This window comes from Arthrobacter sp. zg-Y877 (assembly GCF_030373105.1).
Lineage (GTDB): Bacteria > Actinomycetota > Actinomycetes > Actinomycetales > Micrococcaceae > Arthrobacter_B.
Genome location: NZ_JAUCPU010000008.1, coordinates 57102 through 112481 on the forward strand (window position 1 = coordinate 57102; position 55380 = coordinate 112481).

The 55380-nt window shown below is 66.1% G+C and carries 53 protein-coding genes (2 of these 53 running past the window's edge); 24 read left to right on the forward strand and 29 right to left on the reverse strand.

All coding sequences use genetic code 11. From position 1 onward, the window contains the following. Together QNO03_RS13925 and QNO03_RS13930 are read right to left on the reverse strand one after the other, a co-directional pair. On the reverse strand, window positions 1-234 hold the beginning of the coding sequence (locus tag QNO03_RS13925) for an acetamidase/formamidase family protein (protein WP_289603755.1). Its footprint begins 1146 nt before the window's first position; 234 of the gene's 1380 nt are visible here — the first part of the coding sequence; it begins with the start codon at window positions 232-234; the stop codon falls past the left edge of the window. Between the two features lie 130 nt (window positions 235-364). Further along, window positions 365-1162 (reverse strand): hypothetical protein, encoded by a 798-nt coding sequence (locus tag QNO03_RS13930; protein ID WP_289603756.1) that lies wholly within the window; start codon window positions 1160-1162, stop codon window positions 365-367. A 136-nt stretch (window positions 1163-1298) separates the two neighbouring features. On the opposite strand from QNO03_RS13930, the gene QNO03_RS13935 reads away from it, so the two are divergent. The 3 genes from QNO03_RS13935 to QNO03_RS13945 are packed head-to-tail and all read left to right on the forward strand — an operon-like array spanning window position 1299 to window position 3611. Further along, a complete protein-coding gene (locus QNO03_RS13935; protein ID WP_289603757.1) occupies window positions 1299-2189 on the forward strand; it encodes an alpha/beta fold hydrolase in 891 nt (296 codons plus the stop codon). After that, window positions 2182-2751, forward strand: coding sequence for a TetR/AcrR family transcriptional regulator (locus tag QNO03_RS13940; protein WP_229951242.1), 570 nt, complete (start codon window positions 2182-2184; stop codon window positions 2749-2751). Before QNO03_RS13935 ends, QNO03_RS13940 begins: the two co-directional genes overlap by 8 nt. Before the next feature lie 23 nt (window positions 2752-2774). After that, complete coding sequence (locus QNO03_RS13945; RefSeq protein WP_289603758.1) at window positions 2775-3611, forward strand: PhzF family phenazine biosynthesis protein; 837 nt, start codon at window positions 2775-2777, stop codon at window positions 3609-3611. A 7-nt stretch (window positions 3612-3618) separates the two neighbouring features. Here QNO03_RS13945 and QNO03_RS13950 read toward each other — a convergent pair whose 3' ends face one another. The 3 genes from QNO03_RS13950 to QNO03_RS13960 all read right to left on the reverse strand — a co-directional run bounded on the left by QNO03_RS13950 (window position 3619) and on the right by QNO03_RS13960 (window position 7718). Then, the gene (locus QNO03_RS13950) at window positions 3619-5199 is read right to left on the reverse strand and encodes an FAD-dependent oxidoreductase (RefSeq protein ID WP_289603759.1); all 1581 of its coding nucleotides are present in this window, start codon (window positions 5197-5199) and stop codon (window positions 3619-3621) included. Window positions 5200-5367: 168 nt separating this feature from the next. Continuing rightward, a complete protein-coding gene (locus QNO03_RS13955) occupies window positions 5368-6831 on the reverse strand; it encodes an amino acid permease (protein WP_289603760.1) in 1464 nt (487 codons plus the stop codon). Between the two features lie 194 nt (window positions 6832-7025). After that, window positions 7026-7718, reverse strand: a complete 693-nt coding sequence (locus QNO03_RS13960) for an SDR family NAD(P)-dependent oxidoreductase (RefSeq protein ID WP_289603761.1) — start codon at window positions 7716-7718, stop codon at window positions 7026-7028. A 101-nt stretch (window positions 7719-7819) separates the two neighbouring features. Between QNO03_RS13960 and QNO03_RS13965 the strand changes: the two genes are divergently transcribed. After that, window positions 7820-8704: a helix-turn-helix transcriptional regulator gene (locus QNO03_RS13965; RefSeq protein WP_289603762.1), complete on the forward strand. Its 885-nt coding sequence runs from the start codon at window positions 7820-7822 to the stop codon at window positions 8702-8704. Between the two features lie 161 nt (window positions 8705-8865). Further along, window positions 8866-9276, forward strand: a complete 411-nt coding sequence (locus QNO03_RS13970; protein WP_289603763.1) for a hypothetical protein — start codon at window positions 8866-8868, stop codon at window positions 9274-9276. 27 nt (window positions 9277-9303) lie between these two features. On the opposite strand, the gene QNO03_RS13975 is transcribed toward QNO03_RS13970, so the two are convergent. Together QNO03_RS13975 and QNO03_RS13980 are read right to left on the reverse strand one after the other, a co-directional pair. Beyond that, window positions 9304-10377 (reverse strand): DNA polymerase IV, encoded by a 1074-nt coding sequence (locus tag QNO03_RS13975; protein WP_502874593.1) that lies wholly within the window; start codon window positions 10375-10377, stop codon window positions 9304-9306. Window positions 10378-10416: 39 nt separating this feature from the next. Beyond that, window positions 10417-11289 (reverse strand): aldo/keto reductase family oxidoreductase, encoded by an 873-nt coding sequence (locus QNO03_RS13980; RefSeq protein ID WP_289603764.1) that lies wholly within the window; start codon window positions 11287-11289, stop codon window positions 10417-10419. Window positions 11290-11405: 116 nt separating this feature from the next. Between QNO03_RS13980 and QNO03_RS13985 the strand changes: the two genes are divergently transcribed. After that, window positions 11406-11831, forward strand: coding sequence for a winged helix-turn-helix transcriptional regulator (locus tag QNO03_RS13985; RefSeq protein ID WP_289603765.1), 426 nt, complete (start codon window positions 11406-11408; stop codon window positions 11829-11831). A gap of 24 nt (window positions 11832-11855) precedes the next feature. Here QNO03_RS13985 and QNO03_RS13990 read toward each other — a convergent pair whose 3' ends face one another. Continuing rightward, window positions 11856-12425 (reverse strand): TetR/AcrR family transcriptional regulator, encoded by a 570-nt coding sequence (locus tag QNO03_RS13990; protein ID WP_289603766.1) that lies wholly within the window; start codon window positions 12423-12425, stop codon window positions 11856-11858. 89 nt (window positions 12426-12514) lie between these two features. On the opposite strand from QNO03_RS13990, the gene QNO03_RS13995 reads away from it, so the two are divergent. Then, window positions 12515-13384, forward strand: a complete 870-nt coding sequence (locus tag QNO03_RS13995) for an SDR family oxidoreductase (RefSeq protein WP_289603767.1) — start codon at window positions 12515-12517, stop codon at window positions 13382-13384. Between the two features lie 20 nt (window positions 13385-13404). On the opposite strand, the gene QNO03_RS14000 is transcribed toward QNO03_RS13995, so the two are convergent. The 3 genes from QNO03_RS14000 to QNO03_RS14010 all read right to left on the reverse strand — a co-directional run bounded on the left by QNO03_RS14000 (window position 13405) and on the right by QNO03_RS14010 (window position 16310). Further along, complete coding sequence (locus QNO03_RS14000; RefSeq protein ID WP_289603768.1) at window positions 13405-14568, reverse strand: N(5)-(carboxyethyl)ornithine synthase; 1164 nt, start codon at window positions 14566-14568, stop codon at window positions 13405-13407. Beyond that, window positions 14565-14711 (reverse strand): hypothetical protein, encoded by a 147-nt coding sequence (locus QNO03_RS14005; RefSeq protein ID WP_289603769.1) that lies wholly within the window; start codon window positions 14709-14711, stop codon window positions 14565-14567. The genes QNO03_RS14000 and QNO03_RS14005 overlap by 4 nt, the downstream gene beginning before the upstream one ends. Before the next feature lie 69 nt (window positions 14712-14780). Next, window positions 14781-16310 (reverse strand): LTA synthase family protein, encoded by a 1530-nt coding sequence (locus QNO03_RS14010; RefSeq protein ID WP_289603770.1) that lies wholly within the window; start codon window positions 16308-16310, stop codon window positions 14781-14783. A gap of 241 nt (window positions 16311-16551) precedes the next feature. Here QNO03_RS14010 and QNO03_RS14015 point away from each other — a divergent pair, with 241 nt between their 5' ends. The 3 genes from QNO03_RS14015 to galK are packed head-to-tail and all read left to right on the forward strand — an operon-like array spanning window position 16552 to window position 19639. Continuing rightward, window positions 16552-17352 (forward strand): DeoR/GlpR family DNA-binding transcription regulator, encoded by an 801-nt coding sequence (locus tag QNO03_RS14015; protein WP_289603771.1) that lies wholly within the window; start codon window positions 16552-16554, stop codon window positions 17350-17352. Further along, on the forward strand, window positions 17349-18491 hold the full coding sequence (gene galT, locus QNO03_RS14020; protein WP_289603772.1) for a galactose-1-phosphate uridylyltransferase: 1143 nt from the start codon (window positions 17349-17351) through the stop codon (window positions 18489-18491). Before QNO03_RS14015 ends, galT begins: the two co-directional genes overlap by 4 nt. Then, the gene (gene galK, locus QNO03_RS14025) at window positions 18488-19639 is read left to right on the forward strand and encodes a galactokinase (protein ID WP_289603773.1); all 1152 of its coding nucleotides are present in this window, start codon (window positions 18488-18490) and stop codon (window positions 19637-19639) included. Before galT ends, galK begins: the two co-directional genes overlap by 4 nt. A 21-nt stretch (window positions 19640-19660) precedes the next feature. On the opposite strand, the gene QNO03_RS14030 is transcribed toward galK, so the two are convergent. Continuing rightward, entirely contained in the window at window positions 19661-20515 is an 855-nt protein-coding gene (locus QNO03_RS14030; protein ID WP_289603774.1) for a helix-turn-helix domain-containing protein, read from the reverse strand. 243 nt (window positions 20516-20758) lie between these two features. Here QNO03_RS14030 and QNO03_RS14035 point away from each other — a divergent pair, with 243 nt between their 5' ends. Then, window positions 20759-21961: an MFS transporter gene (locus tag QNO03_RS14035; protein ID WP_289603775.1), complete on the forward strand. Its 1203-nt coding sequence runs from the start codon at window positions 20759-20761 to the stop codon at window positions 21959-21961. Between the two features lie 75 nt (window positions 21962-22036). Here the strand turns inward: QNO03_RS14035 and QNO03_RS14040 are convergent, their stop codons facing one another. Further along, window positions 22037-22162, reverse strand: coding sequence for a hypothetical protein (locus tag QNO03_RS14040; protein ID WP_269437892.1), 126 nt, complete (start codon window positions 22160-22162; stop codon window positions 22037-22039). Between the two features lie 128 nt (window positions 22163-22290). Here QNO03_RS14040 and QNO03_RS14045 point away from each other — a divergent pair, with 128 nt between their 5' ends. Continuing rightward, window positions 22291-22896, forward strand: a complete 606-nt coding sequence (locus QNO03_RS14045; protein ID WP_289603776.1) for a class I SAM-dependent methyltransferase — start codon at window positions 22291-22293, stop codon at window positions 22894-22896. A gap of 65 nt (window positions 22897-22961) precedes the next feature. Then, complete coding sequence (locus QNO03_RS14050) at window positions 22962-23585, forward strand: maleylpyruvate isomerase N-terminal domain-containing protein (RefSeq protein WP_289603777.1); 624 nt, start codon at window positions 22962-22964, stop codon at window positions 23583-23585. A 42-nt stretch (window positions 23586-23627) separates the two neighbouring features. Here the strand turns inward: QNO03_RS14050 and QNO03_RS14055 are convergent, their stop codons facing one another. Both QNO03_RS14055 and QNO03_RS14060 read right to left on the reverse strand, forming a co-directional pair. Further along, the gene (locus QNO03_RS14055; RefSeq protein WP_289603778.1) at window positions 23628-24206 is read right to left on the reverse strand and encodes a Clp protease N-terminal domain-containing protein; all 579 of its coding nucleotides are present in this window, start codon (window positions 24204-24206) and stop codon (window positions 23628-23630) included. A 4-nt stretch (window positions 24207-24210) separates the two neighbouring features. Beyond that, a complete protein-coding gene (locus tag QNO03_RS14060) occupies window positions 24211-24426 on the reverse strand; it encodes a helix-turn-helix domain-containing protein (protein WP_289603779.1) in 216 nt (71 codons plus the stop codon). Window positions 24427-24707: 281 nt separating this feature from the next. Here QNO03_RS14060 and QNO03_RS14065 point away from each other — a divergent pair, with 281 nt between their 5' ends. Further along, the gene (locus tag QNO03_RS14065) at window positions 24708-26459 is read left to right on the forward strand and encodes an HNH endonuclease signature motif containing protein (RefSeq protein WP_289603780.1); all 1752 of its coding nucleotides are present in this window, start codon (window positions 24708-24710) and stop codon (window positions 26457-26459) included. 260 nt (window positions 26460-26719) lie between these two features. Next, window positions 26720-27547 (forward strand): alpha/beta hydrolase, encoded by an 828-nt coding sequence (locus QNO03_RS14070; protein ID WP_289603781.1) that lies wholly within the window; start codon window positions 26720-26722, stop codon window positions 27545-27547. Window positions 27548-27658: 111 nt separating this feature from the next. Here the strand turns inward: QNO03_RS14070 and QNO03_RS14075 are convergent, their stop codons facing one another. From QNO03_RS14075 to QNO03_RS14090, 4 genes are all read right to left on the reverse strand, one after another. Then, window positions 27659-29164: an MFS transporter gene (locus tag QNO03_RS14075; protein WP_289603782.1), complete on the reverse strand. Its 1506-nt coding sequence runs from the start codon at window positions 29162-29164 to the stop codon at window positions 27659-27661. A 150-nt stretch (window positions 29165-29314) separates the two neighbouring features. Further along, entirely contained in the window at window positions 29315-31426 is a 2112-nt protein-coding gene (locus tag QNO03_RS14080) for an NAD(P)/FAD-dependent oxidoreductase (RefSeq protein ID WP_289603783.1), read from the reverse strand. A 78-nt stretch (window positions 31427-31504) separates the two neighbouring features. Continuing rightward, on the reverse strand, window positions 31505-32761 hold the full coding sequence (gene fmdA / locus QNO03_RS14085) for a formamidase (protein ID WP_289603784.1): 1257 nt from the start codon (window positions 32759-32761) through the stop codon (window positions 31505-31507). Between the two features lie 39 nt (window positions 32762-32800). Further along, window positions 32801-33115, reverse strand: coding sequence for an FmdB family zinc ribbon protein (locus QNO03_RS14090; RefSeq protein WP_289603785.1), 315 nt, complete (start codon window positions 33113-33115; stop codon window positions 32801-32803). Window positions 33116-33568: 453 nt separating this feature from the next. Here QNO03_RS14090 and QNO03_RS14095 point away from each other — a divergent pair, with 453 nt between their 5' ends. After that, on the forward strand, window positions 33569-35446 hold the full coding sequence (locus QNO03_RS14095; RefSeq protein WP_289603786.1) for a BCCT family transporter: 1878 nt from the start codon (window positions 33569-33571) through the stop codon (window positions 35444-35446). 81 nt (window positions 35447-35527) lie between these two features. Here the strand turns inward: QNO03_RS14095 and QNO03_RS14100 are convergent, their stop codons facing one another. The 3 genes from QNO03_RS14100 to QNO03_RS14110 form a co-directional block, all read right to left on the reverse strand. Beyond that, window positions 35528-36412: an NAD-dependent epimerase/dehydratase family protein gene (locus QNO03_RS14100; RefSeq protein WP_289603787.1), complete on the reverse strand. Its 885-nt coding sequence runs from the start codon at window positions 36410-36412 to the stop codon at window positions 35528-35530. Window positions 36413-36488: 76 nt separating this feature from the next. Further along, the gene (locus QNO03_RS14105; protein ID WP_289603788.1) at window positions 36489-36806 is read right to left on the reverse strand and encodes a hypothetical protein; all 318 of its coding nucleotides are present in this window, start codon (window positions 36804-36806) and stop codon (window positions 36489-36491) included. A gap of 55 nt (window positions 36807-36861) precedes the next feature. Further along, entirely contained in the window at window positions 36862-37515 is a 654-nt protein-coding gene (locus QNO03_RS14110) for a DJ-1/PfpI family protein (protein WP_289603789.1), read from the reverse strand. Window positions 37516-37635: 120 nt separating this feature from the next. Here QNO03_RS14110 and QNO03_RS14115 point away from each other — a divergent pair, with 120 nt between their 5' ends. Beyond that, window positions 37636-38565 carry a GlxA family transcriptional regulator gene (locus QNO03_RS14115; RefSeq protein WP_289603790.1) on the forward strand — a complete coding sequence of 310 codons (930 nt, stop codon included), beginning with the start codon at window positions 37636-37638 and terminating at the stop codon, window positions 38563-38565. A 47-nt stretch (window positions 38566-38612) separates the two neighbouring features. Here QNO03_RS14115 and QNO03_RS14120 read toward each other — a convergent pair whose 3' ends face one another. Next, window positions 38613-39641 carry an isopenicillin N synthase family dioxygenase gene (locus tag QNO03_RS14120; RefSeq protein WP_289603791.1) on the reverse strand — a complete coding sequence of 343 codons (1029 nt, stop codon included), beginning with the start codon at window positions 39639-39641 and terminating at the stop codon, window positions 38613-38615. Between the two features lie 175 nt (window positions 39642-39816). Between QNO03_RS14120 and QNO03_RS14125 the strand changes: the two genes are divergently transcribed. Next, window positions 39817-40314, forward strand: coding sequence for a glutathione peroxidase (locus tag QNO03_RS14125; RefSeq protein WP_289603792.1), 498 nt, complete (start codon window positions 39817-39819; stop codon window positions 40312-40314). Between the two features lie 21 nt (window positions 40315-40335). On the opposite strand, the gene QNO03_RS14130 is transcribed toward QNO03_RS14125, so the two are convergent. Continuing rightward, window positions 40336-41271, reverse strand: a complete 936-nt coding sequence (locus QNO03_RS14130) for a Cof-type HAD-IIB family hydrolase (RefSeq protein WP_289603793.1) — start codon at window positions 41269-41271, stop codon at window positions 40336-40338. A 104-nt stretch (window positions 41272-41375) separates the two neighbouring features. Between QNO03_RS14130 and QNO03_RS14135 the strand changes: the two genes are divergently transcribed. Both QNO03_RS14135 and QNO03_RS14140 read left to right on the forward strand, forming a co-directional pair. Beyond that, a complete protein-coding gene (locus QNO03_RS14135) occupies window positions 41376-41675 on the forward strand; it encodes a type II toxin-antitoxin system VapB family antitoxin (RefSeq protein ID WP_229951172.1) in 300 nt (99 codons plus the stop codon). Next, window positions 41668-42351, forward strand: coding sequence for a LytR C-terminal domain-containing protein (locus QNO03_RS14140; protein ID WP_289603794.1), 684 nt, complete (start codon window positions 41668-41670; stop codon window positions 42349-42351). Before QNO03_RS14135 ends, QNO03_RS14140 begins: the two co-directional genes overlap by 8 nt. 19 nt (window positions 42352-42370) lie before the next feature. On the opposite strand, the gene QNO03_RS14145 is transcribed toward QNO03_RS14140, so the two are convergent. From QNO03_RS14145 to aceA, 3 genes are all read right to left on the reverse strand, one after another. Further along, complete coding sequence (locus QNO03_RS14145; protein WP_289603795.1) at window positions 42371-43078, reverse strand: DsbA family oxidoreductase; 708 nt, start codon at window positions 43076-43078, stop codon at window positions 42371-42373. A 126-nt stretch (window positions 43079-43204) separates the two neighbouring features. Beyond that, complete coding sequence (gene aceB / locus QNO03_RS14150; RefSeq protein WP_289603796.1) at window positions 43205-44836, reverse strand: malate synthase A; 1632 nt, start codon at window positions 44834-44836, stop codon at window positions 43205-43207. A 133-nt stretch (window positions 44837-44969) separates the two neighbouring features. Then, window positions 44970-46268, reverse strand: coding sequence for an isocitrate lyase (gene aceA / locus QNO03_RS14155; protein WP_229951158.1), 1299 nt, complete (start codon window positions 46266-46268; stop codon window positions 44970-44972). A 142-nt stretch (window positions 46269-46410) separates the two neighbouring features. Here aceA and QNO03_RS14160 point away from each other — a divergent pair, with 142 nt between their 5' ends. The 4 genes from QNO03_RS14160 to QNO03_RS14175 all read left to right on the forward strand — a co-directional run bounded on the left by QNO03_RS14160 (window position 46411) and on the right by QNO03_RS14175 (window position 50378). After that, window positions 46411-47910, forward strand: a complete 1500-nt coding sequence (locus QNO03_RS14160; RefSeq protein ID WP_289603797.1) for a helix-turn-helix transcriptional regulator — start codon at window positions 46411-46413, stop codon at window positions 47908-47910. An 80-nt stretch (window positions 47911-47990) separates the two neighbouring features. Further along, the gene (locus QNO03_RS14165; protein ID WP_289603798.1) at window positions 47991-48374 is read left to right on the forward strand and encodes a DoxX family protein; all 384 of its coding nucleotides are present in this window, start codon (window positions 47991-47993) and stop codon (window positions 48372-48374) included. Window positions 48375-48491: 117 nt separating this feature from the next. Continuing rightward, the gene (locus QNO03_RS14170) at window positions 48492-49406 is read left to right on the forward strand and encodes an RNA polymerase sigma-70 factor (RefSeq protein WP_289603799.1); all 915 of its coding nucleotides are present in this window, start codon (window positions 48492-48494) and stop codon (window positions 49404-49406) included. Between the two features lie 84 nt (window positions 49407-49490). Beyond that, entirely contained in the window at window positions 49491-50378 is an 888-nt protein-coding gene (locus tag QNO03_RS14175; protein ID WP_289603800.1) for a DNA-formamidopyrimidine glycosylase family protein, read from the forward strand. A gap of 80 nt (window positions 50379-50458) precedes the next feature. Here QNO03_RS14175 and QNO03_RS14180 read toward each other — a convergent pair whose 3' ends face one another. Together QNO03_RS14180 and thiD are read right to left on the reverse strand one after the other, a co-directional pair. After that, window positions 50459-54370 (reverse strand): S8 family serine peptidase, encoded by a 3912-nt coding sequence (locus QNO03_RS14180; RefSeq protein ID WP_289603801.1) that lies wholly within the window; start codon window positions 54368-54370, stop codon window positions 50459-50461. Window positions 54371-54806: 436 nt separating this feature from the next. Continuing rightward, window positions 54807-55380, reverse strand: the 3' portion of a protein-coding gene (gene thiD, locus QNO03_RS14185) for a bifunctional hydroxymethylpyrimidine kinase/phosphomethylpyrimidine kinase (protein ID WP_289603802.1). Its footprint extends 272 nt past the window's final position; 574 of the gene's 846 nt are visible here — the last part of the coding sequence; its start codon lies beyond the right edge, outside the window; the stop codon is at window positions 54807-54809.

A 55380-nucleotide genomic window follows, 5' to 3' on the forward strand; every position in this document is an offset into this window, starting at 1 on the left:
CCCGGGGATATCGCCGGAGTGCGGCTGCAGGATGTCCTCCGGCTGGGCGCCAGGCGATCCGGTTTTTCCCGCTCGGGCGGCCGCCGCCGGGGACGGCGCGTGGGCCGGTTGGGTTGTGCACCCGGTGGTGAAGGCCAGGGCGCCGATGCCCGCCGCGGCTCCGAGGAATCCCCGGCGGCCCAGTCCTTTGGTCAGCACCTCAGCGGCGTCGCGCCCGATCAGCATTCTGTCCATCGTGTCCTCCTCTAGCTGGTTTCATCACGCTAGCCAACTGGAGTTTCGAGGCTGTTTCGGGCGGGTGAACAGGCTGTGTGGGAGGTTGCGGGGCGGGTCGGGCAAGGGTGAGCCGACGACGGCGGGGCGGCTACTTGATACCGAAGTCGAAGCCGGCCTGGCGGTGCCCAAACCGTTCCCGAAGGAAGTTGCCCGTGGTGGTCAGTTCCGCGGAGGTGCGGCGGTGGCGGCCCGAGTACAGTGTGTCTGCTTGTCCGGCGAGGAGCTGCAGCTGCTCGACCAGTTCCTCGTTGGGGGTCCTTCCGCTCGCCTGTTTGGTCTCCAGCATCTTCGGCGGAATGGCCACGTAATTCCGAAGAACGCTGGGCAGGAAGTCACGCACCATAGCTGTGAGTTCGTACTCGAACTGGGGATCGCCGAGCGGCTGGCGCGTTTCGGCGTCGATCACCGCGTCCAGCGTCTGGCAGGTTTCCAGGATGCTGACATACGCCTCGGTGGGAATCCGGTTCTTGTTCTGCCGGGCGAGGGCGGCTGACCAGGCCAAAGCCTGTGGCAGGTCCTCCGGGGGCGAAGGGTTCGATGCCCCCGGCGTAGACGGGTGCTGGACCTGCGGCCCCGAGGCTGCGGGCTGGGTCATAACCTGCGGTACTCGACCGCGCGGGTGCAGCCACAGGTCCCGGAGCATGTAGGACCGCATGGCCGACACGGCCACGACCCCGAGAATCACAAAGAACGAGAGAACGGCCAGCGCGCTGTACCCGGCGACGGCGGCGGCAGCCAGGACAAGTGCTACGTACAGGCCACCCTCAAGAATCACCTTCCAGTTACTCCTGCGCACCCCGATCATCAGCACCAGGAGAGGCATAAAAGGAAAAAACAGGAGGGCGACGGCGACTTTGAAGATGTTCCCCACAGTAAGTCGAGACATCATGATCCTCTCGTTATGGCGTGGTGGCAGACCCACAATTCCAGATTACAACTCCACCGCGTCCCCCGCTGTGGTGTACCTGACAGCACCTGCGAAAGCTAACCTATTGTGCTTTTTAGCTAAGTCAGTTAGCTTTATGGCATACACCGAGTGCCTGGAGGGCATCATGACTGAGTACCTGAGCATTGGAACGAACCGGCTGGCCTACGACCTGCAGGGGGAGGGCCCGCTGGTGGTCCTCGCGCACGGCATGGGCGACAGCCGCCGTTCGTACCGCTTCGTCGTGCCGGCATTGGTCGCCGCGGGCTACCGGGTCGCAAACCTGGACATCCGCGGCTGCGGCGGGTCCAGCACCGGCTGGGACGGCTACAGCCGTACCGACATCGCCGGCGACCTCGTGGCCCTGGTGCAACATCTCGGTTGTCCCGCAGTCCTCGTAGGCCAATCCATCAGCGGCGGCGCCGCCACGATTGCCGCCGCCGACGCGCCGGACCTCATTGCCGGCGTCGTCGAGATTGCACCGTTCACCCGGAAGCAGTCCATGGACCTCGGTGGCATGTTCCGCGTTCCGCGCTATCGGGCCGCCTCCCTCCAGCTGCTGCAGACCATGCTCCGCGGGAGTGTGTCCAACTGGCTGAAGTACCTCGACATCGCCATACCCGTGAAGCCCACCGACTGGGCAGCTGAACGGTCGCAGATTGCCGCGGTGATGCAGGACCCGGCTCGCATGAAAGTCCTGCAGGCCATGATGAAGACCGCCCCCACCGACGCCGGGGCGCGGCTGGCCGACGTCCGCAGCCCCGTCCTCGTCATCCAGGGCAGTGCCGACCCGGACTGGGCCGACCCGCGCGCGGAGGGCGAACGTGTCATTGCCGATCTCCCCGCCGGTCTGGGCACCCTCGCCGTCATTGACGGCGCCGGCCACTACCCGCAAGCCCAGACACCCAACGAACTCCTTGACCTGGCGCTGCCGTTCCTCGCCCGGGTCCTCGGGGCACACACCAACCGCGGAACCGACCATGCCTAGGGCGGGACTCAGCGCGGCCGCCGTCGTCGAGCGCGCGGCACAGATGCTCGACGAACCCCACAGCGAGGGTCTGAACCTCGCGGCCATCGCGGACAGCTTCGGCGTCCGGGTCCCCTCGCTCTACAAGCACGTCGACGGCGTCGCCGGCCTCCAGCGGGGCGTGACCCTGCATGCGAAGCGCTCACTCACCCGCGTCATCGCGCAGGCCGCAATCGGACGTTCACGGGATGATGCGATCATCAACATCGCGCACGCCTACCGCGGGTGGGCGCTGGAGCACCGCGGCCTGTACCCGTTGGCCATGCTGCCCGTCGACAGCGGGGACCCCGAGGAGGTGGAGGTCGCGGCGTCGTTCCTGGACGTTATGACCGGCGTCCTGACGGGCTACCAACTCTCGGGCGACGACGCCATCGACGCGATCCGGTTCCTCCGCGCGGCGCTTCACGGCTTCGTCTCGCTGGAAACCAGCGGCGGCTACGAAATGCCCCGTGACCTGGATCGGAGCTTCAACCGCCTGGTCGGGAGCATCACCACCGCGCTGGACGGCTGGGCGCGGTCATGACGCGTGCTGCCTCCAGTGGCGCCATGAGGCCGCGTCCCTACAGCGAAGTCGATGTCTTTTCCGCCGAGCCGTATCGGGGCAACGCCTTGGCGGTTGTTCACGACGCCGACGGCCTAAGTGCCGAGGAGATGCAGCGCTTCGCCACCTGGACGAACCTGTCGGAAACGACGTTCCTGCTGGCCCCCAGCAGCCCGGCGGCCGATTACCGGGTGAGGATCTTCACCGCGACGGAAGAACTTCCTTTTGCCGGCCATCCAACGCTCGGCTCGGCCAGGGCCTGGCTGGATGCCGGCGGGTCACCGCGGGCAGGCGGAACGCTCATCCAGGAGTGCGGCGTGGGGCTGATCCCGATCCGTATCCAGGAGGACCAGCTGGCCTTTGAGGCGCCGCCGCTCACCCGTTATGAACCCGTGGATGAGGTGCTCATCGGCCGGATAGCGGCAATCCTGGGGATCCCACGGGAGAACATTCTTGATGCGTCCTGGCTGGTCAATGGTCCGCAGTGGATCGGCGTCCGGCTTGCCTCGGCGCAGGAAGTGTTGGACCTGCAGCCCGACCCGGCAAAGGCCGGCAGCCTGGAAATCGGTGTGGTGGGCCCGTGCGGGTCCACGGCGGAAACCCAGCTCGAGGTGCGTGCGTTCATCGGCGGAGACCCCGTCTGGGAAGACCCCGTGACCGGCAGCCTGAACGCGGGCCTTGCACGCTGGCTGACCGACGCGGGTCTGGCCGCGCCGCCGTACACCGCGTCACAGGGAACAGTCCTCGGCCGCCGGGGCCGCGTGCACATCAGCCTCGACGACGGGAACATCTGGGTCGGCGGCCAGGTCACGAGCTGCATCGAGGGAACCGTCCGGCTGTAGCGCGCACCTAACGGGCGAGGGGACCGGCAGGGTCGCTCAGGGCCCGGTGCACGGACGCGACGGCGCTGGATCCTTCGCCGACCGCCGCCGCGACGCGCTTCATGGAGCCGTGGCGGACATCACCGGCGGCAAACACCCGTGGAGTGGAGGTTTCAAAAGGCATCGGTTCGCGGCCCAGCGGCTGCCACTGCTCGAGAGCCTGAACCGCTATGTCGGTCCCTGTGCGGATGAATCCCGCATGGTCCCTGTCGAGCGTGGGCAGCCACGTGCTGGCAGGGTCGGCGCCGATGAAGCAGAACAGGCCGCGCGCATCGACCGGCCCGGCGGTGTCGATCCGGACCGTTTCCAGGGCGGAGTCTCCGTCCAGCCCAACGATGTTCGACCGGGTATGGATAGAGATGCGGGGATCCTCCCGCAGCCGGTCCACGAGGTAGGAGGACATCCGCGCCCCAACGTCCCGTCCACGGACCACCAGATGGACCGGGCATCCGTGGGACGCGAGATAGAGTGCGGCCTGGCCGGCCGAGTTTGCCCCGCCGACGACGACCACCGGGTGCCCGGCGACCTGGCGCGCCTCGAGGCTGGTAGCGGCGTAGTAGATTCCGTGTCCCTCGAAGTCCTCCCACCCCTGAACTCCGAGACTCCGGTAGGCGGCCCCGGACGTGATCAACGCGGTGCGGGTATGGAGGACGGCGCCGTCCCCCAACGTGAGCTTGAGGCCATCGTCCATTGTCTCAAGGGATACCGCATCGCAGGGTGCCCAGATCCTTACCCCGAACTTGATCGCCTGCAGTGTGGCTTGGCGGATGAGGTCTCCACCGGCAACGCCAAAGGGAAAACCGAGGAAGTTCTCGATCCGGGAGGTCGCCGCCGCCTGGCCTCCCGGCGCGACGGCGTCGAGCACCACCGTGTTCAGCCCTTCGGAGGCTGCGTAGATGGCCGCGGCGAGCCCGGCGGGTCCGCCGCCAACGACGAGCAGGTCCGTGGCGCCCTCCTGGTGGGGCTGGTAACTCAACCCGAGGCGCTCGGCGACGGCTCCCGGCGTCGCACGTGTCATGAGCTTGCCCTGAATGAGTGCTGCCGGCAGATCACCGGCCGCTATACCGTGGCCATCGAGGGCGCCCATGCCGTCGGGCGGGACGACGAAGACGGTATGAATCAAGTCCAGCCGTTCCGCGAAGCGGCGAAGAGCCAGCAATTCGCTCGACGCTTCCGTCCCGATGAACTTGAGCGTCATGGCGGCCGGTCCCCGCCGAAGGGCTTCGCGGCGTTCCCACAGAGTATGGAGAACAATCCCCCCGAGATCGTCGTCCTGGTTCATGACCAGCCGCAGATCCTCACGGGCCAGGCGCCGGATGCGCCCGGGCTCCTTCACCCGCGCCGACAGGAGCGCGGCCTGTCCGTTGAGCAGCCCGAGTTCACCGCCGAACGAGCGTGGCCCGAGGGTGCTGAGAACGGTTTCTTCGTCCCACCACAACGGGTCACGCACCATTTCAATGGCGCCCGATTCCACGAGGATCATTGGATAGTTCAAGTCCCCGGCGCGGAAAACGTAGTCGCCCGCACCGACGTCGGTTGGTGCGGCCATGCCGAGGAGTCTTTCCCACTGCGGGTCGGAAAGACGAGGCACGTCACTGGTTCGCTTGGCAGAGTGCTCACTGACATCCGTCATGTCGGTCCTTCGAGCTAGACGGTGGATCAAGAATGCAGTGAGATTACCTGATTGAACCTGCGAATGGATGGCCTGCCGGAACGTTTAGCTGTCGCGGGCGGCCGCGAGTTCGAGAACGCGGTCGCGGCAGAGCCGCCAGCCGAGCATCAGGGCCGGGATGATGACCACCAGGGAGGCGATCGTCCAGGTGCCCACGGGGGAATCGAAGGCCATCAGGATCAGCACGGCGAGAAGGAACGCGAGCGTAATCCAGCCGGTGACGGGGGCGCCGGGCATCCGGAAGGACGGGCGCGACAGTTCGCCGCGCTTAGCCCGCCGCGTCAGCTCCATCTGGCAAAGGACGATCATGGCCCAGGTGCTGATGATGCCCAGCGATGCGACGTTCAGGACAATCTCGAACGCCTGGGCCGGAACGACGGCGTTGAGGACGACGCCGAGCAGGGCAACGAACGCGGTCAGGGCGATACCGCCGTACGGGACGCCCGCCTTGTTCATCCGCCCGGCGAACTTCGGCGCGGAGCCGGCCATGGACATGGAGCGCATGATGCGGCCGGTGGAGTACAGGCCGGCATTGAGCGAGGACAGAGCGGCGGTCAGGACCACCAGGTTCATGATGGCGTCCACACCGCCCACCCCGATGGACCCGAAGAACGTGACGAACGGGCTTTCGCCGGCTTTGTAGGAGCTGTACGGCAGCAGCAGCGAGAGCAGGACGAGCGTGCCGACGTAGAACACGGCAATGCGCACGATCACGGTGTTGATGGCCCTGGGCATGATCTTTTCCGGGTGTTCGGTCTCGCCCGCGGCGGTGCCGATGAGCTCGATCGAGGCGTAGGCGAACACCACGCCCTGCATGACGACGACGGCGGGCAGCAGGCCGTTGGGGAACAGGCCGCCGTTGCCCGAAATCAGGCTGAAGCCGACCACCTGGCCGTCCACGGGGGTGCCGAAGAGCACGAAGCAGATGCCCACGATCAGGAAGGCCACCAGGGCCACGACCTTGATCAGCGCGAACCAGAACTCCAGTTCCCCGAAGACCTTGACGCTGATGAGGTTCAGCCCCAGCACCAGGACCAGGGCGGCCAGGGCCCAGGTCCACTGCGGGATGTCCGCGATCGGCGGCCAGTATTTCCGGAAGAAGTTCATGTACAGCGCGACGGCGGTGATGTCCACGATGGCGGTCATGGCCCAGTTCAGCCAGTACAGCCAGCCGGTGACGAAGGCCGCCTTCTCGCCGAAGAACTCACGGGCGTAGGAGACGAAGGAGCCGGAGGAGGGCCGGTGCATCACCAGTTCACCCAGGGCCCGCAGGATCATGAAGGCAAAGAAGCCGCAGACGGCGTAGCTGATGACCAGCGAGGGGCCTGCAGCTGCGAGGCGGCCGCCTGCTCCCATAAAGAGCCCGGTGCCGATGGCGCCGCCGATGGCGATCATCTGGACCTGGCGGGGCTTGAGCCCCTTGTGGTAGCCCTCCTCCTCGTGGTGGAAGGTTGGTTCGGGGGTGCCTGCCTGGACGGTGGAGTCCGGGAGGGAGGCTTGCTGCGTCATGGCTGCAGGTCCGGTTTTCCGGCGTTCGGGAGGTTCACTTCGTAGACTATGGCAGTCGTATCCGGCGAGCGTCAAAAGCGGAGCGCCGGCCCCGGACTCCGGTGCGGGACGCTGACCGGCACAACAAATGCGCGGCGTCCAGCCATTGGCTGGACGCCGCGCCCGATTTCCGCCGGCAGCTGCCCGCGGGGCCGTTAGAAGGAAGCCGTTCCGGACCGGTCGATGAAGGTGCCGGTGGGACCGGTCCCGCCGCGGGTGGCCAGCTCAACGATGGCGTCTGTTCCCTCACTTACCGTTTGGGTTCCCTGCCGGCCGTTGAAATCGGTGGCGGTGTATCCCGGATCAGCAGCGTTGATGCGGAGCTCGGGGAACGCCTTGGCGTATTGCACGGTCAGCATGGTGACGGCGGATTTGGATGAGGTGTAGAGCGGCATCACCACGGTGGACTCGATGCGCTCCGGATCGTGGACGGAGTGGAAGGAGCCCAGCCCGCTGGTGACGTTCACAACGGTGGCCGCGTCGGACCCGCGCAGGATCGGCAGGAAATGGTGCACCGTACGGACAATGCCCACAACGTTGGTGCCATAAACGGCTTCGGCGTCCGCTGCCGTCAGGTCCTCGGGCGCGGCTTGGGGTCCGGGAATGCCGGCGTTGTTGATCAGGACGTCCAGGCCGCCCGCGGCAGCCACCGTTTTGGCGGCGGCTTCAACGGAGGAGTCGCTCGTGACATCCAGCTGCACAAACTGACCGCCCAGGGTTTCCGCGGCCTCCCTGCCGCGGACTTCGTCGCGTGCTCCCATCCATACGGTGTGTCCGGCCTCGATGAGCCGGCGTGCTGTTTCGTATCCGAGACCCTTGTTGGCTCCGGTAATCAATGTTGTTGTCATGGAGCGAGTCTTTCCGCAACGGACCGGAGTGTCGTGGCCCGGACCAACGTATGGATTGGCAGTGCCACCCAGAACCGGGTTCCTGATGCCAGACTCTAGTCATGCCGGATTCGCTGACTGACCTGGGTACCCTTCTCCGCTCTTGGCGCGACCGCCTGCAGCCGGCCGACGTCGGCCTGCCGGTGTACGGTTTCCGCCGCGCTCCCGGCCTGAAGCGGGAAGAACTGGCCCGGCTGGCGGGAATGAGCGTCGATTATTTGGTGCGCCTTGAACAGGGCCGCGCGCGCCGCCCCTCGGCGCAGGTGGCCTCGGCCCTGGCCCGGGCCCTGCAGTTGAGCGACACGGAACGCGCCCATCTTTTTGTGATCTCCGGACTCCTTCCCCCAGGCCCCGGGATGGTTCCAACACATATTCCGCCCGGGGTGCAGCGGTTGGTTGCACGGCTCGGTGAGGTCCCCGTGGCGGTGTTTACGGCCTCATGGGATCTGCTCGCCTGGAGTCCGCTGTGGACCGCTCTCCTTGGCGAGCCTGTCCAATCCGGCGAAAGGCGCCCGAATGTCCTGTGGGCACAGTTCACCGGGCATTTTGTGGGCAGCAATGAGGTTCGGATAGTCGACCCGGCCGGGGGACTGGAGAATTTCAAAGCGTCCCTGGTGTCCGACCTCCGCCGCGTCTACGGAAGGTATCCGGAGGATCCCGGTGTGCAGAAGCTGGTTGCGGAATTGACCGCAGCGAGTGCAGAGTTCCGCCGGCTTTGGGACAGCGGAACCGTCAGTGAGCACCAATCCGAAGTGAAAGTGGTGCGGAACCCTGCCGTGGGTGATGTGCAGGTGGACTGCGACATCTTCAGCGTGGCGGGAACAGACCTGCGGATTGTCGCCTACACCGCTGCCATGGGATCAGAGGCAGCGGAAAAACTCGATTTCCTGCGCGTCGCGGGCGTAACCGCGGCTGCCCCTGACCACCCGCCGCGGGTGGGCGTATGACCCGCCTAGGAAATATTGGAGCGATACTATGTTCCCGCTGCCGCAACTGACCGGCCGCAACGACCGGAGGGGGAACCATGAGCGGGAACCGGCAGCCAGCTGGCCGTGTCCAACCGAAGCCGCCCCTCGAATTACCGGGTGGAGCTGTCTGTACTGTGCGGATGCCGACCCGTAAAGCGCCGCCGATGTTCTGGACGTGGTCCGCGCATACTGGGGTTTTCGGCTCCGTCGCGATCCTGGTACTCGGCGCGTTAGGCATGCTGCTGTGCCTGAGCGGCGCGAAAATGAACGACTTCGAGTTTGTGGCGGCGAACGGCGGAATGGACAGCCTTATGGCTATCTACTTTGTGATGGCGGCCTTTATCGCACTTATTCCTGCCGTGGCGGGGGTTTCGATTGTGTACGTCGAGGCCCTGCCCCTCCGGGATATGTGGGCTGAATACCGGCAGGCAGGCTGGAGCACCTGGGAGTGCCGGACCGTGTGCCGCAGGGCCCGCGCGGCGGGGACCGACCTCATTCCTGCCCCACACACAAGCCGGAGTGCCGTACGCGCATACTGGCTGACGCTGTGAAGGCCGCCTGTCGACACACAAACAGGGTCACCACCCCCCGCGCGTAGGCGTATGACCCTTCCTCGCGTCGTCGGGCATGGCCATTTCGGCGCGCAGGCCCAATAGCCGGATCGGCCGGCCGGGCTCGATGGCACCGGCCAGGTCCAGTGTCCGGGCCAGGACATCGTCCCGGTCGAAGGTCTCCGGGATCTTCTTCGCGTGCGTTTTGGTGGTGAACGGCGCGTACCGGACCTTGAGGGTCAGCCCGATCACGGGCCGCCCTTCTGCGGCCACATCCGCCAGGACCTGCGCCGCCAGCTGCCGCACGGCGTCGTCCACCTGGTCCGGCTCGGTGAGGTCGGTCTGGAACGTGGTTTCCCGGCTGTGTCCGCGGGCCACCCAAGGGGTGTCATCCACCGTGCTGGCGCCGCCGCCGCGTCCGAGCTCCGCATACCAGGGACCCATCTTGGGCCCGAACTCCGGCACCAGAGTGGAGGGATCAACTGCGGCGAGTTCAGCCACGGTATTGATGCTCAGCTTCGCCAGCCGGCCGGAAATCTTGCTTCCGACGCCCCACAGTTCCTTGGTGGGCCGACCGCCCATCACCTCAAGCCAGTTCCCGGCGGTCAGCTGAAAGACACCGGCCGGTTTGCCCAGATCGGTGGCGTTCTTCGCCCGGACCAGGGTGTCGCCGATTCCCACGCTGCAGTGCAGATGCGTCTGCTCCAGCACCGCGGCCTGCAGCTCCCGGGCGTAGGCCTCCGGATCCTCCGTCACCGTGCCGACGAAGGCTTCATCCCAGCCCAGGACCTGCACGACGGCGCCGGGCTGGGCGCGCAGGGTGGCCATCACTGCGTCCGAGGCCTCGAGGTAGGCCTCGGCGTCGACCGGCAGGATCACGGCGTCGGGCACCTTCCGGGCGGCAATGCGCAGCGGCATGCCGGACCCGACGCCGAACGCGCGGGCTTCGTAGGAGGCGGTGGAGACCACGGCACGTTCGGTCGGATCGCCGCGGCCGCCAACGATGACCGGTTTACCGGCCAGTTCCGGGCGCCGGAGCACTTCGACGGCCGCGATGAACTGGTCGAGGTCGACGTGCAGCACCCAGGGGATAGCGTTCACGCGACCAGTGTGCCCTAAACGTTCCGGACAGGCACCCGCCTACCGGCCGATGCTGTCCAGCTCGGCCGCATCCTCCGCGGAAAGCGCGAGCCGGGCACCGGCCACGTTCTCCCGCAGATGGGCCACCGATGAGGTGCCCGGAATGAGCAGGATGTTCGGGGAGCGCTGCAGCAGCCACGCCAACGCCACGGACATGGGCGTGGAATCCAGCCGCGCCGCCACGGCGGAGAGCGCTTCGGACTGCAGCGGGCTGAACCCGCCCAACGGGAAAAACGGCACGTATGCGATGCCGTCCTGCGCGAGGGAATCGATCAGGTCGTCGTCCCGGCGGAAAGCAAGGTTGTATCTGTTCTGCACCGAAACGATGGGGACAATGCTGCGTGCTTCGGCGACCTGCTCCGGCAGCACATTGCTCACTCCGAGGTGCCGGATGACCCCCTGCTGCTGGAGATCGGCCAGCGTCTCCAACGCTTCGGCGAGGGAGCCGGGCACTGTCCCCTCGCCGTCGCCCATCCGCAGATAAACCAGGTCCAGCACATCAAGGCCGAGTGTTTCCAGGTTCTCCTCCACCGCCCGGCGCAGCTGGTGGGGCTCCCGCGCCGTAGGCCATCCGCCCTGGTCATCGCGCGTGGCGCCCACCTTGGTCACCACGTGCAGGGCGTCCGGATAGGGATGCAGTGCCTCACGGATGAGCGAATTGGTGATGTGCGGGCCGTACGCCTCGGCGGTGTCGATGTGGGTGATGCCCAGTTCCACCGCCTCCCGCAGGACGGCGAGGGCGCCCTCGCGGTCTGCGGGCTGTCCCAGGGCCCAGGGTCCGGCGAGCTGCATGGCTCCGTAGCCGAAGCGGGTAACCTCGAGGCCGGCTAGGGTCCAGGTCCCGCCGGGGAGGGAAGCGGTAAAGGTGCTCATGTTCTGCCTTTCAGGGGTGGAGTTCCTTACTAACGCAGTCCACTATGGTGACGTAACTTCCCGGCAGGAAGTAGGCACCTGGAAGTGCCTAAGTAACCCGAAAGGTAAGGGCGGTAATGGCCACGATCACGGCGGCAGCGAAACGGGCGCAGGAAAAGTCAGACTACAACGCCTTTCTGGATGTATGCCCCAGCCGGAAACTGCTCGACCGGATCTCGGACAAATGGGTGACGCTGGTCCTGGCGGCTCTCGGAAGCGGACCGGACTGCGACGGCGGTCCCCGGCCGTTGCGGTTCTCCGAACTTTCCCGTGTGCTGGCCGGCGTGAGCCAGAAGATGCTGACCCAGACGCTGCGCTCGCTGGAGCGGGACGGGCTGGTCACCCGCACGGTGACCCCCACGGTACCGGTGACCGTGACCTACGAACTCACCGACCTTGGACTGTCCCTGTACGGGCTGACCCGCGGTATCAAGGCCTGGGCCGAGCAGCACATGGATGACGTCTTCGCCGGGCGTGCCGCCTACGACTCCCGCAGCGCCTGACCTTCCGCACCCGGCCCGCCGTGGCTAGCTGCCCTCGGTCAGCGAACCGACGGCGAGCAGAAGCTGGTTGCGGAATCCTTCCGGCGGGGTGGCGGCGTCGGGGCCGGCGAGTGCGCGCAGGGACCAGGAGGCATTGGACCAGCTGGTCACCAGGGAAATTGTCATGGCCATCAGCACCACCGGGTCGTGGCGGCCCGCTATCTGCCCCCGGTCCTGGGCCTCGCGGATGGCCGCGATCTTGCTCCGGTACGCCTGCACCTCAACGTCCAGCGGAGCCGGACGTTCCAGGACTGCCCATGACGTCAGCCGGCCGACGTCGGGGTTCAGCTGGAGCATGTCGAACAGGCTTGCGGCGTACTGGGGGAGCGAGGCGGCCTCAAAGGGAACCGCATCGGCCAGTTCCAGCAGGGCCTGGCCCACGACCAGATCGAACAGCTCTTCCTTGGCGCCGAAATGGACGTAGATGGAGCGCTTGTTGGCCTGCGCCTCCTCCGCAATGCGGTCCACCCGGGCACCGGCGAGTCCGTTCAGGGCAAATTCCGCGCGCGCCGCAGCCAGGATGCGGCGCTTGGTGGGGGTGGCGTCAGGAGGCATACCGCCATCGTATGTAACCAGATGGTTGCTTACCAAGCCGGAGTCTGCCACCCTGTAGGTAACTAACCAGTTACCTACAGGAGGAAGACATGCCCCGCACCTGGTTCATCACAGGCACTTCATCCGGATTCGGCCGCCATCTGGCCGAACAGCTTCTCGAGCGCGGCGACCGGGTGGCAGCTACTGCCCGCCGCGTGGAATCCCTCGACGACCTGGCCTCCCGGTACGGCACGCGGCTGTGGCGCGCAGCCCTCGATGTCACCGACACGGCCACCCTGCGGACAGTGGTGACGCGGGCGTTCGACGAACTCGGGCGGATCGACGTCGTCGTCTCGAATGCCGGATATGGCCTGTTCGGGGCGGCCGAGGAGCTCAGCGACGAGCAGATCGACCGCCAGCTGGCCACCAACCTCACCGCTTCCATCCAGCTCGCACGCGCCGTCATCCCGCATCTGCGGCGGCAGGGCGGCGGCCGCATCATGCAGGTCTCCAGCATCGGCGGCCAGGTCGCTTTCCCGGCCATGAGCCTCTACCACGCCACCAAATGGGGCATCGAGGGGTTCTGGGAATCCACGGCAGCCGACATTGCGCCGTTCGGTATTGGTGTCACGCTTGTCGAGCCGGGGGTGGCCCGCACCGGGTTCGGCAGCACGAGTGCGGACATGGGTGCGGCCCTGCCCGAATACGACGACGGCGCTCCGGGACAGCTCCGCCGCATGATTGCCGGCGAACTTCCGCCGCTGCCCGCACCGGGAGACCCGGCCAAGATTGCGGCGGCAATCATCGCTTCAGCCGACGGTCCAAGTGCCCCGTTGCGCCTCACGCTCGGTTCGGACGCCTACACCCTGGCCACCTCGGCACTGCGGGAGCGCCTCGCCAGGCTGGAAGAGGGGAAGGACCTGGCCCACTCGACGGACGCCGACGACGTCGCGGCCCACCAGCCGAGCGGCTCCGCCTAGCCCCCGCCTGGCCCCGGCGGTTATGAGGTCAGTGCCACGTGCGGGTAGGCCGGCTCCCGCTGCTGGAACTGCAGCACGTCCTTGTTCCGGATGACGCCGTCGCGGATTTCGATCGCCCGGGCAATGGTCTCGTTCTCCGCCCACGCGGCGGGACCGCTGATGACCGTTTCCAGGAAAGGCAGCAGCGCCTCGCTGATTTCCCAACTGGCGGAGTTCCAGAGGTAGGACGGGCTGTGGTCGACGGCGTAGTAGTCGATGTGCTCGCCCACCTCGAACATGGGATCGGTGAAGGTGGTGGATTTCGCCCACTCGAAGCCCATGCCCTCGTCGCAGGAAACGTCCACGATCAGGCTGCCGGGCCGGAAAGCCGCAAGATCCTCAGTGCGCAGGTAGGTCAGCGGGGCATTGGGGTCCTGCAGGGTGCAGTTGACCACGATGTCGCTCTCGGCAAGGAACGGGGCCAGCGGCACCCGGCCGTCTTCGGTGATGACCTCGCTGAGGAACGGTGATTCCGCCGCGTCATGGTCGAACTGCACCATCCGGGCCGAGTGGATCGGTGCTCCGACCGCTGCAACACCGCGGTTGGTCAGGACCTGGACGTCATGGATGCCGTGGGCGTTCAGGGCAGTAACCGCCCCGCGCGCCGTGGCGCCGAAGCCGATGACGACGGCGCTGAGCCGCCGGCCGTAGTCGCCGGTGGATCCGGTCAGGCTGAGGGCGTGCAGGACGGAGCAGTACCCGGCCAGCTCGTTGTTCTTGTGGAACACGTGCAGGCCGAAACCGCCGTCGCTGGCCCAGTGGTTCATCGCTTCGAAGGCGATCAGGGTGAGCTTCTTGTCGATGGCGAGCTGGGTGATGGCGCGGTCCTGCACGCAGTGCGGCCAACCCCAGAGGGTCTGCCCGTCCCGCAGCTCGGCCAGGTCCTCGGGCTGCGGCTTGGGCAGGAGGACGACGTCGGCCTCCGCCACGATCTGCGCCCGCGGGAGTACGGCGCGCACGAATGTCTTCAGCTCGGCATCCGAAACGCCGAACTTCTCCCCATAGCCTTCTTCGAGAACCAGCTGTTCCCGAACCTCCGGGGCGATGCGTTCCAGATGAAGCGGGTGGATGGCCAGCCGCCGCTCGTCGGGCTTGCGCCTGCTGGAAAGGACACCGAGGGTGAGGCGCTCCACGGGGGAGTTCACTTCTTTTTCGGCGGTGTAGGTTTGACGGCGGCCGTATCGAGGGGCCCGGAACCGGCTGCGGCGGCCTTCTTATCTGCGCGCTTTTCCTTGATGGATTTGCCGGACTTCTTGGATGCTGCTTGGCGCGGGGACTTGTCAGACATGTTCGCTCCTGTAGCGGAACCGAAGCGGTTCCTGACCCTGAACCCTACAGGTACGCCCGACGGGCCGGACTACCGGCCGGTCCAGGCCTCCGCGTAGAACTGTGGGGACAGGGAATCCAGCAGCTCAATGTAGGGTTCCGGCTCCATGGCCTGCGCCGAACGGGCCGGGATCTCCGGGGCGAACGCGGACACACCCAGCCCGGCCTCCCGGTCCTTCAGGGTCAGGCCGGCGGCTTCCAGGATGGTGGGGTACATGTTCAGCTGGTCCACGCCGGGACGCAGCGTCACCGTGGGGTCCTGGCCCGGGACCCAGATCCGGTTGAAGATGGTGCGGTTCTCGTGGTGATCCAGCTGCTCGTGGAAGGCGTCGCCGGCACTCATGTGCTTGAGGTGGTCGCCCATGATCACCACGGCTGTGTCCTCGAGGTAGCCCTTTTCCTTCATGTAGTCCACGAACCCGGCCACCTGCGACATGGAGCAGGAGAACACTGAGGTGACCTTGTTCTCCGTATCCACGTTGCAGTAGTCGTAGACATGCACCGGTTCATGGGTGTCCAGGGTCAGCATGGAAAGGTTGAACGGCTGCCCGGTCTTTTCCGACTCGGCATGGAGCCGGTCGATTTCCTCCTTGGCGTGGGCCATAAGCCGCTCGTCGCTCAGGCCCCAGTCCTTGCGGAAGTTCTCTTCCGGCTCGTCGAGGGCACGCCAGTCGGAGAGGCCCTTTTCCTCGGAGTAGCCGTGGCTGCTCAGGTAGGTGTCCTTCGCGGCGAAGGAGGAGTTGGCGCCACCGAGGAAGACATTGGTGTAGCCATGCTTTGCCAGCACATCGCCCAGGCAGGTCGACCCGCCCAGGTACGTTTCGCCGTCGTCGTCGAGGTCGCCGGTGGCGCTGCTGTCATCGGAGGAGCCCACGCCCTTCAGCGGTACGCCGCACTGCGTCGAGACGAGGCCGGCCATGGTCCAGCCTCCGCCCTCGTACTGCTGGAAATTTTCCACGCTCCGCCAGCCCGCTTCGGCCGGCGTGGCTTCCTTCAGCGGTGCGAACGAGTCTTTTTCGAAGAGCTGGTCATCCGCAAGGGTGGCTTCGCCGGACTCGAGGTAGATCAGCACCAGATTGCGCTTGTTCTCATCACTGGTGACGGTCGGCTCCACGTAGTAGTCGCCGATGTCGTACTTGGAGTTCGCTGCCTTGATGTAGTCGGCCACACCCACAGTTGTGGCAAAGGCGGTGGCGCCGCCCACGAACACCGCGGCCACCAGAGCGGCGGCGACCGCCCGGCGAATCCACTGCGGGCGGCGGGAGTGATCCTCGCCGCCGCCGCCGGCTGCGCGGCGCTTGCGGCGCCGGGTGTACTGCCATAGGGCAATTCCGAGGGTGAGAAGCAGGGGTAGAACGCCGACGCCCAGGATGCCGAGCCAGACAATGGCTCCGCCGCCGCCGTCGGTTTCCACCGAGACGAGGTTCAGGAGCATCTGCCCCACGGAGATCCTGCCCCAGAAGAAGCGGATGCCGGCGGCGGCGATGAGCAGGGCGAGCCCCGCCCAGATCAGGACGTAAACCAGGACGCGGCCAGCAACGAGGCCGACCCGTCGGGTCACGTGAAGAATCCGGCCGGACATTGCAACACCTCGTTCCAGATGCCGCGTTTACGCCGAACACCCTTGACATCCCACCCGATCTCGGGCGTTTAGAAGACTAGTACCGCCACTTTACCCGCTCACTACTGGTTTTGCCGGGAGAAAGGTGCTTCCACAGCGGTGTATTCCACCTCCATCGTGATAGGTTTTGTTCGTTTCCGTGCGGAGCCGTTCGCTTGTTTTACTCATCTTCAGGAGGACCATGCTTGCAGCGGAGCGCCATGCGGCCATCCTGAACCGGCTGGAACGCCAGCCGGCCGTCCGGGTCAGCTCGCTCGCCCGCGACCTCGCCGTGTCGGAGATGACGGTCCGCCGGGACATCGACACCCTGGCAGCGCGGGGAGCCCTGGTGCGGGTGCACGGCGGCGCCGTCCGGCCCGGCAGCCTCAGCGCGGTGGAGCCCGGCTTCGATGCCAACCGCACGCGCGGAGGCGAGGCCAAGCAGCGGATCGCGGCCGCAGCGGTGTCCCTGCTGGCACCCGGCATGACGGTGTCCATCACGGGCGGGACCACTACCTACGCATTGGCGCCGCTCCTGGCCAAGGTGCCGGGCCTGACCGTGGTCACCAATTCCCTTCCCCTGGCGGACGAACTCCACCGGCTGCGTGCCGCTGCCCCGGCTGACGGAGCGCCCGAGGTTCTCCTCTCCGGCGGCCAGCTCACGCCGTCGAAGGCCCTTGTCGGTCCGCTCGCCACCCGGGCCATTTCCACTCTCCGCGCGGACCTGTGCTTCATGGGGGCGCACGGGGTGGACACGGAGGGTGGAATTACGACGCCGAACCTCGCGGAGGCGGATACAAACACCGCCTTCGCCCAGACCTGCGGCAGCCTTGTGATCCTCGCCGACGCGACGAAGATCGGCGTCGTCAGCCTGGCCCAGGTGGCTCCGCTCGATGCCGCGGCCGCCCTGGTCACCGACCGGTACCCCGACGGCGAATACGCCGCCCTCACCCGCATCCTCTGTGACCCCGTATCCGACTTCGAACTGGAAGAGCGCCCATGACCTTCGTGACTCCCACCCGGCTGTCCGACGGGCGGGAACTGATCTACTTCGATGCGGGGGAGGACAGCGCCGCACGACACCGTGACGCAGCCACCCGGGATGTACGGCGACTTCCCGCACGGGGACCGGCGGGGACCGTACGCTATGACGCGCTTTCCGGCGAATGGATCGCCGTCGCCGCGCACCGCCAGTCGCGAACCCACCTGCCGCCTGCGGACCAGTGCCCGCTGTGCCCCGCAACGCCCGGAAACCTCTCGGAGATCCCGGCCGCCGACTATGAGGTGGTGGTGTTCGAAAACCGGTTCCCTTCGTTCGGGCCGGACCTGGGCGAGCTGCCGGCCACCCCCGGATGGGGTACGACGTCGGCGGCGTACGGACGCTGCGAGGTCGTGGCCTTCGACCCCGCGCACGAGGGTTCCTTCGGATCCCTCGCCCCCGAGCGCGCCCGGACCGTCATCGACGCCTGGGCCCAGCGCACCGAAGCGCTCTCCGCGATGCCCGGGATCAAGCAGGTCTTCTGCTTCGAAAACCGGGGTGCCGAAATAGGCGTCACGCTCCTGCACCCGCACGGCCAGATCTACGCCTATCCATTCATTCCGCCCCGTGCCGCGGCCCTCGCCACCCGGGCAGCGGAGTTTTTTGACGCCTCCGGCGGAAAACAGACGCTCATGGGACATGCCCTCGCGGCGGAGCGCAGCACAGGGGACCGGATGGTCCTTGAGGGGAAGCACTTCAGCGCCTTCGTGCCCTTCGCCGCCCGGTGGCCGCTGGAGGTCCATCTGGTCCCGCACCGCCAGGTCGCCGATCTCGCCGCCCTGACGGGGGAGGAACGCGACGAACTCACCACCGTCTACCTCGACCTCCTGGGCCGGATCGATGCCCTCTATCCCACGCCGACGCCGTACATCGCCGCCTGGCAGCAGGCGCCGGTCGATCCGGTCCTCCGGCCGGCGGGCTACCTGCACCTCCAGCTCACCTCACCGCGCCGGGCCGCCGACAAACTGAAATTCCTTGCCGGCTCGGAAGCGGCAATGGGAGCCTTCATCAACGACACCACCCCCGAGGCCGTCGCCGAGTCGCTGCGCACTGCCGTCCCCGCCGTCCATGCAGACACCCGCGCCCGAAAGGACCAGGCATGAATCCCACGACGCTCGCGGCTGCCTTTACCGAACTCTTCGGTGCCGAGCCGGACGGCCTGTGGTCCGCCCCGGGCCGCGTCAACGTCATCGGTGAACACACTGACTACAACGACGGCTTCGTCCTGCCGTTCGCCCTTGAGCACTCGACGACGGCCGCCGCCGCCGTCCGCAGGGACCGGATGGTGCGGGTCGCGTCCACCCTCACGCCCGACGACGAACCCGTGACCGCCGATCTCGACCTCCTCACCGAAGGCAGCGTTGAGGGATGGGCGGCGTATCCGCTCGGGGTCCTGTGGGCCATGGAACAGTCCGGGTACCGCTGCCCCGGCATGGACCTGCTGATCGATTCCTCCGTTCCCGTGGGCGCCGGACTCTCCTCCTCCGCGGCGCTCGAGTGCGCCGTCGCCGTCGCCGCCAACGATCTTTCACAGGCGCAGGTGTCCCGCCGGGAGTTGGCTGCCATCGGGCAGCTCGCGGAGAACCGGATGGTGGGTGCGCCTACCGGCATCATGGACCAGTCCGCCTCACTCCTGGGCGAAGCGGGCCACGCCCTTTTCCTCGACTGCCGGTCCGGGGAATCCCGGCTGGTTCCCCTGGACCTCGAGGGTGCCGGGCTGGAACTCATGGTCATTGACACACGGGTCAGCCACGCGCACTCCACCGGCGGGTACGCTGCCCGCCGGCGCTCCTGCGAACGTGGCGCCGAATTGATGGGTGTTCCCGCCCTCCGGGATGTTTCGGTCGGGGACCTCGAGCGGGCAGCCGGGGTAATGGACGAGGAGACGTTCCGGCGCGTGCGTCACGTGGTGACCGAGAATGCGCGGGTTGAAGCCGCCGTCGAGGTGCTCACCGGAAGCGGTCCCGCCGGACTCGGACCGCTGCTCGTGGCCAGCCACGCGTCGATGCGCGACGACTTCGAAATCTCCTGCCCTGAACTCGATGCGGCGGTGGACGCAGCCCTCGCTGCCGGGGCGCTCGGTGCCCGCATGACCGGCGGCGGTTTCGGCGGTTCCGCCATCGCGCTGGCCCGCGCGGGGGACGTGCCTGCCATCCGCTCCGCTGTGGAGCAGGCATTCTCCAACGCAGGCTTCCGGTCACCGGTCATCTTCAGCGTGCTCCCCGGGACCGGTGCGGGCCCTACCGCCTGAGCCTTGTGCCGTCGGGGAAACTCAGGCCAGCGGAAGCTGCTGTTTCGTGCCCGCGGCCGGGAGGTCCGAGGAGGCAAGCAATGCGAGCTTCTCGGCATGCTGGGAACCGGCGTCGGGATGGTAGACCACCAGCATCAGGCCATCCGATCCACTGATGCTCAACCGCTCCCGGTTGAGGGTCATTTCGCCGACCACCGGGTGGTCCAGCCGCAGCGGCGTCCCCCGCTGCCCGCGTACTTCGTGCCGCGCCCACAGCTGCCGGAACAGTGGACTGGCCAGGGATAGCTCGCCGACCAGTTCGATAAAACGCGGATTCTCGATGTCGTTGCCGACGGACTGCCGCAGGTTGGCGATGAAGCACTCGGTCACCTGTTCCCACTCCGGGTGCAGGGTCTGCTGGGACGGGTCAAGGAACATGTCCCGGAGCTGGTTGCCACCGACGTCGAGGCGGGGGGAGAGCGCTTTGGCGAGCCGGTTCGAGGCCAGGATGTCGAAGTACCGTCCCTCGATGAAGGCCGGCTGCGCGAGGGAGTCCATGAGCTTGAGCGCACCCTCGGGCGGTGTTTCCTTCGGCGGGCGGCGGACCCGCTGCTTCGGGATGTCCGCGACGAGTGTCAGGAGGTAGGCCAGGTGCTCGTCGTTGAGCTGCAGCACGCGGGCGATGGACTCGAGGACCTGCACGGAGGGACGCCGGTCCCGCCCGCGCTCCAACCGCAGGTAGTAGTCGGTGCTGATGCCCGCGAGCATGGCTACTTCCTCGCGGCGCAGCCCCGGCACCCGCCGCACGCCATGGTCCGGGATGCCTGCCTGCTGAGGAGTTACCAGCTCGCGCCGGGCACGAAGGTATTCCCCAAGGGTGTTCGGTGTTGAACTCATAGGGCCAGCGTAGGGGGTCACGGGGCAGGCGGGATAGGGATGGAGGGGGTCCTGCCGCACCCTAGGCTGGGCAGGGCTCTGGCTGGAGAAAACAGGCATCCGTAGCGTTCTCAACGGCTCATCCGAGCCGGATTCGAGAGGACAATACATGACCGTCACACTGATCACCGGTGCCAACAAGGGCATTGGCTTCGAGACCGCCAGGCTGGACGTCCTGGTGAACGAGGACGAGGAGCCGGAATTTTGAGCTCCCTGACCACCTCCGCACCAGCGAAGCCGAAGACCTCCTGGGCCGGCGTCGTCTCCCTGGGGCTGGGAATCTTCGCCATCGTGATGTCGGAGTTCCTGCCCGCGAGCCTGCTTCCGCATATTGCCGGCGATCTGGGCGTCACCGTCGGCGCGGCGGGACAAAGCGTCACGGTTACCGCTGCCGCTGCTGTCTTTTCGGCCCTGCTGATCGCCGTGGTCCTGCCCCGCGCTGACCGCCGCCGCGTGATGATCGGCCTCACGGCATTCGCCATTGCCTCCAACATCATGGTGGCGCTGGCGCCCAATTTGTTCCTCCTTTTGTCCGCGCGGTTGCTGCTGGGTATCGCCCTCGGCGGATTCTGGGCCATGGCCACAGCCATGGCCGCGCACCTGGTGCCCCCCGACCACCTGGGCCGGGCACTGACCGTCGTCAACGCCGGTGTAGCGCTCGCAACCGTCGCTGCAGTTCCACTCGGGGCATGGCTGGGGGAAATCTGGGGCTGGCGGGCAGTCTTCGTTGTCGCCGCCGTAGTCGGAGCACTGGCCCTGGGCGTTCAGGCAGCTACCCTGCCGCACATCATGCCCACCGTGGTGAGCGGGCTCCGCGCTCTGGGATCGACCCTGCGCTCCGGCGTCGTCGTCGTGGGCCTGATCGCCGTCCTGCTGGTGTTCGGCGGACACTTCAGCGGGTTCACGTACATCCGGCCGACCGCGGAGAGCCTGTCCGGTATCGACGCCGGTGGACTCGCGTTGCTGCTGCTGGTCTTCGGAGCCGCCAGCGTCCTCGGCACCGTGATCAGCGGACCACTGGCAGACAGCGCCCTTCGTGCCGCCGTCCTCGTTTTCCCGTCAGTGGTGGGGATTGGAATGCTGACGATGCTTCTCACCGGCGGATCGGTCCTGGGCTGCTTCATCGCCGCGGGACTCTGGGGCTTTGGCTTCGGCGGCCTGCCGACGTCGGTGCTGAGCTGGGGCGCCAGGGCCCAGCCGGACCGGCTCGAGCAAATCGGCGCGCTCGTCGTGACGGTCTGCAATATTGCGATCGCTCTCGGTGCCGTCGTCGGGGGAGTCCTCGTTGACGGCCCAGGCGCCAGCGCCACGCTGATCGTGGGCGGCACCGCGGCACTTCTCGGCGCCGTGATCCTCACCAGCCTGCGGACAACGAGGCCCGGGCCGGAGCAGATCCAGGATCGCTGAGGCTTTCCCGGGGCTAGCTTTCGCAGCAGAGCCGGACCGCCACGGGGGCGGTCCGGCTCTTCTTGTACTGATTACTTACTTCTTGTCGTCCTTGTTGCCGTCGACGGCGTCCTTCGCCTTGTCTTTAGCCTGGTCGACCTTCTCCGGATGGTCCTTGGCTGCGTCCTTCGCCTTGTCTGCCATTCCGCCTAGATCTGCCATTGGATAATGCCTTTCCTCTGTGCGGTCCGGGACTCGTGCCTCCCCGGCTGGGTACACCCATCCTGCACCCCCAGAGTGGTTTGGAACCCGGGTGTCCGTGTTTTTTCGTTGCGACGTAGGCTGGGAACATGCGAAGCGAAACTCTCTGGGAAGCAAAAAAGCGGCAGAATCCAGGGCATTCCGCCTGGTACATTTCGCGGTTTGAAGAGATGCGGGAGCAGGGCAAGGATCTGGACGGCGAAGCCCGGCTGATCGATGCGATGCTGCCGCGGGGAGCACGGATTCTCGACGCCGGCTGCGGTCCCGGCCGGGTGGGCGGGGAACTGGCGCGGCGCGGGCACACTGTCGTCGGCGTCGACGTCGACCCCGAACTGATCGAGGCAGCCCGGCAGGATTTCCCGGACCTGCAGTGGTTCGTGGGTGACCTTGCCGAACTGGACCTGCCCGCAGAAGGCATCACCGAACCGTTCGACCTGATTGTCTGTGCCGGCAACGTGATGACCTTCCTGGCGCCGGGCACCGCCGTCGACGTCCTGACCCGGATGCGCGGGCACCTTGCCGCAGACGGCCGCGTGGTCATTGGATTCGGCGGAAACCGCGGTTACGCCTTCGAGGCGTTCTTCGACGACGCCGCCACGGCAGGCCTTGAGGTGCAGCAGCGGTTCTCCACCTGGGACCTGCGGCCGTTCAACGGGGACTCGGACTTCCTGGTGGCGGTGCTGGGCCGCGCCTGATCGGCATTGACGCCCCGGCGGCGGACAATAACGTCCATCAGCAAGTCGAGGGAAGGCGGGGCACTGTGAACCTGGAAGCGGATCCGGAGCGGGCGTCGCAGATGTGCGTCGAGGCCCAGGCGCGATTGATGCGCCGTGTCTCAGACCTTAAAGACGCGGACGTCAGGGCGCCGAGCCGCTTGCCCGGCTGGACCGTGGGCCATATTCTGACCCATCTCGCCCGGAATGCCGATGCCCACGCCCGCCGGCTGGCCGGCGCCCTCGACGGGCACGATGTCCCGAGGTATCCCGGCGGTTCCGAACAGCGGGCCCGCGATATTGAGGAGGGGGCCGGACGGCCGGCAGCAGAGATCATTGCCGATCTCCGCTCCAGCATGCTGCACCTCGAACAGGTCCTGGCTTTGTCTGCCGCGGCGGGATGGCCCAACGGGCACCTCATGGGTGACGACTCCTACGGTGTGGCTGGTTGTCCGGCGCACCGGCTCCGTGAGGTCGAGATGCACCACGTGGACCTGGGGCTCGGCTATACGCCCTCGGACTGGCCGGAGGAGTACGTCGCGTGGGACCTTCCGCTCCTGCTCGCCACGGTTCCCGAACGGCTCGGGTCACTCGGCCAGCGGAGGGAATTCATGGCGTGGCTGGCGGGCAGGGGGCCGCTGGCTCCGGACACGAAGCTGGCGGACTGGTAAGTCGAGGGTTCGCGGACTTCCGCTTAGGCGGCGGACTTCCGCTTAGGCGGCGGCGTCCATCGTGCCGGTAATCCGTGCCCTCAGTTCCTCCGGCTGCACATGCCGGCTGACCAGGGACAAGGCCGCCGGGTCGGCACCGCGCAGCACCCCCAGCAGGAGATGTTCCGTCCCAATGTAGCCGTCCTTCCGGGCGATTGATTCGCGCAGGCTGTTCTCCAGGACGGCTTTCGCGCCGCGGTTGTACGGTATGTGTCCGCCTTTGCGGGAGCCGAATAGGCCGCGTCGGCGTTCGGAGGGTTCTGCTGCATTGAGCGCGCCCTCGCCGAACTGGGCCTCAACGGCGCGGCGCACTTCATCCAGGTCGATGCCCACGGATTCCAGTGCGGCGGCGTCGTCGAACCCCGCGTCCTGTCCCATCGCCTGAAGGTCGGCGCGGAGCTGCGCCGGGGTCAGGCCGTATCCGGTGAGCACTGATGCCAGCGGGGAGGGGGATGCTTCCGCCGTCGCCACTGCGCCGAGCAGCACGTGGACCGGGAGGATCTGGGTTGCCTTCAGGGTGCGTGCCTCTTCCTGGGCGGCAATCACGCTTTCGCGGGCTTGCTTCGTAAACCGTTCAAACATGGCGTCACTTCGCTTTCCGGTTGTACTTCTGGTGCACTGCCTGCTTGCTGATGCCGAGCTGGTCTGCGATCGCCTGCCAGGACCAGCCCTGCGCCCTGGCATTGGCCACCTGGACGGCCTCGAGTTGGTCGCGCAGCCGGCCGAGGGCGACGACGGCGCGCAGCCCGGTGGCTGGGTCGGGGCTGGCTGCTGCGGCGGTTAGGGGGGATTGGTCTTCCATGGCTGTCAACTTATATTGACGGGCGGGGTGCGTCAAGGGGTAGTGGAAAGTCCGGAGGGAAGGGCAAGGGCTCGCCTTCGCCGTGGGGAGCGGGGCGGGGTCGCTTTGTGTCCTCGGTGACGTCGCTTTTCGCCCGGCGAGACTGCCTTTCGTCCGGAAAAGCCCCCTGCACTGCGGGCAGGTAGTTCGGGCCATAAGACGGGTATTTTTGGGTTCGCGAAAGGGCCGGTTTTGGCCTGTTTATGGGCCTGGAATGTCAGTGCTGGATGAAATCCTGAAGCATGGATCAGCTCGGGAACACCGAATGGATAACCGAAGAGCAGGATGGCCAAGACCAGCAGCCGGAAGGGTTGGCTGGTGAATCGGATGCGCTCTGCAGCTTGGCGGTTTACCGTGCGGAACTCTCCGCCGAACCTGCCGCATCTGGTGGAGCCGCAGCCGCGGGTACCTCTGCTTCTACTGTCCGTCCCGGGAACGACGCCGAGGCCACACCTGCTCAGCCTGCCGCCGCCGATGGTGCCGACGGGACCGAACCGACAGAGCGTGCTTCCGCATCCAGCGCCGACAGAAGTGCCGCCAGCTCTGATGGTCCCAGTGACGCAGGGAATTGTGCCCGGTACCCGGATGGCTTCACCGGGACACTGGCGCTGCAAAACCTCGAATCGTTCGACGAGGACATGGTAGGGAATGCCCTGGGCCGGGTGGCGCATCTGATTTCGTGGGCGCAGGCGCAGCAGGCCCGGCTGATCAACCGGATGGAGGTGATCTTCCGGGACAGCATCGCGTCGGACTGGGGCAAGGCCGAACCCGGACTGGCCTTCAGCCTCGCGGCCTCGGAATGCGCCGCCATCCTCAACGTTCCGCAGGTAACCGGTCAGCGGATGATGAGTGAAGCGCGCAGCCTGTGCGGCACCCATTCCGCCACGCTGTCCGGTCTGGAGCAAGGATGCTTTTCGTACCAGCATGCCCAGGTGGTGCTGGACCAATGCGGGAACCTTCCCGCTGATGCCGTGCCGGAATTCGAAGCCAGCCTGCTCAAGGCCGCTGAGGGGCAGACCCGGGCGCAGTTCTCCGCCAAGGCCCGGCGGCTGCGCGAGAAACAGTACCCGGACACCATCGAGAAAAGGCACCTCACCGCGTTCGAGCAGCGCAAGGTCACTCTGGACCGGGAAGAGGACGGGATGTCCTGCCTGTCGGCTCATCTGCGGGCAGAGGAAGCCCAGCAGATCTACACGACACTGACTACCGCGGCGCGGGGCGAGCAGACGGCCGGGGATACTCGGACCGCGGATCAGCTGCGGGCAGACATCTTGGCGCAGCTGCTGATGGGTGGGCTCAGCTCCACGCGTGGCGGCGGGGTTGGGACTCATGCCGGGACAGCACCGGGCGCGGGCGGAACTGACTGCCGGGAAGGCGATGACACCGGTGCCGTCCCGAGGGCGGAAATCATGGTCCTGATCAGTGCCGAAACGCTCTTCGGCGCCGACGACCGGCCGGTCGAACTGCACGGCTATGGACCTATCAGTGCCGAAGCGGCCCGACGGTTGGCCCGCAACGCCACAGGCTGGACCGGACTTGCCCAAGACCCTCGGACAGGGGAAATCCTGGGCGTTGGAAGGCGAAGGAAAGTCCCAGCCGGGCTTCGCCGCTGGCTCCGAGCCCGTGACGGAACCTGCCGGTTCCCCGGCTGCCGGGTCAATACCGCGAACTCGGACATCGACCACACCACCGACTGGGCAAAGGGCGGTCCCACGGACCATGGGAACCTGGAACATCTATGCCGCCGGCATCACCGGTTCAAGACACTGGGTTATTGGAAAGCCTGCCAACCCACACCCGGGGTGATGGAGTGGACCTCGCCCACCGGACGCGTCTACCGGACCGAACCCTTCCTGGAACTTGGACCCCCACAAGTGGATGCGGATCAGCCACCGGGTCCGCCGGCGGACCGGCCGGTGGATCCGTGGAGCGGCCAGCAGTTGGCGAACACCAGGCGAAAAGATCCCCGGCAGGAAGCGATGCCGCCGTTCTAGGGATGCAGCCGTCCGCCTGGATGTCCCGGATGGTGCTCCCGGCCGCTCCCGCCCGGCACCCCCGGCCGGATGCTCCCGGCCGCTCCCGGCCGGACACTCCCGGCTGGACCGTGCAGGCGTAAGAAAGTACCCTTCCCAGCAATATCTGGTCGCCCGGAACGAAAACCAATCCAAAGGATTGTTCCCTCTCCTATGACTGCGTACTCTCCGGCATACCTTTTCATTTCCTCCTGATCCCTTGGAGCACCGAAGGGAACACCATGAACGGTTCCAACACCCCTGACACCATCGTGCTCGTCCACGGTCTATGGGTGACGCCCCGCAGCTGGGAAGGGTGGAAAGCCCACTTTGAGGCGAAAGGCTTCACTGTCCTGACGCCCGCGTATCCGGGATTCGACATAGAGGTAGAGGCACTGCGTGAAAACCCGGACGTGATTGCCACGCTGACCGTGCCGGAAACCCTGGATCACCTCGCGGGCGTCATTGAGTCTCTGCCCCGTCCGCCCATCATCATGGGACACTCCTTCGGCGGTCTTCTGACGCAGATGCTTCTCGCCCGAGGTTTGGGGGCTGCCGGTACGGCCATTAATTCGGCACCAACCGAAGGGGTGAGGGTTACCCCGCTGTCCCAGGCCCGCGCACTCTTCCCCGCACTGAAAAATCCTGCCAACTTCCATAAAGCGGTGGGGTTCACCCCGGACGAATGGCACTATGCCTTCACCAATACGCTGAGCCGGGAGGAATCCGATGCTGCCTACGAACGGTATGCCATTGCCGCTCCCGGGAATTGGGTGTGGGCGTACGGATTGCTCGCGAATTTCCAGCCGGGACATCAGGAGACGTGGGTGGATTACTCCACCGACAGGGCACCGCTGCTGTTTATCGGAGGCAGTGAAGACCACATCATGCCCCCGTCGGTAAATAAATCCAACGCCAGGCACTGGGCCAAATCACCCGCCCTCACGGAATACCACGAGTTCGACGGGAGGGCGCACTGGACCTGCGCCGAACCGGGGTGGGAAGAGGTGGCCGATTATGCGCTGGATTGGAGCCTCGGCCATGCGCAGCCGCAGCCGTCCGCTTTCTAGGCGGGGTGGGAGCCCGGCTTGGGACCGGCCCCGAACCGACCCCGAACCAAGCACCGCAAAAGACGAAAGAGGCCCGATTTCTCGGACCTCTTTCGTCGTCACCAGCCCTTGCTAGCCGACGGGCGCCACGTCCGGAACCTTCAGCAGGTCCTCCTTGGAGGGGCGAATCATGAAGTACCCGATCGGGGCAGCGAGGAACAGTGCGACGCCGGCCCAGATGAACGCGGTGGAGTAGCCGTTCACGAGTGCCTCGAGCTGCGCGGCGGGCTGGCCGCCGTTGCTGCTCAGGTAGGACGTGATGCCCGCCGTGTAGACGGCCGTGAACAGTGCGGTGCCGATGGACCCGCCAATCTGCTGCGTGGCCGAGACAGCGGCACTGGCCACACCGGCGTCGTGCTCATCAATGCCGGCCAGCGCCACATTCTGCAGCGGCACGAAGATCATTGCGAGGCCGAAGCCCAGCAGCGCCAGTCCGGGCAGGACTTCCAGGGCGTAGTTGCCCTCCACCGAGATGAACGAGAGCCAGATCAGGCCGGCAGCGCCGACGATCGGTCCCACGGTCATGGGGAGGCGTACACCGGTGCGGGGAAGGAACTTGGACAGGACGCCTGCGCCGACGGTGATGGCGATGGTCATGGGCAGCGACGCCAGGCCGGACTTCAGCGGCGAGTAGCCCAGGACAATCTGGAAGTAGAAGATCAGGAACAGGATGCCGCCCAGCAGGGCAGCGCCGGTCAGCGTGGAGGTCAGGAACGCGCCGCCACGGACCTTGTTGGTCAGCACGCGCAGGGGCAGCAGCGGGTTCGAGACCCGGCTTTCCACGAACACGAACAGCGCCAGGATCAGCACGCCGGCAACCAGGAAGGCAATGGTCTCAAAGCGGGCCCAGCCGTTTTCGGCCTGGGAGAAGCCGTACACGAGCGAGGCCAGTCCGGCCACCACAAGAATGGCACCGGGCAGGTCATAGCGGGTGTTGCCGTGCGCCTTGCTTTCGCGGATCAGGGGCAGGCCGGCAGCCATGGCGGCGACGGCGATCGGTACGTTGACCAACAGGCACCAGTTCCAGCTGGCGTACTGGGTGAGAATCCCGCCAAGCAGCAGGCCGATGGCCGCGCCGCCGCCACCAATCGCGCCGTACACGGCGAAGGCCTTGATGCGGTCCTTGCCCGAGGGGAAGGTGATGGTCAGGATAGCGAGCGACGCCGGTGCGAGCAGTGCGGCGAAGGCGCCCTGCAGGCCGCGGGCGGCGAGGAGCATTTCGGTGCTTTCCGCAAAACCGCCGATGGCGGAGGCCACGGCAAAACCGGCCATACCCACCATGAAGGTGCGCTTGCGGCCCCAGTAATCGGCGATGCGTCCGCCGAGCAGCAGCAGCGAGCCGAAGGCCAGCGCGTAGATCGTGACCACCCAGGTGCGGTCGCCGTCGGACATCCCCAGTTCGCGCTGCGCATCCGGCAGGGCGATATTCACGATGGTTCCGTCCAGGACCACCATCAGCTGGGCGAGTGCCAGAACGGCCAGCAGCAGCCAGCGGTGTGGATGTGCCGAGTGGTCGACGGCGGCGGCCTGCGGCAGGCCGGAAGGGGTGGTGCGGTCCATATAAAGGGGGATCCTCATCAAACGAAACTGGTGGGGTGGCTTAGAGAGCCTACAGGCATCCGGCTCGACAGCGTGCCGCTGCACTGTCCGCAAACGACGCCGGCAGGCCGCTATTGCTGCGGCCTGCCGGCTTCTTGCGCCTCCGAAGGGCTACGTGCTGCTGCCGGCCTAGAGGGCGGTGGCTACCTCCCAGGAGGAGTGGATGGCGCCGTGGATGTAGTTGACCGCACCGGCGTCGCCCACCACGTCGCAGGTGATGTCCGCGGCCCGCAGCTCGTCCGCCAGGGGAGAGGCCGACGTCGTGCCGTCCGCGTAGACCACCATGTCCGCGGGGGCGGAGAAGCTTTCCCCGCCCACGGTCCACTCGACGCTCTTCTCGGTGATGCGGGTGATCGAGGCGTTGCGGTGGATCTTCACACCGTGCTTTTCGGATTCCTTCACCGCGGTCCAGCGGCGCGGCATGGCCAGCGGCAGGCCGAGCTGCTGCGTCTCATGGAGCAGCGTCACCCGGCGGCCGCGCTCGGCGAGGAACTCGGACAGTTCCAGGCCCACCAGGGAGCCGCCGATCACCACAACGTCCTTGCCCATCGGCAGCCAGACCTTGGTGAACTGGCGGACAAACTCCGGGCTCTTGGTCACGCCGGAGAGGCGGCCGAGCTTGCCCAGGGTGCTCAGCACCGCGCCAGCTTCCTCAGCAGTTGCCGTACCGAGCATCATGGCCCGCAGCGTGTCACCGGTCTGCACAATGGGCAGGTCACCGCCCGGGAAGTCCGGCTTGGGGCGCACGGCGCCGGTGGCTACGATCACGTGGTCCGGGTGCAGGGCACGGATGGATTCCACCGTGGCCGGGGTGTTCAGCTTGACTGCGATCTTCAGGCGCCGGATTTCAGACTTGAACCACTTCAGCAGCCGTTCGTTGTCCGGAGTGGTCATGGTGGAGAACCACATGGTCCCGCCCAGACGGTCGGACTTGTCCACCACGGTGACCCGGTGGCCGCGTTCGGTGAGGACCCGGGCGCTTTCCAGTCCGGCGGGGCCGGCGCCGACAACCACTACGTGCTTGGACGCGGAGGCGGGCTTCAGCGGCAGCAGCGCCTCGTTGCCCAGCGCCGGGTTGACCGCGCAGAACGGGGTGTCATCGAAGAAGTTCTCGGCGACGCAGAGGTAGCAGTTGATGCAGGGGCGGACCTGGTCGAACTTGCCGTCACGCAGCTTGTTCGGCAGTTCCGGATCGGCCAGCAGCTGGCGTCCCATCGCGGCGAAGTCGATCTGCCCGGCGGCCAGCGCCTTCTCGGAGACTTCCGGAAGCATCCGGCCAACGGCGATCACCGGCACGTTCACGTGCTTCTTAATCTCCGCGGCGTTCTTCAGGTACGCGCCCACCTTGTTGGGCAGCGGACCGTCGGTGAAGTTGTCGAACGGATTGCGGCCCCAGCCGGTGACGTGGATGGCGTCGGCGCCGGCCTGCTCGAACAACTTGGAGGCTTCGATGGCCTCATCGAGGGTGAGGCCCCCTTCCTGCCCGTATTCCTCGCCGGCCACGCGGACCAGGATGGCCAGGCGGTCGCCCACCCGCTCCCGGACGGCACTGATGACTTCGCAGGCGAGCCGGGCCCGGTTTTCCAGGGTGCCGCCGTATTCATCCGTGCGCAGGTTGTCCCGCTGGTTGAGGAAGACGCCCAGAATGTAGCCGTGCGCCACGTGGATCTCGATGGCGTCGGCGTCGGCCTTGGCGACGCGTTCGGCCGCATCGGCCCAGATGGACACGAGCCAGGAAATGTCCTCGGCCGTCATCTCGTGGTACGCGGTCTGCTTGCCGGCGGTGGCCGCACCCATCTTGCCGAGCTCTTCGCGGGTGCTGTCAGCCAGGGCGGACATGTCATAGGTGTAGTCCGGCTGGTTGGGTGCCAGCACCGGCCGGTCATTGGCGACGTCGACGCGGGCTACCTTGCCGTGGTGCGTGGACTGGATGCACAGCTTGCTGCCGGCGGCATGGACGGCGTCGGCCAGTGCCTTGAGCCCGGGAATGTACTTGTCATCCGACAGCCCCGGCTCCTTCATGGACGCCGCACCGTGCGGGAAGGCAATGGCGCAGGCACCGGTGATGATCAGGCCGGCGCCTCCAGCGGCGCGGGCCACGTAGTGGTCGATTTCGGGCTGTTCAATCTCGCCGTGCTCGGAGACATTCATGTCCATTGCCGGCAGGACGATTCGGTTATGTGTTTCCATGGGGCCCATGCGCCCGGGGGCCATGAGGAGGGGGAAGTTTTTGGTATTCACAGGGGTATTTTAGCCCCGATGTGTACACCGTAAACGCGCGGCCCGGCGGGCCGGAGCGCCGTCAAAGCGCACCGCTGGTCAGGTGCTGCTGGCCCGGGGTGCTCCAATGCCCGGATCGATCTGGAACGGTCCGGCCGCGGAGGGGCGTACATCGAAGTCGAAAATGGACGTCGGGATGTACACGGTGGAACACGAGTTCGGGATGTCGACGACTCCGGACAGCCGGCCTTCAATCGGTGCGGCGCCAAGGAGCAGGTAGGCCTGTTCGGGGCTGTACCCGAACTTCGTCAGGTAGTCGATCGCGTGCAGGCAGGCCCGCTGATAGGACAGGTGCGAGTCGAGGTAGCGCTGCTCGCCGTCGAGCGTCACCGAGGTGCCCGAGAAGGCGATCCACTCGCTGAACTGCGGATCCACGTTCCCCGGCATAAAGATGGCGTTTTCGGAGACACCGTAGGTCTCCATACCGCCCTTGATCAGGTCCACCCGGAGATCGATGAACCCGCCCATTTCAATGGCGCCGCAGAAGGTGATTTCGCCGTCGCCCTGGGAGAAGTGCAGGTCGCCGACGGAAAGGTTCGCGCCGTCGACGAACACCGGGTAGAAGATCCGGCTGCCCTTGGACAGGTTCTTGATGTCCTGGTTTCCGCCGTTCTCCCGCGGCGGCGCAGTGCGGGCGGCTTCCCCGCCCACCCGTTCCCATTGGTCCCGGGGCAGACTGCCGAGGACGGCGTGCCCGGCCTCCGGCGGCAGGGCCAGCGGCGGAACACGGTGCGGGTCGGTGGCGATCAGGTCACCTTCCCGCTGGTTCCATTTGGCCAGCAGGGCCGCCGACGGCGCGGTCCCCATCAATCCGGGATGGATCATGCCGGTAAACGAGACGCCGGGGACGTGCCGGGAGGTGGCGGTCTGGCCGCTGAAGTCCCAGACGGCTTTGTACGCCTCGGGGAACTGTTCGGTGAGGAAGCCGCCGCCGTTCTCGCGGGCGAAGATTCCGGTGTACCCCCAACCCTGTCCTGCGAGCGGGCCGGAGTCCTCCTGCGGAATGGGGCCGACGTCGAGAATGTCCACCACCAGCAGGTCGCCGGGACGGGCGCCTTCCACGGCGAACGGGCCACTGAGTTTGTGCACGGTCAGCAGCGGGGCGTTGAGGATGTCTTCGGCGGAATCGTCATTGACTATGGCACCGTCAAACCACTCGCGGCAGTCCACCCGGAAGGCCTCCCCGGGGCGCAGCACCGCAACCGGAGGTATTTCCGGATGCCACCGGTTGTGCCCCAGCTTCTCTTGGTCCTCGAACTTCCTGGACGAATCAAGGGGAAAGACGACCTTGGGCATGGCTTCTCCTCTAACTGGGGCGGGCGTTTGTGCGGAGGTTTAGTCGGGACGGGGCAGCTTTCGGTGGAGCGGATTGCTGGTGATGTTCCCGGCCGGACGGGCGCCGGACACCGGGCCGGGGGAGCGGACGACGGCGGGCTCCGCCGCGCTGCGCTGGGTGGACTCGATCAGCCGGTACGCACTGGAGGAAGAGCGCGAGAGGTTGGGTGCGGTGAAACGGCGCCGGGCGGGCGCCCCGCAGACAGGGCAGGGGAGGGAAGCGGGGGCGGAGCCCATGGCGAGCTGGACCTCGAAACCGGCGCAGGTGAACCCGGATGAACCGCCGGCAGCGCAGCGGTAGGCGTAGAGCGGCATGTCGAAAGCCTTTCGATCACCGCGGGAGCGTCATGGTCTGGAAACAGCGGTGCCGCTCCGGCTTGCCCGACAGCCTAGGGATGGGGCCGGAGCGAGTCAACGGTAGCTGCGCGATGGCGATAATCGGTCGGCTGGAATTGTTTCCGGGAATCCAGAAAGAATTATAAAGGGATATTAATATCAGGACTTCCGCTATTCCTGTCGATTGCATCGGTGAGTAAAGGTGCAATACTTTCGCGGCGCAGGGCTGTCGGTGGAGCGTGGCTCGAGCGCTTTCGCTCGATTAGTCCTGCCGCGGTATCAGTGCTATACGGCACTTCTGCGGTCGATCGAGAGGGCATCCTTGCGATCCATAATTTACTGAAATTCGCGCTTTATGCACTAAAGTTTAGCGTTATGAATTCCGAGTCTTCACCTCCAGAGCACGTCTCAGGCAGTACCGACGGTTCACACGTGTCCGGGTCTCCGGTGCGCAGGGCTGCCGGCCGCCCGGTTGAGCGTGTCAAAAAAGCGCTGCGTACTGCTGCTTCCACCCCCGTGCTTAGCCTCCATCCCGGGCTGGTCCCGGGCATCAGCGTTGAGGACACCGGGGTCAGCTATCCGACCCGGCGCGGTGTGTTCATTTTTGCCATGGCCATCTCTCTCGCCGTTTTGGCGTGGGCGATTTTTGCGCCCAGCAACCTCAGTTCCGTAGGCACCGGGATGCAGGGCTGGGTGGTTGTGCATTTCGGCTGGCTGTTTAACGCCACCATGGTTGCCGCCGCGATCTTCATGCTGGTGGTCGGTTTCGGGCCGACCGGCAAGATCCGGCTGGGGGCCGATGACAGCACGCCGGAGTACTCCACGGCGTCCTGGATCTCCATGCTGTTCGCAGCCGGTCTGGGCATCGCGCTGATCTTCTACGGGCCGATGGAACCGCTCAGCCATTTCCTCTCCCCACCGCCCTCGACTGATGCCGAGGCAGGCACCTCCGCCGCCATCCTGCCGGCCATGTCGACCACCTTCCTGCACCAGGCCAGTCTCGCCTGGGTCATCTACGCCCTGGTGGGTGGTGCCCTGGCCTACGCCTCGTTCCGGCGCGGCCGGCTGCCGCTGATTTCGTCGCTGTTTGAACCGGTCTTCCCCGACGGCAACAACCGGGTGCTGGGAAAGATCATCGACGTTTCCGCCGTGCTGGTGACACTGTTCGGCACCGCGACCTCGCTGGGCATCGGCGCGCTCCAGATCCGCACCGGAGTCTCGATCATCACGGGCCGGGAGCTGGGTAACGGCTTCGTCGTCGTCGCCATCAGCCTCCTGACGGTTGTCTTCACCATCTCCGCTGTCGCCGGCATCAAGAGGGGCATCCGGCTGCTCTCCAACCTCAACATGACCCTGGTCATTCTGCTGACGCTCTTTGTCCTGCTGACCGGTCCGACGTTCTTCCTGCTCGATCTGCTGCCGGCCTCGCTCATCGCGTTTGTCGGCAACATGCCGGATATGCTGACCGTCTTCGCCGGCCAGGGCGCCGAGCAGGAGGCCTTCCTGACCGGCTGGACCACCCTGTACTGGGCCTGGTGGATCTCCTGGTCCCCCTTCGTGGGAATGTTCATCGCCAAAATCTCCAAGGGCCGCACCCTGCGCCAGTTCGTCACCGTCGTCGTCTTCGTTCCCTTGACCATCTCCGTCTGCTGGTACACGGTCTTCGGCGGAACCGCCATCTGGATGAACCAGAACGGGCTGGAGTTGACCATGAAGGGCTCCGGAGAGAACGTTATGTTCGATCTGCTGGCCAACCTGCCGTTCAGCTCCGTGACGCCCATCGTGTGCATGCTCGCGATTCTGGTCTTCTTCGTCACCGCCGCGGACTCGGCCGCCAACGTCATGGGCTCGATGTCCCAGTCAGGCCGGCCCGTGCCCTCGAAATCGGTGACCATCATCTGGTCGGCGGCACTCGGGCTGATCGCCATGTTCCTGCTGCTGGCCGGAGGCCAGAACGCCCTTTCGGGGCTCCAGGCCATCATGGTGACCTGCGCCCTGCCGTTCACCATCATCCTCGTCGGTGTGATGATCTCCTGGGCCAAGGACCTGCGCAACGACCCACTGATGATCCGGCGCCGGTATGCACTGGAGGCCATCAGCGGCGGCGTGCGCCGCGGCATCGACGAGCACGGAGACGACTTCGTCTTCGGCACCGCGCACGTGCCGGAGGCTGAAGGCGCCGGGGCCGACTTTGAGAGCGACGACCCCGCCCTCACCGATTGGTACACGGACAACGTGCAGGACGCGGACGTTGTAGAGGGCCCGGAGGAGGAGCATTCGGACAAGGTGAAAGCCGGCGCCGTCGACTAGCGCTCCTGCCGGATTGAAAGCGGAAGCGGGAACACATGGTTCCCGCTTCCGCACGGCAAGAGCAGACGCCACAGAGACAAGCTAGTTCCGCAGTGCGTTGCCCTCGGCGTCCAGATAATCCCGCCAGGACCGCTTCGGCCGCCAGCCGAGCAGCTTGTGTGCCTTGGCGCTGGAAATCCCCGAGGCGTCCGGCCGGTCCAGGCCGCGCAGCTGGATCTGGTCGCCGTAGTGCTCCGACAGGATCTCTGCAAAGTTGTGGCCGCCGACGTTGTCGGGTGAGGCAATGTAGAAAACCTCGTGCCCGGGCAGGTCCGATTCGGTGGCGAGGACGATGGCGTCGGCCAGATCGTACACATCCACATAGCTCCACAAACCGGGGCTCAGCACCGAGCTGTCGCGGATCTGCGGCCCTAGGTTCAGCTCGTAATTGCCCTCGAACTGCACCCAGCTGGGCCGGATGGAGATGCACTGGATGTCGGAGCGGGCCACGGCGGCGTCCATGAGCTGTTCGCCGAAGTGCTTGGAGAGCGCGTACGGGTCCTGGGGATGCACCGGATGCTCTTCGTCCACCGGCGCGTAGTCCGGCAGGAAATCGCGTTCCGGGAAGAAGAACCCGGGCACGGTTTCGCTGGAAATGTAGACGAAGCGCTGCACCCCGAAGCGGACCGCGGCTTCCAGAATGTTGAACGTGGCCATGAGGTTGTTCTGGAAGACGACATGCGGAGGATGGCCGGTGGGTTCCGGGATGGCAGCCACGTGCACCACGGCCTCCGCACCGCGGACGACGGCGAAGGCGTCGCCCGCGTCGGTGAGATCGGCCCGCATGTACTTCGGGGTTCCCGGCAGTTTGCGTTCGAAACCCGGCTGCGAGAGGTCGGTGGTCATGACCTCGTGTCCGGCGTCCATCATGGCCTGGGTGACGGCGCGGCCTACTTTTCCGTGGGCACCGGTGATGAGGACTTTCATTCGTTCTCCTGGGGTTGCTGGGAGTGCCGAGACTACCCCTAACTTCCGTTGGCGGCTGCAGCATGCCGCTGCTGGCTCAGGCAGCCTGCCGGGTTCCCTCCACCGAGGACTTGGGCAGGCGTCCCGCGCGGGAATGACCCTGCATGGTGTCGCCCGTGACGAGAACCTCGAAGTCGAGGTTCAACCGGATTGGCTTCGTGATCGACTGGCTCCAGGTGACTGTTTCCCCGGCAGGAGAGATAACCGTGCGCAGGTTTTGCAGCGGCACTGTCTCCGCCGCTCCCGCCGCGGTCCCGGTGAGGACGCCGTCCTTATCGGTGAAGGTCATGGTGGCGTTGATGCTGCCGATGGGTGTGCGCATGGTCAGCGCCCAGGTTCCGGGAAGGGAAGTCATGGAGGATCCGTCTCTCTGCAGGTGATGGTGGTGGGTAGCGGGGCGTGTGCGGACGTCAGGCGACGAGAGGCACGGGACCGCGTTCGTGCCAGACGGTTCCGCGGCGGTCATAGGAGAAGAGCTGCTCAACAGCGTGGGAAATCCGCGGACCGTAAAGCCGCTCGAGCAGATAGAGGGCCAGATCCAGGCCGGAGGTGACGCCGCCGCCGCTGACGAGGTTGCCGTCGTCGACCACCCTGGCCTCGATGACGCGCACGCCGGTGGCTTCGAGTACGGGGTTGCCGAGGGGGTGGGTCACAGCGGTCCGGCCCTCAAGCAGGCCGGCCATGGCGAGCACCAGCGATCCGCCGCAGACGGTGGCTACCAGAGTCTCGGGGGCGGCGAAGGCGCGGCTTATCAGGGCGGGCAGCGCTGTACCGCCGAGCCGGGCAATCATGACCGGGATGGTGTCGATTTCGTCCGGATCCCCGGCGATGGGTCCCGATGCCCCCGGGACAATAACGACTCCGGGTGCTTCCGGGTCCAGGGTATGGGTGGCCTTGAGCCGCAATCCGCGGGTGCCGCTCGTCACTGCGCCCGGCTTGCCGAGCGCCACGAGCCGCACGTCCAGATCACCCCCGACCGCGTCTGATCCGGCGCAAAGCACCTCGAACGGGCCGATGACGTCGAGCGGGTCGAAGCCGTCGAAAAGGACAATCTGAGCGAGCACGGTGCTGCCTTTCGGTTGAAGGGGACTCTTCAACGTTAGAAGCGGACCGCAGCCCGGGCGAGTGGCTGATACGCCGTCATGCGCAACGATTCCGCCACCGGTAACGCTTAGGATGTCAGCATGCACACCATTGCTGTTCTTGCCGTAGACGGCGTCATCGCCTTCGACCTGGCCACGCCCCTGGAAGTTTTCGGCCGGAGCGGCGGGGGAGAGCCGCTGTATGACGTGGTGGTGGCCGGCCCCCGACGGCACGCAGGCGCCGGCCCGATATCAGTGACTGTCCCGCATTCCCTGGCCCGGATTGCCGAGGCTGACACTGTGATCATCCCGGGCCGCGCCGAGGGCAGTGGTCCCCTGGATCCCCGCACTGCCGCCGCCATCCGCGCCGCTGCCGGAAACGGCGCGCGCATCGCGTCGATCTGCGTCGGAGCGCTGGACCTGGCAAGTACAGGGCTGCTGGACGGGTTGACCGCCACCACCCATTGGCGTGCGGCGGACCTGCTCGCCACCCAGTACCCCGCCGTGAACGTAACCCCCGCCGCGTTGTTCGTCGACAACGGGCAGATCCTGACTTCTGCGGGTGCGTCGGCCGGCATTGACCTCTGCCTCCATATGATCGCCCGCGACCACGGCGGCGCCGTCGCCGCTGACGCCGCACGCGCTGCGGTGATGCCCCTCACCCGCGACGCCGGCCAGGCCCAGTACGTGCGCGATGACACGCTCGGCGCCAATGGGCTGGGGGACACCCTGCGGTGGATCGATGAGCACGCCTCCGAGGCCATAACCGTCGTCGACATTGCCCGGTCGGCGGCGGTCAGCACCCGCACCCTGAACCGCCGCTTTGCGGCAGAACTCGGGCTGACACCGAGCCAATGGCTGACCCGGGCCCGTGTCCGCCGTGCCCAGCGCCTGCTGGAGACGACAGATTATTCAGTGGACCGCGTGGCAGCGGATTCTGGTCTCGGAACCGCCGCCAACCTCCGCGCCAGGTTCGCCGACATTGTCGGGACCAGCCCCACCCGTTACCGCACTGCGCTCACCGCCCACTGAGCTCCGCGCACTGAGCTCCGCCCACCGACCTCCGCGGGCCGAAGCCCCTATTTCCCCACAAGCTCCGGATGGTGCAGCTTGGCCACCTGCGGGTGGGCCCGGAGCCAGCCCTTCAGGACATTGGCGCCGTAAGAGGCGAGCATGGGGTTGTCGGGATCGTCGGAGATGCCGCGGGACTGGCTGGCCAGCTCCGCGGGAAGCGTCACGGGATCAATCACCGAGTCCAGCCGCGGCGACCAGAAAAACGGAATGGCGTACCGGTCCACGCTGGGCGCCGGAGCCAGGACGCGGTGGATGGTGGCCGAGAGGTAGCCCTGGGTGGCCACCTCGAGCATTTCACCCAGATTCACCACCAGTGCGCCGGGAATGGGCTCCACCGGAAGCCAGGTATCGGACTCGTGCGGCTTCACTTCCAGCCCACCCACCGAATCCTGCAGCAGCAGGGTGATAAAGCCGTAGTCGGCGTGCGCTCCGACGCCCTGGGTGCCGGCTTCCTTAACGACACCGCCCACATAGTGGATGAGCTTGGCCATCCACGCCGGGGTGTCTTCGAAGGGTTCGGTGAAATGGTCTTCTGGCAGTTCCAGGGAGACGGCGATGGCACTGAGCAGCTCGGCACCCACCCAGCTCATGGCCTCGGCCCAGTCCATGGCGGTGGCCCGCAGCTCGGGGAGCACCTGGTCCGGGAACTGGTTGGGTCCCTGCACCAGCCAGTACGGCTGGTCTGCCGGGTACTCCGCCACCGGCGCGCGTTCGGGGCCGAAGTCGACCTGCTCGCGGGCGTCGGGGCGGCCCTTGGTGATTTCGGTGCCGAGCCGGGTATACCCGCGGAAGTGCGGGGAATTCCGGTTGTCCAGCGCCAGCCGGTCCTCGAGCGGCAGGTCGAAGAACCGCTTGGTGACGTCGAACAGCTCCTCCACCTTCGCCTGGGCCACACCGTAGCCGACCAGCTGGAAGAAGCCGATCCGGTGCGTGGCATCACGCAGCTGATCGATGAATCCGGAGTTGAAGGAGCCGTCGGCACTGCGTGCCGTACTCAGGTCCAGGACGGGTATTGACTCGGGAATTGCACTCATATCGGCAAGCTATCACCGCCTCTGTCAAGTTCGAACCAAATATTACGAAGTGCTATGAAACACGTCCTGGTGTTTCATCCGGGTAAGCGCAGAAGCCGGAATTGGGCGTTCAGCCGGGGATGGGATGCAATGGAAACAGACCAAATCGAAAGGGAGCTCCGTGGAGAACAACGCCGTGAACGAGAACTTGTACGACATTCCCCTCACCATGCTGGACGGCACCGAAACCACCTTCGGCGAGCTGTTCCGCGGTAAGGCCGTACTGGTGGTCAATGTGGCCTCGCGCTGCGGTTTCACACAGCAGTACGAGGGCCTGCAGGCCCTCTACGAAACCTATGAACGCCGGAACTTCTCCATCCTCGGTGTGCCCAGCAACTCCTTCGCCGGGCAGGAACCGGGCAGCAACGAAGAGATTGCCGAGTTCTGCTCGCGGAACTTCGGCGTGACCTTCCCGCTGACGGCCAAGGCGGAGGTCAACGGCCCGAACCGGCACCCGCTCTACGCCGCGCTGACTAAGTTCCACGACGGTGAGCTGGGCGATGACATCGGATGGAACTTTGAGAAGTTCCTGATCACCGACAGCGGCGAGATCGTGGGCCGGTTCGCGTCCGCCGTCGCCCCCGGGGCACCAGAAATGCAGGAATCCGTGGAGGCCGTCCTCCGTCTGGAGTAGGGCTGGAGTTCCGGGGGAGCGCTAGACGACGACGGCGTCGTCCGCCGCTTCCCCGGCAGCCATGGCCACCCAGCGCTCAAAGTAGGCAGCACCGGCGTCGTCGTGGATCAGTGACCCGGCCGTGAGCACCGGATACGGCACGGTCGGAACGCCGTCCGCCGGCCGCACGTCCACGTGCGCGACGTCGTAACCCTGGGTATGCAGCTCGTCCGCCATTGCGTAGTCGGTGCGGGAGTCGCCGACCGTGCGCCAGATCCGCGGAATCGGCGTGCCTTCCGCTTCGAGCAGTGACAGCGCGCGGCGGGCGCCCAGGTCCTTGCCGACTCCCAGGGCTTCAATGTCCGTGGAGATGATGGTGGGGTCAATCCGGAAAGCCACTGTTCCGTGGGCATCCGGGATCGCGTGCTCCAGCCGCTGGGCGCCCATCCCCGCCAGGGACATCTGCTCCAGGGCGTCGGCGTCGAAGCGACGCTGGTCCGTGAGGTAGTCGGCGTTGTCCACCCGCAGGTGCTGCTCCACTGACACCATGGCCAGCTTGGTCTCGTCAAAGAACATGGTCCCGGAGTACTTGGCCGCGACCAGGCCGCGGATGGTTTCGGCATAGTCGCCGGGGACCTTTAGATCCGGGTCCACCTGCGGCTGGCCCGCTCCGGTGCCGTCGAAGGAGAACCAGACCGCGCCCTTCTCACAGACCGCGTGCAGCCGCACCCCCTCCGGCAGGCCGGCAGCCATCATCGGCTGCATCACCTGCTCTCGGATGAAGGCATCGGAGCGTCCGGTGTTGAAAATGACCGGCCAGCCCGCAGTTGCCAGGGTGACGAGGTTCCGGATGATGGAGGGGCGGACGCTGCGGGAGACGGGGCTGGCCACGGGACCGTCGACGTCGAGCAGGAGACCGATTCGGGGAGCAGAGGTGTTCACCTCCCCAGTATCCCGTCTCTGCCGCCAGGACCGCATTTTTGGGGACCGCAGGACCGGATGCGGCTTAATCCGGGGTTTTGCCTGCGCCGCGCCCGAGCGTCGCTGTTTCTTTGGATGCGGATGTTCTCTACTCTGTACTAGTGATCTTCAAAGCTGTTGGCGACGTACGCCCCTACCCTGACCATGGATATGTAACACCGAAGGACTGGGCGGCTGTACCTCCCCGGCAGGTTCGCCTGGATGAACTGGTGACCACGAAGGGCACGCTGGACCTCGGCGCTCTGCTGGCCGAGGATTCCACCTTTTTCGGAGACCTGTTCCCGCACGTCGTCCAATGGAAGGGCACCATGTACCTCGAAGACGGACTTCACCGGGCCGTAAGGACGGCATTGCACCAGCGGACCATTCTGCACGCCCGCGTGCTGGTCCTCGATGACTAACCAGCCCCCGGACGGGGATCCCGGCGGGTACTCCGCCAGGAACGATCCGCGGGAATGGCACGGGCACCGGATTGTCACCGGCGGGGACCTTGGGGCGGTGTTCGCACCGACCGAGGAGCCGGAGCTGGTTCGGCGTGCGAAACGGCGCCGCCGGCTGCATAACTCGGTGGTTGCATTTCTGGTTCTCCTCCTGCTGGTGGCAGGGACCCTGGCGCAGGGTTTGATTTCGGGGTGGGTGCGGCTGCCAGCGGCGGCGCCCAGTACCTCAGCAGGTCCGGTGGACGAATGTCCAGCCGGGCCTTTTCCGTATCTGGACACCGCCGCAGTGGAGGTGAACGTGTACAACGCGACGGCGAACCCGGGTCTGGCGGGAACCGTCGGGGATGCCCTAAACCAGCGCGGCTTCCGCGTGGACAGGGTGGGGAACAGCAGCGTGAACCGCTCCGAGATGACCGCGCTGGTGCTGTCCGGACCCTCCGGCTTCGCGGCCGCCTACACGCTGCAGCAGCACATTCCGGACTCTCAATACGTTCGCGACGAGCGCACGGACGGGTCCGTGGACGTGGTGATCGGTTCCGGGTTCTCGGAGCTGGCGCCGGCGGAGCAGGCAGCCGCAGCCGGCCCGGGCGCACTCAGCTGCCCGCAGTCCGAAACGCCGGCGCCGGCTGGCCAGTAGCGCGGTGTCCTTTCAGTGCCTAGCAGCCGTCGGGTCCGCAGGCAGGTCCATCCACTGACTCCGGTGTGAGGCTGATCAGCGGGTGGGATTCCTGCCAGGCCTGTTCCAGCGCGGAGGTGAACAGATCGGCGGGCTGGGCGCCGGAAATGCCGTACTTGTCGTCCAGCACGAAGAACGGCACACCGCTGATCCCAAGGGAACGCGCCTGCGCAATGTCGGCAGTGACGGCGTCGGCGTATTCATCGGAGGCCAACATGCCCGTCACCCGGTCTGCGTCCAGGCCGACCGCGGTGCCGATCTGCACCAGGTCCGCTGCCGCACCGATGTCCATGCCCTTCTCGAAGTGGGCCGAAAGCAGTGCTTCCTTGGCGGCGTCGGCGGCCGTGAGCCCGCCCTCGGCCTTAGCCAGATGGATCAGCCGGTGGGCGGAGAAGCTGTTGGCCACCACCAGGGAGTCGTAGTCGTAGGACAGGCCTTCGCCGGCGGCCTGGACCGTTACCTCGTCCAGCATCCGGGCGAGCTGCTGAGGATCGATACCCTTGCGCTCGCTCAGGTACTCAACCTCGGTGCCCTCGAAGTGTTCGGGAAGGGACGGGTCCAGCTGGAAGCTGTGCCAGCGGACCTCCACCTCGTCCCGGTGCGGAAAGCGGGCGAGCGCGGTTTCGAAGCGGCGCTTGCCGATGAAGCACCACGGGCAGGCAATGTCGGACCAGATATCAATCTTCATATCCGGTGCAACGCGAAAAGGACCGGAAGCCATTCCCGCGCTGCTCGAAAAAGCGAACGGTCATGGTTTCCGGTCCTTGCCGCTGCGGATACTGAAGCGGTATCCGCAGTTCCCCTCCCCCAGGGGTTATGCCGGTGCCAGCTCCTGCGATTCATGCAGGAAGCGGGCATAGGCAGGCACGGTGAGGAAGGTGGGGAAGTGTTCCCCGCAGGCGACTTCCTCAAAAAGCTCACGGGCATCGTCGAAACGGTCCCCGTCGAAACGCTGCAGCCGGGCGAACTCTTCTTCGAGCAGCTCCTCGACCCACTGGTGCGTCACCAGGTCACCCTCGTCGGTCACGGCCGAGCAGTGGATCCACTGCCAGATCTGCGAGCGGGAGATTTCCGCGGTGGCGGCGTCTTCCATCAGGTTGTTGATAGCGGCCGCACCGTTGCCGCGCAGCCAGGATTCGATGTAGCGGATGCCCACCTCGATATTGCTGCGGATACCGGCCTCGGTAATGACCCCCGGGGTGGAGGCGATGTCCAGCAGTGCCTTGTCGCTGGGCACCACATCCTCGCGGGTCTTTTCCAGCTGGTTCGGGCGCTCGCCGAGTACGCCGTCGAACACCTCCATCGCCACCGGCACCAGGTCCGGGTGGGCCACCCAGGAACCATCGAAGCCGTCGCCGGCTTCGCGGGTCTTATCGGCGCGCACCTTCTCCATCGCGATGTCGTTGGCTGCGGCGTCCTTGCGGTTGGGAATGAAGGCTGCCATACCGCCGATGGCGTGGGCACCCCGGCGGTGGCAGGCACGCACCAGCTGCTCGGTGTAGGAACGCATAAACGGCGCGGTCATGGTCACCATGTTCCGGTCCGGCAACACGAACCGGGGTCCGCGGGTACGGAAGTTCTTGATCACCGAGAAGATGTAGTCCCAGCGGCCGGCATTCAGTCCGGCGGCATGGTCCCGCAGTTCGTAGAGGATCTCCTCCATCTCAAAAGCGGCGGTGATGGTCTCGATGAGCACCGTGGCGCGGATGGTTCCCTGCGGAATACCCAGCAGGTCCTGCGCCAGGACGAAGATGTCGTTCCAGAGCCGGGCCTCGAGGTGGTTTTCAATCTTCGGCAGGTAGAAGTACGGGCCGCGTCCCTGCGAGATCAGGCGCTGGGCGTTGTGGAAGAAGTACAGTCCGAAGTCGACGAGGCCGCCGGCGATCGGGGTGTTGTCCACCAGCATGTGCTTTTCCGGCAGGTGCCAGCCGCGGGGGCGAACCACGATGGTGGGCAGTTCCGTCAGGGAAGTTCCCTGTACCCGGTACTCCTTGCCTTCCGGAGAGGTGAAGTCGATGCGGCGGTCCAGGGCGTCGCGCAGGTTCAACTGGCCGTTGATGACGTTGGACCACGACGGCGTGGAGGAGTCCTCCATGTCGGCCAGCCACACCTTGGCGCCGGAGTTCAGGGCATTGATGGTCATCTTCCGGTCGACCGGCCCGGTGATTTCCACCCGGCGGTCCTCCAGCCCGGGGGCGGTCGGAGCCACCCGCCAGGAGCTGTCCTCGCGGATGCCGCGGGTCTCCGGGAGGAAGGTCGGATCGGCGCCGTTGGAGATCTGCTGGCGGCGCGCCTGACGCTGCTGAAGGAGTTCCTGCCGGCGGGTGGTGGTGGCCCGGTGCAGTGCCTTGACGAAGTCCAATGCCTGCGGGGTGAGGATTTCCTCCTGGCGCCGTACTACCGGGGCGGTCAGGGAAATACCGTTCAGGGTGATCGGGTCATTCATGGCGTTTCTCCTTGGGGTCTTTCAAAACTGGGGGTGGTGCTGCGGGGCCGGTCGAGCCGGCCCCGCAGCACCGGGGGTGCAGTGAGCGATGCGGTGCAGCAAGCGGGAGCCGCGGGTTTAGTGGAGCCCGGGTTTAGTGGAACTGGGCGGACTCGGTGGAGCCGGCCAGGGCCAGGGTGCTGCCGTTCGGGTTCAGCGCGGTGGCGATGGCATCGAAGTAGCCGGTGCCCACCTCGCGCTGGTGCTTCGTGGCGGTGTAGCCGCGGGATTCGGAAGCGAATTCCTTCTCCTGCAGTTCCACGTAGGCGCTCATGCCGTTGCGGGCGTAGCCGTGGGCCAGATCGAACATGGAGTAGTTCAGGGCGTGGAAGCCGGCCAGGGTGATGAACTGGAACTTGAAGCCCATGGCACCGAGTTCGCGCTGGAACTTGGCGATGGTGTCGTCGTCCAGGTGCTTCTTCCAGTTGAACGACGGCGAGCAGTTGTAGGCCAGCATCTGGTCGGGGAACTCGGAGCGGACAGCTTCGGAGAACTTGCGCGCCAGTTCCAGGTCCGGGGTGCCGGTTTCCATCCAGATGAGGTCCGAGTACGGTGCGTAGGCCTTGGCCCGGGCGATGCAGGGTTCGATGCCGTTGCGGACCTTGTAGAAGCCTTCCGCGGTGCGCTCGCCGGTGATGAATTCCTGGTCGCGCTCATCGACGTCGGACGTGATCAGGGTGGCGGCCTCGGCGTCGGTGCGGGCAATCACCACGGTGGGGGTGCCGGCGACGTCGGCCGCGAGGCGGGCGGCGTTGAGGGTGCGGATGTGCTGGCTGGTGGGGATCAGGACCTTGCCGCCGAGGTGGCCGCACTTCTTCTCCGAGGCGAGCTGGTCTTCCCAGTGAACGCCCGAGGCGCCGGACTGGATCATGGACTTCATGAGCTCGTAGGCGTTGAGCGGGCCGCCGAAGCCGGCTTCGGCGTCGGCCACGATCGGCACCATGTAGTCATCCACGCTCTGGATGCCTTCGGCGAACTCGATCTGGTCGGCACGCAGCAGCGCGTTGTTGATGCGGCGGACCACGGTGGGAACCGAGTTGGCCGGGTACAGGGACTGGTCCGGGTAGGTGTGGCCGGAGTTGTTGGCATCGGCGGCGACCTGCCAGCCGGAGAGGTAAATGGCCTTCAGCCCGGCCTTGACCTGCTGCACTGCCTGGTTGCCGGTGAGGGCGCCCAAGGCGTTGGTGTAGCCCTCGTCGCCGGCATTGCTCAGCTGGTCCCAGAGCTTTTCGGCGCCGCGGCGGGCCAGCGTGTGCTCTTCCTGGACACGGCCGCGCAGCTTGACGACGTCGTCAGCGGTGTAGTCGCGCTCAATGCCGTCCCAGCGGGGGTTGTTCTCCCAGTCCGAGGTGAGCTGCTCTGCGGTGGGGGCGGTGTTCTGGTCCTGGCTCATTGCAAATCTCCTTGAATTCATTCATTCGTCCCGGCCGCTTCAACCGGAATTTCCTGCTGTGCACTAAGCCTGTGCCAACAACAACCCCTCTTCTAGGGTTTTTCTATGGAAAGAAACGCAGTTCTTCGCGTATCGTGAAAATGTGACGCCTACTACATGGAACCGGCCCGCTCCGACCCCCCGAAAGGACGGATCGGCGCCCGACGCCGACAGCACCCTGGACGTGATCAGTCTCGGCCGCCGGGTCCGGCACCTGCGCAAAGCCAAGGGCATGACGCTCGATGACCTGGGGGCCGCCGTCGGAACGGTCGCCTCCCAGCTGTCCCTGATCGAGAACGGAAAACGTGAGCCCAAGCTCGGCATGATGCAGGCATTGGCTGCTGCCCTGGACGTCAGCATCGATTCACTGCTGGGGTCGGAGCCGCCCAGCCGGCGCGCTGCACTGGAAATCGAACTGGAGCGGGCGCAGCGTGGACCGCTCTATGCTTCCCTTGGCCTGCCGAAGGTGCGGATCGGTTCACGGCTGCCGATCGACGTCCTCGAATCCCTGGTGGGGCTGCAGGCCGAGTTGGAACACCGGCTCAACGAGCAGGTGGCCACCCCCGAGGAGGCCCGCCGGGCCAACGGTGAACTGCGGGCCATGATGCGGGAGCGCAACAATTACTTCCCCGAATACGAGGCCGAGGCGCAGAAGGTGCTCGATTCGGTGGGGCACACCTCCGGTCCGCTGTCCCAGCATGTAATCGCGGATATCGCGGCGCACCTGGGCTTCACCCTGCACCATGTGAATGACCTGCCCCATTCCACCCGGTCCGTCACCGACCTGAAGAACCGGCGGATCTACCTCACCCAGTCGCAGCGTTCGGACCATGACCCGCGTTCGGTGCTGCTGCAGGCGCTGGGGCATTACGTGCTCCAGCACCAGACGCCGCGCAGCTACGGCGAGTTCCTGGGCCAGCGGGTAGCCACGAACTACTTTGCCGCTGCGCTGCTGCTGCCGGAGAAGGCGACGGTGGAGTTCCTCCAGGGGGCCAAGGCCGCCAAGGAAATTGCGGTGGAGGACATCCGGGATGCCTTTGCGGTGTCCTATGAGACGGCCGCGCACCGGTTCACCAACCTCGCCACCCAGCATCTGGGTATTCCCACCCATTTCCAGAAAGTGCACGAGAGCGGGATTGTCTACAAGGCCTATGAGAACGACGGCGTGACGTTCCCGGCCGACCATACCGGCGCCATCGAGGGCCAGCCGATCTGCCGGTACTGGACATCGCGGGAAGTCTTTTCCGTGCCCGACCAGTTCAGCGCGTTCAACCAGTACACCGATACTCCGGCAGGTACGTACTGGTGCACGGCCCGGATTGAACGCGGTTCGGCGGGCAAGTTTTCGCTCAGCATCGGCGTGCCGTATCAGCACGTGAAGTGGTTCCGGGGCCGGGACACCACCGAGCGGTCCAAATCCCGCTGCCCGGATCCGGACTGCTGCCGCACACCTCCCGGCGAGCTGGCCTCCGAATGGTCCGGGTATGCCTGGCCGAGCGCCCGCGCGCATTCGCACCTGTTGGCGGCGCTGCCGCCCGGGGCGTTCCCCGGCGTGGACGAGACCGAGGTGTACTCGTTCCTGCAGTCACATTCGGCGGGGTAGCGCTACACCGCAGGCATGTCACAGGCGCAGCGCCTGTTTCGTCACTCTGATGTAGGTATTTCCTCATCAAGGAGCGGACGATGAACCTCATACTGTGGATTGCCACCGCGCTGCTGGCGGCTGTAGCCCTTGCCAGCGGACTGCTCAAACTACTCGTTCCCAAGGAGAAACTCGCTGCAAGCAAGGGTGGGGGATGGGCTGCCGATGTCAGTGGCGGCTTCGTCAAGACCCTTGGTGTCCTCGAAGTCATGGCTGCGGCGGGCCTGATCCTGCCTGCTGTCTCCGGGGTTGCACTCTTTCTGGTGCCGGTGACGGCTATCTGCTGGGTCCTGCTGATGATCGGCGCGATGATTACGCACGGCCGGCGCAGCGAAACCCCGTTGATGCTGGTCAATCTGGTGTATTTGTCACTTGCCGCCTTCATCGCGTGGGGCCGGCTGGGGCCCGGGTCTTTTGCCGCGTGAGCGGTGCCCGGGACTGCTGCGGGGCTTGAAAGTCGTTGACCCATCGCCGAGGGTGGTGGTCACACCAGCGGTGCCGCCCGGCTGTGGGCGGCACCGCCCACGGAAAGAGGTATCCCGGTGGGCCGGACCGAAGAGTTCCTGGCGTTACGGCCGCTGCTGTTTTCGATTGCCTACCGCATTCTGGGCAGCGTGAGCGAGGCAGAGGACGTGCTGCAGAATACGTGGCTGCGGTTCGACGCTTACCCGGGGGAGCCCCGCTCGCCGAAGTCTTTCCTTTCAACCGCGGTGACCCGGAGCTCGATCGATGTGCTGCGTTCGGCACGGGTCCAGCGGGAGGAATACGTCGGCACCTGGTTTCCCGAACCGCTGGTCGACGATCCGTATGAGGATCCGGCGCGGGCTGCTGAGCTTGCTGATTCGGTGTCACTGGCGTCGCTGCTGCTGCTGGAACGCCTCAGTCCGCTGGAACGTGCGGTCTTCGTCCTGCGGGAGGTCTTCGACTTCGGGTACCCGGAGGTCGCCTCTGCGGTTGGGCGTTCGGAGGCAGCCTGCCGCCAACTGGCGGTGCGGGCGCGGGACCACATGGCAGCAGGCAGGACGCGTTTCACGGCGGACCGAACCGAGCATTCCGAACTGGCGTCGCGGTTCTTTGATGCCCTCCGTGACGGTGACCTCGCCGGCCTGCAGAAAGTGCTCGCCGCTGACGTGTCGATGGTCGGCGACGGCGGCGGCAACGCCCCGCAGCTGGCCCGCGCGATCATCGGTGCAGCAAACGTGGCACGCCTGCTGGCCTCGGTTTTCCCCCGCATGGTCCGGCTGGACATCACCATCGAGCAGCACGAGATCAACCGGCAGCCCGGCGCGATAGTCCGTGACCGGGACGGGCGGGTGCTCACCACGGTGGTGCTTGACGTGCTCGATGGGCAGATCCAGGCGATCCGCTCGGTCATCAATCCCGACAAGCTACGGCATCTGGGAGCAGTAGCGGACGCCTGGGAACTCAACCGTGAAGTACGAGCGATGGGGAACTGAGCCACCAGCGGGGTGGACTGCCGGCTGCATTGCGGTCCCGGATGGGTGCTGGTTCAGGGTTTTGGTTTCGCCTAGGGTGAGGGCATGCCTGAGATGCCCGAGGTGCAGGGACTCGCCGACTTCCTGCGGTCCAAGCTGCTGCCGCCCGATGCACCCGCTGCGGTGATTTCGGAGGTTGAAGTGCTGTCTTTTCCCGTGCTGAAGACCGCGGCGGTGCCCGTGGAGGAGCTGTACGCGGGGCCGGTGTCCGGCGTCGAGCGGCGGGGCAAGTTCCTGGTCCTCACGGCCGGCGGGGTGCACCTGGTGATGCATCTGGCCAAGGCCGGCTGGCTCCGCTGGTCGGATGCGCTGAAACCGGGCCGGCTGCGCCCGGGCAAGGGACCGATGGCCCTGCGGGTGCGGTTTGCGGCCTCCGGCGACGGCGGTGCCGAGCCCGGCTTTGACCTGACCGAAGCGGGAACGCGGAAATCGCTGGCGGTGTACGTGGTCCGGGACCCTGCGGACGTTCCGGGGGTTGCCCGGCTCGGTCCGGAAGCGCTCGACGTCGGCGCTGACACCTTCGCTGCGCTGGTCGGCGCACACCGTGGCCAGATCAAGGGACTGCTGCGGGACCAGTCGGTCATCGCGGGGATCGGCAATGCCTACAGTGACGAGATCCTGCATGCGGCGCATCTGTCCCCGTTCGCCATCGGGGCCAAGCTCGACGCCGGCGAGGTGGACCGGCTGTTCGAAGCGATGGGCGCTGTCCTGGACTCTGCAATCAGCAACGCGTCCGGGCGCCCGGCGGCGGAGCTGAAGGATTCCAAGCGGCAGGCAATGCGGGTGCATGCACGGACCGGCGAGCCCTGCCCGGTCTGCGGGGATACCGTCCGTGAGGTGGCCTTTGCCGATTCCTCGCTGCAGTACTGTCCCACATGCCAGACCGGCGGCAAGCTGCTGGCCGACCGGAGGATGTCCCGGCTGCTGAAGTAGGTCCAGAACGGCTGTAGGCCCCGGATTCCTCCGGGGCCTACAGCTTTATCGAGTGTGGTTTCCTAGTGCGGCACTAGGTTCTAGCCGCGGCCACCGCCGTGGCCGTCACCTCGACCGTCACCCCGGTTGTCACCGTGGCCGTCTCCGCGACCATCGCCGCGTCCATCGCCCCGGTTGTCACCGTGGTCATGGCCGCCCTTGCACTTCTGGGCCTTGAAGGAGGCCTTGTAGCTGGCCTTTTCAACCTTGCCCTTGCCGGTGAAGGTGTAGCTCGCAGTGACGTCGCCGGCCTTGATGGATGACTGGCGGGTCTTGATAACTACAGACTTGCTCTTGCCCGGAGCCAGGTCCCGAACGGAGGCGGTGCCGTAGCTCGACTTCACCACGACGTCGGCCTCCCGGGTTCCGGTGTTCTTGACCGTCACCGCAATCTCGGCACCCGAACCTGAACACTTACTGACGGCACTGACCGGATTGGCCGGTGTCGGTTTGGGTGTCGCTGTCGGCTTAGGTGTTGCCGTCGGGCTCGGCGTCGGCTTAGGTGTTGCCGTGGGCTTCGGCGTTGCTGTCGGGCTCGGCGTCGGCTTCGGCGTTGCCGTGGGGCTCGCCGTGGGCTTGGGCGTTGCCGTGGGGCTGGGCGTCGGCGTAGGCGTCGGAACTGCCTTAGCCGGTACCTTGATCGGCACCACTTCGGCCTTGCCGCCGTCGCCGTTTGTACCGCTCAGATCCCCGGTGGCGTTGTGCAGGTGCAGGAACAGTGCCTTGGCATCGGTGGTTCCCGCGCTGCGGGTGACATCGATCTGGCCGCCGTCGACATCCGCGAACAGGCTGTCCGGGGTGGCGCCGGTGAAGGTCAGTGCCGGGTTGGCGGCATCGAAGGCGATGTACTCGGTGGTGTCGACGGGAACACTGTTGCCCTGCTCGTCCGCGTTGTAGGGGTGCCACGTGCTCACCCGGTAGCGGAGCGGCGCCGAGGCGGCGTTGACGTCCAGGCCCAGCGCCGCGGCCGAAACCGGCAGCGTGACCGCGTTGGTGTCGAACGTGTTGCTATCGGTATTGCCCAGGACGCCGTTGGCGCCGGTCTGGTCCACCAGCGTGGCCGTGCCGTCCGGGTTCAACCGGTAGGTCGAAACCAGCACCAGGTCCAGGTCGGCAGCCCGGGTGGTGAAAGTGACAAAGTCCGGAACCGAGTCACCGTTGGTATCGATTTCCACGTCGATCTCGGCCGCACCGCTAAGAATCGGCCAGTTGGCCCAGGTGCTCACACCGAAGTTCACCAAAGAGTTCTGCAGGTTCCCGCCGGCAGCCTTCACCGTTGGAACAGTAGACGAGGCGCCCACTGCCTGCAGGTCCATGGCGTACATGGAATCCATCTTCACGGAATCCAACCGCGGGCTCTGCGCGCCCAGGACCAGGGGAGAAACCAGCGAGAGGTAACGCGAAGCGCCCGCACCTTGGTTCAGCTCGCGGCCCTCCAGGGTGACTGTGCTCTCCAGTGCCTCGGAGTCGGCGAAGGCGATTTCCTTGCCGGCACTCATATCCGAGGTCGGCTTCGGGGCTGAGTAAACCGGAACCCGCAGCGTGGGCGTACCGGTGCCGGCAAACTGCACCCGGCCGGAAACATCGGCCAGGAACTGCCGATACAGGTCCAGCTGCTCAGTAGCAGCAGCCGGATCCATGGTCTTGGTCAGCGCCGCCGGATCGGAAATGCTCAACGTCACGTCCACTGTGGCCTTGCCATTGGCGGGAACACTCACCGAGGGGGTGGTGCTCACGACGACGCCGGGCATTGCGGACGCCTGCAGGTAACTGACGTTGTACGCCACCGGCCGGTCTGACTTGTTTTCCACGGTGACCTGACGGGTCAGCACCAGGGCTTCCTTGCCAAGTTCCAGCACCCCAAAGTTGACGCTGGTCAGTGCCTGATCCTCTGTTGCATAGGCAAGGACCTTATTGTCCAGCGCATCGAGGGCATCAACACGTCCCGCACCGACCCGGTTGGGACCCTGCACGGCACCACCCGCAGCAAGCACGTCGTGCGTGGCGGTATTCATGATGGCCGTCTTGACCTCGTACGGGTTCAAGTCCGTAGCCGCGTAGACCAAGGCGGCAATACCAGCCACATGCGGGGTAGCCATGGAGGTTCCGCTGCTGACTGCTGCACCGGTACCGGACCCGACGGCGGCCGAACCGATGGAGGAACCCGGTGCCGCGACGTCGGGCTTGACGATGCCATTTGAACCGTGCACCCCACGTGAGGTGAACGGGCTGGCGGTATCGCCGGCACCCGACGGGGCGCTGATGGTGGCCCGGTAGGCCGAGGATAGACGAAGGGTGAGGGTTCCCGCCGACGCAGCCGGACGCAGCAGATCCGAGGACGCCGCATTCAACTGGATTCCGGGGATGGTGGTGTTGCCGGCGATGCCTGCGTCAAAGACCGAACGCGGGGAGTCCAGCACCACACCGGTTGCACCGGCGGTCTGGGCGTTGTTGAAACGGACTCCCGACCCGCAGGGGAACGCCCCGTTATCCTCCCACTGGAGCCAGACCCACTTACCGGTCAGCGAGCCGGCGGGGAAAGCGTTGCAGCCAAAGCGGTTGTCCGCCGGGGCCATAACGACGTTGCCGGTGAGCTGCGCTTCGGTGACCGCCGGGTCCGAGTAGTTGAAGTTGGCCGAGTACTGCCCTGCAGCGCGTCCGGCCAGCTCGGCAGGCGCGAGGACATCCGCTCGGTCCAGGGCGACCTGGGTACCGATGGTGCTGGCTACGCTCAAAGCCGACTTCGCGTTGCCCGGGGACCCACCGACGTCGTACACATCCCCGGCGTTGCCCGCGGCGACGACGGAAAGGATGCCCTGCTCGGTGAGTTTGTTAACAATGTCGTTATCGGGATCGTCCACCGGTGAGTAGTCGGTGCCCAAGGACATGTTCACTACCTGGGCACGGTCGGAGAAATCACCGTCGCCGTTGGGGTCCAGCACATAGTCCAGGGCTTGTCCGACGACTTCGGAGGAGCCGGCGCAGCCGAAGACCCGGAGGCTTACGAGCTGGGCCTCGGGCGCTGACCCGGGACCGATCCGCATCGAATTGACCTGTTCCGCCGTGAGCGTGGAGTAGTCACCGCGGAAGGTGGAACCGTCATCGTTGGTGCCGTAGCCGGCAGCGGTTCCGGCGACGTGGGTGCCGTGCCCCTCGCAGTCGAGCGGATTCAGGTCCGGCCGCGGAACAGGCTGATACGTGGGGTCAGTGGAGGTGGCATTGTAGTCATCGCCGACGAGGTCGTAGCCGCCGATGAACTTCTCCGGGTCAAGCAGGCCGCTTGCTGCAGAGGGGATGGCTGGGGACGCCTGGGCGGCCTGGTAAGCCTCAACGGTTCCGGGGCCGCCGAAATCGCTGTGGGTATAGTCGATGCCGGTGTCCAGGACAGCGATGGTGATGCCTTCGCCGGTCTGGTTTCGCTCCACCCAAGTGTTCAGGGCACGGGTGTCAATATCCGCACCCCTGTTGTCGATGTGTTTTGGAACGATCTTGGTGATCCGGACGACGTCAGCGCGTCCGGCCAGTTCGCGGATGGCCGCAGCGTCGCCCACGATGGCGGTGCCGGGAAGTGTATTGGTGGTGGTGTAAAGCGTGCTCGCATCCGCTTCCGCCGCTACGGACTTGGCCTGGGACGTGATGTTGCCGCGGATCTCCTCGACCAACGGCTTGTTCACCACGGGCTCCGCTTTGCCGTCCTTGACTGCGTCCGGCTGCGTTTGTTCAAAGGCGCCTTCACCGGTGAACTGCACGTAGACGGACACCTGGCCGGAGGCATCCCGCAGGCTGGCGGAGACTTTTTGTTCGGCGAACCGCTGGACCGAGATGCCCTCGGCCAGTGAGGTGCTGCTGACTGGTGCCTCGGTGGCCTGGGCCGGCAGGCCCAGGCTCGCTGTAAGTGCGATTCCGGCGAATGCGGCAGTGAGGACCGCGCCGGGTTTGTAATGACTGGACATTGGGCTCCTTGAACGTTCCACCGAGCGCTACCGGCACGTCCAGGAGACAGTTGCACGGCTGCTGACACACGCGGCAGGTTTTCCGTTGTGCCTCCAACCCCCGCGGGGAGCGTCAGCGTGCACGTAACGGCCCCCAAACCAAGCAGCCGTAGGGTCACAATAGAGGACCAATCGTGTGGTGCATAGGTTGGGGTTTTTTGGAGCCAATTACGCGCCGGACCCTTGTTTTTCAGGAATACTGCCTGTAGTTTTCCTCGCCTGCCGGGGTAGATTCACGCTAATTGCAGCGGTGTCCAACCACCGAAGGAACCGCACCGAAGGATCAGTACAGACGGATTAGCACAGACGGACCAACACAGAAGGAGCCGTCCCGTTGCCGGGAGGCTCCTTCTGAAGGTTCTGCGGTTCTGCCGTTCTCGGGCTCGGCTCGAGGAAGTTACAGTGCCGGACCCTGTCCCGCATTGCCCTGCCACAGGGCATCGAACGGAGCATTGGAGGAAACGCGGTTCCGGATTCCCTCGGTGACGAACGCCTTGGCGGTCCTGGCTGCTTCGAGCGGGGTTGCGCCCTTGCCCAGTTCGGCGGTGATGGCTGCGGCCAGCGTGCAGCCCGCACCACTGACGGCTACCTCGCCCACCTTGGGTGCGCGCAGGACCTCCATGGTTTCGCCGTCGTAGAAGACATCGACAGCGTCGGCACCTTCCAGCCGGACGCCGCCCTTGGCCAGAACCACTGCGCCGCTGGCTTCATGGATGCGGCGGGCCGCTTCCTTGAGGTCCTCAACGGTCTCGATGGAGTCCATGCCGGACAGGGACATCGATTCGAAGTGGTTGGGGGTAACGAAGGTGGCCAGGGGAAGGATCTGGGCCTTGAGTGCCTTGTCGGTGTCCAATGCGGCACCGGGTTCCTGGCCCTTGCAGATCAGCACGGGATCCAGGACCAGGTTCTTCCAGTCATGGTCCTGCAGGGCCTTGGCCACGACGTCGATGGTTGCGGGGGTGCCGAGCATG

Excerpts from the sequence above, each read along its gene's own strand:
- QNO03_RS13930 (WP_289603756.1), bottom strand. The coding sequence starts at position 1,162 with ATGTCTCGACTTACTGTGGGGAACATCTTCAAAGTCGCCGTCGCCCTC.
- QNO03_RS13935 (WP_289603757.1), top strand. The coding sequence starts at position 1,299 with ATGGCATACACCGAGTGCCTGGAGGGCATCATGACTGAGTACCTGAGC.
- QNO03_RS13940 (WP_229951242.1), top strand. The coding sequence starts at position 2,182 with ATGCCTAGGGCGGGACTCAGCGCGGCCGCCGTCGTCGAGCGCGCGGCA.
- QNO03_RS13945 (WP_289603758.1), top strand. The coding sequence starts at position 2,775 with ATGAGGCCGCGTCCCTACAGCGAAGTCGATGTCTTTTCCGCCGAGCCG.
- QNO03_RS13950 (WP_289603759.1), bottom strand. The coding sequence starts at position 5,199 with ATGGCCGCACCAACCGACGTCGGTGCGGGCGACTACGTTTTCCGCGCC.
- QNO03_RS13955 (WP_289603760.1), bottom strand. The coding sequence starts at position 6,831 with ATGACGCAGCAAGCCTCCCTCCCGGACTCCACCGTCCAGGCAGGCACC.
- QNO03_RS13960 (WP_289603761.1), bottom strand. The coding sequence starts at position 7,718 with ATGACAACAACATTGATTACCGGAGCCAACAAGGGTCTCGGATACGAA.
- QNO03_RS13965 (WP_289603762.1), top strand. The coding sequence starts at position 7,820 with ATGCCGGATTCGCTGACTGACCTGGGTACCCTTCTCCGCTCTTGGCGC.
- QNO03_RS13970 (WP_289603763.1), top strand. The coding sequence starts at position 8,866 with ATGCCGACCCGTAAAGCGCCGCCGATGTTCTGGACGTGGTCCGCGCAT.
- QNO03_RS13980 (WP_289603764.1), bottom strand. The coding sequence starts at position 11,289 with ATGAGCACCTTTACCGCTTCCCTCCCCGGCGGGACCTGGACCCTAGCC.
- QNO03_RS13985 (WP_289603765.1), top strand. The coding sequence starts at position 11,406 with ATGGCCACGATCACGGCGGCAGCGAAACGGGCGCAGGAAAAGTCAGAC.
- QNO03_RS13990 (WP_289603766.1), bottom strand. The coding sequence starts at position 12,425 with ATGCCTCCTGACGCCACCCCCACCAAGCGCCGCATCCTGGCTGCGGCG.
- QNO03_RS13995 (WP_289603767.1), top strand. The coding sequence starts at position 12,515 with ATGCCCCGCACCTGGTTCATCACAGGCACTTCATCCGGATTCGGCCGC.
- QNO03_RS14005 (WP_289603769.1), bottom strand. The coding sequence starts at position 14,711 with ATGTCTGACAAGTCCCCGCGCCAAGCAGCATCCAAGAAGTCCGGCAAA.
- QNO03_RS14015 (WP_289603771.1), top strand. The coding sequence starts at position 16,552 with ATGCTTGCAGCGGAGCGCCATGCGGCCATCCTGAACCGGCTGGAACGC.
- galT (WP_289603772.1), top strand. The coding sequence starts at position 17,349 with ATGACCTTCGTGACTCCCACCCGGCTGTCCGACGGGCGGGAACTGATC.
- galK (WP_289603773.1), top strand. The coding sequence starts at position 18,488 with ATGAATCCCACGACGCTCGCGGCTGCCTTTACCGAACTCTTCGGTGCC.
- QNO03_RS14030 (WP_289603774.1), bottom strand. The coding sequence starts at position 20,515 with ATGAGTTCAACACCGAACACCCTTGGGGAATACCTTCGTGCCCGGCGC.
- QNO03_RS14040 (WP_269437892.1), bottom strand. The coding sequence starts at position 22,162 with ATGGCAGATCTAGGCGGAATGGCAGACAAGGCGAAGGACGCAGCCAAG.
- QNO03_RS14045 (WP_289603776.1), top strand. The coding sequence starts at position 22,291 with ATGCGAAGCGAAACTCTCTGGGAAGCAAAAAAGCGGCAGAATCCAGGG.
- QNO03_RS14055 (WP_289603778.1), bottom strand. The coding sequence starts at position 24,206 with ATGTTTGAACGGTTTACGAAGCAAGCCCGCGAAAGCGTGATTGCCGCC.
- QNO03_RS14060 (WP_289603779.1), bottom strand. The coding sequence starts at position 24,426 with ATGGAAGACCAATCCCCCCTAACCGCCGCAGCAGCCAGCCCCGACCCA.
- QNO03_RS14065 (WP_289603780.1), top strand. The coding sequence starts at position 24,708 with ATGGATCAGCTCGGGAACACCGAATGGATAACCGAAGAGCAGGATGGC.
- QNO03_RS14070 (WP_289603781.1), top strand. The coding sequence starts at position 26,720 with ATGAACGGTTCCAACACCCCTGACACCATCGTGCTCGTCCACGGTCTA.
- QNO03_RS14075 (WP_289603782.1), bottom strand. The coding sequence starts at position 29,164 with ATGAGGATCCCCCTTTATATGGACCGCACCACCCCTTCCGGCCTGCCG.
- fmdA (WP_289603784.1), bottom strand. The coding sequence starts at position 32,761 with ATGCCCAAGGTCGTCTTTCCCCTTGATTCGTCCAGGAAGTTCGAGGAC.
- QNO03_RS14090 (WP_289603785.1), bottom strand. The coding sequence starts at position 33,115 with ATGCCGCTCTACGCCTACCGCTGCGCTGCCGGCGGTTCATCCGGGTTC.
- QNO03_RS14100 (WP_289603787.1), bottom strand. The coding sequence starts at position 36,412 with ATGAAAGTCCTCATCACCGGTGCCCACGGAAAAGTAGGCCGCGCCGTC.
- QNO03_RS14105 (WP_289603788.1), bottom strand. The coding sequence starts at position 36,806 with ATGACTTCCCTTCCCGGAACCTGGGCGCTGACCATGCGCACACCCATC.
- QNO03_RS14115 (WP_289603790.1), top strand. The coding sequence starts at position 37,636 with ATGCACACCATTGCTGTTCTTGCCGTAGACGGCGTCATCGCCTTCGAC.
- QNO03_RS14120 (WP_289603791.1), bottom strand. The coding sequence starts at position 39,641 with ATGAGTGCAATTCCCGAGTCAATACCCGTCCTGGACCTGAGTACGGCA.
- QNO03_RS14130 (WP_289603793.1), bottom strand. The coding sequence starts at position 41,271 with ATGCGGTCCTGGCGGCAGAGACGGGATACTGGGGAGGTGAACACCTCT.
- QNO03_RS14140 (WP_289603794.1), top strand. The coding sequence starts at position 41,668 with ATGACTAACCAGCCCCCGGACGGGGATCCCGGCGGGTACTCCGCCAGG.
- QNO03_RS14145 (WP_289603795.1), bottom strand. The coding sequence starts at position 43,078 with ATGAAGATTGATATCTGGTCCGACATTGCCTGCCCGTGGTGCTTCATC.
- aceB (WP_289603796.1), bottom strand. The coding sequence starts at position 44,836 with ATGAATGACCCGATCACCCTGAACGGTATTTCCCTGACCGCCCCGGTA.
- aceA (WP_229951158.1), bottom strand. The coding sequence starts at position 46,268 with ATGAGCCAGGACCAGAACACCGCCCCCACCGCAGAGCAGCTCACCTCG.
- QNO03_RS14165 (WP_289603798.1), top strand. The coding sequence starts at position 47,991 with ATGAACCTCATACTGTGGATTGCCACCGCGCTGCTGGCGGCTGTAGCC.
- QNO03_RS14175 (WP_289603800.1), top strand. The coding sequence starts at position 49,491 with ATGCCTGAGATGCCCGAGGTGCAGGGACTCGCCGACTTCCTGCGGTCC.
- QNO03_RS14180 (WP_289603801.1), bottom strand. The coding sequence starts at position 54,370 with ATGTCCAGTCATTACAAACCCGGCGCGGTCCTCACTGCCGCATTCGCC.